General features: G+C 64.2%; 51 protein-coding genes and 1 pseudogene. 5 read left to right on the top strand and 47 right to left on the bottom strand.

Annotation, left to right across the window (positions count from 1 at the left end):
* From VL973_RS02785 to VL973_RS02805, 5 genes are all read right to left on the bottom strand, one after another.
* The coding region (locus tag VL973_RS02785; RefSeq protein ID WP_325282508.1) for an FAD binding domain-containing protein at window positions 1–565 on the bottom strand (565 nt) is incomplete at its 3' end.
* Window positions 562–1,200 (bottom strand): aldehyde dehydrogenase iron-sulfur subunit PaoA, encoded by a 639-nt coding sequence (gene paoA, locus VL973_RS02790; protein WP_325282509.1) that lies wholly within the window; start codon window positions 1,198–1,200, stop codon window positions 562–564. The genes VL973_RS02785 and paoA, both read right to left, overlap by 4 nt.
* A gap of 17 nt (window positions 1,201–1,217) precedes the next feature.
* Entirely contained in the window at window positions 1,218–2,399 is a 1,182-nt protein-coding gene (locus VL973_RS02795; RefSeq protein WP_325282510.1) for a (R)-mandelonitrile lyase, read from the bottom strand.
* 17 nt (window positions 2,400–2,416) lie between these two features.
* Window positions 2,417–2,953 (bottom strand): nuclear transport factor 2 family protein, encoded by a 537-nt coding sequence (locus VL973_RS02800; protein WP_325282511.1) that lies wholly within the window; start codon window positions 2,951–2,953, stop codon window positions 2,417–2,419.
* A gap of 116 nt (window positions 2,954–3,069) precedes the next feature.
* The gene (locus VL973_RS02805) at window positions 3,070–4,053 is read right to left on the bottom strand and encodes an aldo/keto reductase (RefSeq protein ID WP_325282553.1); all 984 of its coding nucleotides are present in this window, start codon (window positions 4,051–4,053) and stop codon (window positions 3,070–3,072) included.
* A gap of 142 nt (window positions 4,054–4,195) precedes the next feature.
* Between VL973_RS02805 and VL973_RS02810 the strand changes: the two genes are divergently transcribed.
* Complete coding sequence (locus VL973_RS02810) at window positions 4,196–5,089, top strand: LysR family transcriptional regulator (protein WP_325282512.1); 894 nt, start codon at window positions 4,196–4,198, stop codon at window positions 5,087–5,089.
* A gap of 472 nt (window positions 5,090–5,561) precedes the next feature.
* Here the strand turns inward: VL973_RS02810 and guaA are convergent, their stop codons facing one another.
* The 37 genes from guaA to VL973_RS02995 form a co-directional block, all read right to left on the bottom strand.
* Window positions 5,562–7,118, bottom strand: a complete 1,557-nt coding sequence (guaA, locus tag VL973_RS02815; RefSeq protein ID WP_325282513.1) for a glutamine-hydrolyzing GMP synthase — start codon at window positions 7,116–7,118, stop codon at window positions 5,562–5,564.
* A gap of 65 nt (window positions 7,119–7,183) precedes the next feature.
* Entirely contained in the window at window positions 7,184–9,331 is a 2,148-nt protein-coding gene (locus VL973_RS02820; protein ID WP_325282514.1) for a prolyl oligopeptidase family serine peptidase, read from the bottom strand.
* Between the two features lie 83 nt (window positions 9,332–9,414).
* Window positions 9,415–9,837, bottom strand: a complete 423-nt coding sequence (rplQ, locus tag VL973_RS02825) for a 50S ribosomal protein L17 (RefSeq protein WP_325282515.1) — start codon at window positions 9,835–9,837, stop codon at window positions 9,415–9,417.
* A 213-nt stretch (window positions 9,838–10,050) separates the two neighbouring features.
* On the bottom strand, window positions 10,051–11,118 hold the full coding sequence (locus VL973_RS02830; protein ID WP_325282516.1) for a DNA-directed RNA polymerase subunit alpha: 1,068 nt from the start codon (window positions 11,116–11,118) through the stop codon (window positions 10,051–10,053).
* Between the two features lie 107 nt (window positions 11,119–11,225).
* On the bottom strand, window positions 11,226–11,615 hold the full coding sequence (rpsK, locus tag VL973_RS02835; protein WP_325282517.1) for a 30S ribosomal protein S11: 390 nt from the start codon (window positions 11,613–11,615) through the stop codon (window positions 11,226–11,228).
* 105 nt (window positions 11,616–11,720) lie between these two features.
* Entirely contained in the window at window positions 11,721–12,089 is a 369-nt protein-coding gene (gene rpsM, locus VL973_RS02840; RefSeq protein ID WP_325282518.1) for a 30S ribosomal protein S13, read from the bottom strand.
* A 246-nt stretch (window positions 12,090–12,335) separates the two neighbouring features.
* Window positions 12,336–12,989 carry an adenylate kinase gene (locus tag VL973_RS02845; RefSeq protein WP_325282519.1) on the bottom strand — a complete coding sequence of 218 codons (654 nt, stop codon included), beginning with the start codon at window positions 12,987–12,989 and terminating at the stop codon, window positions 12,336–12,338.
* 31 nt (window positions 12,990–13,020) lie between these two features.
* On the bottom strand, window positions 13,021–14,391 hold the full coding sequence (secY, locus tag VL973_RS02850; RefSeq protein ID WP_325282520.1) for a preprotein translocase subunit SecY: 1,371 nt from the start codon (window positions 14,389–14,391) through the stop codon (window positions 13,021–13,023).
* A gap of 190 nt (window positions 14,392–14,581) precedes the next feature.
* Window positions 14,582–15,133: a 50S ribosomal protein L15 gene (gene rplO / locus VL973_RS02855; protein ID WP_325282521.1), complete on the bottom strand. Its 552-nt coding sequence runs from the start codon at window positions 15,131–15,133 to the stop codon at window positions 14,582–14,584.
* Between the two features lie 105 nt (window positions 15,134–15,238).
* Complete coding sequence (rpmD, locus tag VL973_RS02860) at window positions 15,239–15,415, bottom strand: 50S ribosomal protein L30 (protein ID WP_325282522.1); 177 nt, start codon at window positions 15,413–15,415, stop codon at window positions 15,239–15,241.
* A gap of 5 nt (window positions 15,416–15,420) precedes the next feature.
* The gene (gene rpsE / locus VL973_RS02865; protein ID WP_325282523.1) at window positions 15,421–16,134 is read right to left on the bottom strand and encodes a 30S ribosomal protein S5; all 714 of its coding nucleotides are present in this window, start codon (window positions 16,132–16,134) and stop codon (window positions 15,421–15,423) included.
* A gap of 1 nt (window position 16,135) precedes the next feature.
* The gene (gene rplR, locus VL973_RS02870) at window positions 16,136–16,492 is read right to left on the bottom strand and encodes a 50S ribosomal protein L18 (protein ID WP_325282524.1); all 357 of its coding nucleotides are present in this window, start codon (window positions 16,490–16,492) and stop codon (window positions 16,136–16,138) included.
* The gene (rplF, locus tag VL973_RS02875) at window positions 16,492–17,025 is read right to left on the bottom strand and encodes a 50S ribosomal protein L6 (protein WP_325282525.1); all 534 of its coding nucleotides are present in this window, start codon (window positions 17,023–17,025) and stop codon (window positions 16,492–16,494) included. Before rplF ends, rplR begins: the two co-directional genes overlap by 1 nt.
* The gene (gene rpsH / locus VL973_RS02880; RefSeq protein WP_325282526.1) at window positions 17,025–17,420 is read right to left on the bottom strand and encodes a 30S ribosomal protein S8; all 396 of its coding nucleotides are present in this window, start codon (window positions 17,418–17,420) and stop codon (window positions 17,025–17,027) included. Before rpsH ends, rplF begins: the two co-directional genes overlap by 1 nt.
* 12 nt (window positions 17,421–17,432) lie before the next feature.
* Window positions 17,433–17,738 (bottom strand): 30S ribosomal protein S14, encoded by a 306-nt coding sequence (rpsN, locus tag VL973_RS02885; protein ID WP_325282527.1) that lies wholly within the window; start codon window positions 17,736–17,738, stop codon window positions 17,433–17,435.
* Window positions 17,739–17,757: 19 nt separating this feature from the next.
* The gene (rplE, locus tag VL973_RS02890) at window positions 17,758–18,342 is read right to left on the bottom strand and encodes a 50S ribosomal protein L5 (protein ID WP_325282528.1); all 585 of its coding nucleotides are present in this window, start codon (window positions 18,340–18,342) and stop codon (window positions 17,758–17,760) included.
* Window positions 18,335–18,652: a 50S ribosomal protein L24 gene (rplX, locus tag VL973_RS02895; RefSeq protein WP_325282529.1), complete on the bottom strand. Its 318-nt coding sequence runs from the start codon at window positions 18,650–18,652 to the stop codon at window positions 18,335–18,337. Before rplX ends, rplE begins: the two co-directional genes overlap by 8 nt.
* On the bottom strand, window positions 18,652–19,020 hold the full coding sequence (gene rplN / locus VL973_RS02900) for a 50S ribosomal protein L14 (RefSeq protein WP_096343776.1): 369 nt from the start codon (window positions 19,018–19,020) through the stop codon (window positions 18,652–18,654). Before rplN ends, rplX begins: the two co-directional genes overlap by 1 nt.
* A gap of 78 nt (window positions 19,021–19,098) precedes the next feature.
* Window positions 19,099–19,377: a 30S ribosomal protein S17 gene (gene rpsQ, locus VL973_RS02905; protein ID WP_325282530.1), complete on the bottom strand. Its 279-nt coding sequence runs from the start codon at window positions 19,375–19,377 to the stop codon at window positions 19,099–19,101.
* Between the two features lie 13 nt (window positions 19,378–19,390).
* Window positions 19,391–19,594: a 50S ribosomal protein L29 gene (gene rpmC, locus VL973_RS02910; RefSeq protein ID WP_325282531.1), complete on the bottom strand. Its 204-nt coding sequence runs from the start codon at window positions 19,592–19,594 to the stop codon at window positions 19,391–19,393.
* A gap of 3 nt (window positions 19,595–19,597) precedes the next feature.
* A complete protein-coding gene (rplP, locus tag VL973_RS02915; RefSeq protein WP_096343773.1) occupies window positions 19,598–20,029 on the bottom strand; it encodes a 50S ribosomal protein L16 in 432 nt (143 codons plus the stop codon).
* 5 nt (window positions 20,030–20,034) lie between these two features.
* Entirely contained in the window at window positions 20,035–20,745 is a 711-nt protein-coding gene (gene rpsC / locus VL973_RS02920) for a 30S ribosomal protein S3 (RefSeq protein WP_325282532.1), read from the bottom strand.
* Between the two features lie 3 nt (window positions 20,746–20,748).
* Window positions 20,749–21,126 carry a 50S ribosomal protein L22 gene (gene rplV, locus VL973_RS02925; protein WP_325282533.1) on the bottom strand — a complete coding sequence of 126 codons (378 nt, stop codon included), beginning with the start codon at window positions 21,124–21,126 and terminating at the stop codon, window positions 20,749–20,751.
* Window positions 21,126–21,404 (bottom strand): 30S ribosomal protein S19, encoded by a 279-nt coding sequence (rpsS, locus tag VL973_RS02930; RefSeq protein ID WP_325282534.1) that lies wholly within the window; start codon window positions 21,402–21,404, stop codon window positions 21,126–21,128. The genes rplV and rpsS overlap by 1 nt, the downstream gene beginning before the upstream one ends.
* A 5-nt stretch (window positions 21,405–21,409) precedes the next feature.
* Window positions 21,410–22,255: a 50S ribosomal protein L2 gene (rplB, locus tag VL973_RS02935; protein ID WP_325282535.1), complete on the bottom strand. Its 846-nt coding sequence runs from the start codon at window positions 22,253–22,255 to the stop codon at window positions 21,410–21,412.
* Window positions 22,256–22,257: 2 nt separating this feature from the next.
* Entirely contained in the window at window positions 22,258–22,575 is a 318-nt protein-coding gene (locus VL973_RS02940; RefSeq protein ID WP_325282536.1) for a 50S ribosomal protein L23, read from the bottom strand.
* Window positions 22,568–23,206: a 50S ribosomal protein L4 gene (rplD, locus tag VL973_RS02945; RefSeq protein ID WP_325282537.1), complete on the bottom strand. Its 639-nt coding sequence runs from the start codon at window positions 23,204–23,206 to the stop codon at window positions 22,568–22,570. Before rplD ends, VL973_RS02940 begins: the two co-directional genes overlap by 8 nt.
* Window positions 23,207–23,208: 2 nt before the next feature.
* On the bottom strand, window positions 23,209–23,961 hold the full coding sequence (gene rplC, locus VL973_RS02950; protein WP_325282538.1) for a 50S ribosomal protein L3: 753 nt from the start codon (window positions 23,959–23,961) through the stop codon (window positions 23,209–23,211).
* A 289-nt stretch (window positions 23,962–24,250) separates the two neighbouring features.
* The gene (rpsJ, locus tag VL973_RS02955) at window positions 24,251–24,559 is read right to left on the bottom strand and encodes a 30S ribosomal protein S10 (RefSeq protein ID WP_007406109.1); all 309 of its coding nucleotides are present in this window, start codon (window positions 24,557–24,559) and stop codon (window positions 24,251–24,253) included.
* 186 nt (window positions 24,560–24,745) lie between these two features.
* Window positions 24,746–25,936, bottom strand: coding sequence for an elongation factor Tu (gene tuf, locus VL973_RS02960; protein WP_325282539.1), 1,191 nt, complete (start codon window positions 25,934–25,936; stop codon window positions 24,746–24,748).
* A 107-nt stretch (window positions 25,937–26,043) separates the two neighbouring features.
* Window positions 26,044–28,137: an elongation factor G gene (fusA, locus tag VL973_RS02965; RefSeq protein WP_325282540.1), complete on the bottom strand. Its 2,094-nt coding sequence runs from the start codon at window positions 28,135–28,137 to the stop codon at window positions 26,044–26,046.
* A gap of 164 nt (window positions 28,138–28,301) precedes the next feature.
* The gene (gene rpsG, locus VL973_RS02970; RefSeq protein ID WP_325282541.1) at window positions 28,302–28,772 is read right to left on the bottom strand and encodes a 30S ribosomal protein S7; all 471 of its coding nucleotides are present in this window, start codon (window positions 28,770–28,772) and stop codon (window positions 28,302–28,304) included.
* Window positions 28,773–28,833: 61 nt separating this feature from the next.
* Window positions 28,834–29,205: a 30S ribosomal protein S12 gene (gene rpsL / locus VL973_RS02975; RefSeq protein ID WP_019831557.1), complete on the bottom strand. Its 372-nt coding sequence runs from the start codon at window positions 29,203–29,205 to the stop codon at window positions 28,834–28,836.
* A gap of 263 nt (window positions 29,206–29,468) precedes the next feature.
* Complete coding sequence (locus tag VL973_RS02980) at window positions 29,469–30,407, bottom strand: hypothetical protein (protein WP_325282542.1); 939 nt, start codon at window positions 30,405–30,407, stop codon at window positions 29,469–29,471.
* 236 nt (window positions 30,408–30,643) lie between these two features.
* Window positions 30,644–31,756 (bottom strand): dihydropteroate synthase, encoded by a 1,113-nt coding sequence (folP, locus tag VL973_RS02985; RefSeq protein WP_325282554.1) that lies wholly within the window; start codon window positions 31,754–31,756, stop codon window positions 30,644–30,646.
* Window positions 31,757–31,775: 19 nt separating this feature from the next.
* A complete protein-coding gene (locus tag VL973_RS02990; protein WP_325282543.1) occupies window positions 31,776–32,915 on the bottom strand; it encodes a site-specific DNA-methyltransferase in 1,140 nt (379 codons plus the stop codon).
* Between the two features lie 207 nt (window positions 32,916–33,122).
* Window positions 33,123–34,013: a bestrophin family protein gene (locus tag VL973_RS02995; RefSeq protein ID WP_325282544.1), complete on the bottom strand. Its 891-nt coding sequence runs from the start codon at window positions 34,011–34,013 to the stop codon at window positions 33,123–33,125.
* A gap of 105 nt (window positions 34,014–34,118) precedes the next feature.
* Here VL973_RS02995 and VL973_RS03000 point away from each other — a divergent pair, with 105 nt between their 5' ends.
* Window positions 34,119–35,693: a lysine--tRNA ligase gene (locus tag VL973_RS03000; RefSeq protein WP_325282545.1), complete on the top strand. Its 1,575-nt coding sequence runs from the start codon at window positions 34,119–34,121 to the stop codon at window positions 35,691–35,693.
* A 38-nt stretch (window positions 35,694–35,731) separates the two neighbouring features.
* Here the strand turns inward: VL973_RS03000 and VL973_RS03005 are convergent, their stop codons facing one another.
* Complete coding sequence (locus VL973_RS03005; RefSeq protein WP_325282546.1) at window positions 35,732–36,640, bottom strand: prephenate/arogenate dehydrogenase family protein; 909 nt, start codon at window positions 36,638–36,640, stop codon at window positions 35,732–35,734.
* Entirely contained in the window at window positions 36,637–37,734 is a 1,098-nt protein-coding gene (hisC, locus tag VL973_RS03010; RefSeq protein ID WP_325282547.1) for a histidinol-phosphate transaminase, read from the bottom strand. The genes VL973_RS03005 and hisC overlap by 4 nt, the downstream gene beginning before the upstream one ends.
* A gap of 119 nt (window positions 37,735–37,853) precedes the next feature.
* On the opposite strand from hisC, the gene metX reads away from it, so the two are divergent.
* Window positions 37,854–38,972: a homoserine O-acetyltransferase MetX gene (gene metX, locus VL973_RS03015; RefSeq protein ID WP_325282548.1), complete on the top strand. Its 1,119-nt coding sequence runs from the start codon at window positions 37,854–37,856 to the stop codon at window positions 38,970–38,972.
* Window positions 38,969–39,559 (top strand): methionine biosynthesis protein MetW, encoded by a 591-nt coding sequence (gene metW, locus VL973_RS03020; RefSeq protein ID WP_325282549.1) that lies wholly within the window; start codon window positions 38,969–38,971, stop codon window positions 39,557–39,559. The genes metX and metW overlap by 4 nt, the downstream gene beginning before the upstream one ends.
* On the opposite strand, the gene VL973_RS03025 is transcribed toward metW, so the two are convergent.
* Both VL973_RS03025 and ssb read right to left on the bottom strand, forming a co-directional pair.
* The gene (locus VL973_RS03025; RefSeq protein ID WP_325282550.1) at window positions 39,549–40,328 is read right to left on the bottom strand and encodes a DUF1206 domain-containing protein; all 780 of its coding nucleotides are present in this window, start codon (window positions 40,326–40,328) and stop codon (window positions 39,549–39,551) included. The two genes, metW and VL973_RS03025, sit on opposite strands and share 11 nt — an antisense overlap.
* A 71-nt stretch (window positions 40,329–40,399) precedes the next feature.
* Window positions 40,400–40,954 carry a single-stranded DNA-binding protein gene (gene ssb, locus VL973_RS03030; protein ID WP_325282551.1) on the bottom strand — a complete coding sequence of 185 codons (555 nt, stop codon included), beginning with the start codon at window positions 40,952–40,954 and terminating at the stop codon, window positions 40,400–40,402.
* Between the two features lie 50 nt (window positions 40,955–41,004).
* Here ssb and VL973_RS03035 point away from each other — a divergent pair, with 50 nt between their 5' ends.
* The gene (locus tag VL973_RS03035) at window positions 41,005–41,184 is read left to right on the top strand and encodes a DUF4169 family protein (RefSeq protein WP_325282552.1); all 180 of its coding nucleotides are present in this window, start codon (window positions 41,005–41,007) and stop codon (window positions 41,182–41,184) included.
* Here the strand turns inward: VL973_RS03035 and VL973_RS03040 are convergent.
* Window positions 41,181–41,471: pseudogene (locus VL973_RS03040) on the bottom strand (ferrous iron transporter B); the annotation flags it as partial. The gene VL973_RS03035 and the pseudogene VL973_RS03040 overlap by 4 nt on opposite strands.

A 41,471-nucleotide genomic window follows, 5' to 3' on the forward strand; every position in this document is an offset into this window, starting at 1 on the left:
GGATAGCGCGGGTCGTGCCATCTGCCTTGACCGTCTCCACGTTCGCATCCAGCACGCGCATCGCCACGGCCATATCCCCGGGATAGGTGGCAATGCACTGGTCGCTCGAACCGATCACGGCGAGCTGACGCGAGTAGCCGCCGATCGCAGCGCAGCCCGACCCCGGCTTGCGCTTGTTGCAGGGCATGTTGGGGTCATAGAAATAGGGACAGCGGGTCCGCTGAAGCAGGTTGCCCGCCGTGGTCGCCTTGTTGCGAAGCTGGCCGGAAGCTCCTGCCACGATCGCGCGGGTCAGCACGCCGTAATCGCGGCGGACGCGCGTATCGGCAGCGAGCGCGGTGTTGGTGACCAGCGCGCCAATCCGCAGGCCGCTATCCGTTGTCGGCTCGATGCGGTCGAGCTTCAGGTCCTGGACGTCGACCAGATGCCGGGGCGTCTCGATCTCCAGCTTCATCAGGTCGAGCAGGTTGGTGCCGCCGGCGATGAACTTCGCTCCGGGCTGACGGGCAACAGCGGCCGCGGCTTCCGCCGGCGTGTTCGCGCGCTCATAGGTGAAGGGCTTCATGCCCCGATCTCCTTGCTGGCGGTTCCCGCGACGTCCGCCATCGCCTCGGCGATGTTCGAATAGGCACCGCAACGGCAGATGTTGCCGCTCATCCGCTCGCGCATTTCGATGTTGGTTGGCTGCGGCCGCGCCGAAAGATCGGCCTGGACATGGCTCGGCACGCCGCGCTTGATCTCGTCTAGCACCGCGACGGCCGAACAAATCTGGCCCGGCGTGCAATAGCCGCACTGATAGCCATCATGACGAACGAACGCGGCCTGCATCGGGTGGAGCTTGTCGGGTGTCTCCAGCCCTTCGATCGTCTTCACCTCGTCGCCCTGATGCTGGACGGCGAGGCTCAGGCAGGAATTGATCCGCTCGCCGTTGACGATGACGGTGCAGGCTCCGCACTGCCCGTGATCGCAGCCCTTCTTCGTGCCGGTGAGCTTCAGATGCTCGCGCAACGCATCGAGCAGCGTCGTGCGCGTGTCGAGGTTTAGGTCACGACGCTTGCCGTTGACGGTGAGTGATACCGGCATAGTCGCGGGCGCAGCCGCTTTTGCGGGCTGTGCTTCCACTTGCGGGGCCGCTGCCAGCGCAGCCGCTGCGGCGCTGCCGGCGAGAACACCTCGCCTCGACATCTCCATCTCGCTCATCATCGCCGTCTCTCCCGTTACAGCTTGTTGTATAAGTCGTCGGCGACCGGCTCGAGCCACGTCACGGACGTACCGTCCTGCGCTTCCGACACCGCCACATGGGTCAACGCGCTATCGCGAGCTGCACCATGCCAGTGCTTGACGCCCGGCGAGATAAACACGGTGTCGCCGGTCGCGATCGGTTTTGCGGCCTCGCCGTCGACCTGGACCCATCCGTGTCCAGCGGTGACGATCAGCAATTGCCCCAGCGGGTGCGTGTGCCAGTTCGTATGCGCGCCCGGTTGGAACGTAACCGTCGCACCGCCAAGGCGCGCGTCGCCGGTGCCTTTGAATGGTGATGCGACCGACACGCTGCCGGTGAAATAGTCGGCGGGACCGGACTTCGGCTCATGGCCGGGATGGATGACCTGAACCTCTGACATGGCGGCATCCTCCTTTTTGGCGAATACCTTGCTCGCGACGCCGATGGCGGCGTTCGCTTTCGGCCACCCGGCGTAGAAAGCGAGATGGGTCAGCGCCTCAACGATCTGCGGCTGCGTCAGCCCGTTTTCGAGGCCATATTGGACATGGAAGGCGAGCTGGTCGCCATCACCGCCTGCGGAAAGCGCGGCGATGGTGACGAGGCTACGGTCGCGGGGCGATAAGTCAGTGCGTCGCCACAAGTCGGCGAACACGACGTCATTGGTAAGCTGCGCGAGCTTGGGTGCGATCGGAGCGAGCGTCCTGTCGACGGTCGCGGCACGCGCCGGATCGGAGCCGGGGAGCGGTGCGGTGGCCGGAGGCACCACTGCAAGCGGCTTCAGATCGACATGGCGTGCGGCAAATACCTTCTCGACCTCGTTCAAGGCCGAAACGGCGTTCGGCCACCCGGTATAGAAGGCGAGCTGCGTCACCATGCCGGCGACCTCGGACGGCTTGACGCCGTTATCGAGGCCACGACCAAGATGGCTCGTCATCTGCGCGGCCTTGCCCGTTGCGATAAGCACGGACAGGGTGACGATGCTACGGTCACGCGGGGCCAGTTCGGGACGCACCCACGCGTCGCCGAACAGCACCCGGTCCGTATAGCCAGCCAAGGCCGGCGCGATTGCCTGCATGTTCCTGGGCGCAACCGACGGACGCTCCTGCGCCTCGACCGGCACGGCCATCGCCAGCGCGGCAGCGGTTGCAGAAGCGACTTTCATCATCTCGTCTCCCATCCTGATCCCGGTTGAGATCAATCGCCGTCAGCGCCCGTCTTCACTGGCCGAACGAGACGCGAGAAGGTGAGCTGGGACAGGCGCCACTTGCCATCCTGGTTGTTGTAAACTTCCGTGACCATGAAAGGATTGGTGACGGTGCGGCCGCCGACCACGGCCTCCAGGTCAAGGTCTTCCAGCACGATCGCAGTGTTGCCGAACACCCGCACATTAACCGCGTAGATCGACGCCTTCTTGTACCAGATGCCACCGCTCTGGATGGTGGCGAGTTCCTGCGTCTTTCCCCACGTTCCGCCCATATGGGTGAACATGGCCCGATCGTCGAAGAGCGTCGCGAGGGAGTCGACCTTCTTGTCCGCCATCCAGTCCCATTTGGTCTTCGACAGGTCGATGACCTGCTGCTCGGTCGGGGTATGCGTGGCAGCCGTCTTGATCGTCTCCGTGGGCGGGGCCGGCGTTTGTTGCGCGAGCAACGGCTGCATAGGCAGCATTGACATGGCGACAGCACCTAGCAGGCCAAGCCGCTTCATTCCCTTGGTCGATCGAATGTCCATAACAACTGCTCCCGCACGAGGTTGAAAGAAGGCAGACTGATGCTGGAACATCAGCCTGGAATTGACGATCAGCGCTTCCGTTCGGCGAGCTACTTCACCATCGCCGGATCTCGGTGTCAGCGGTTTACGAACTGCTGATGCGAAGCCGCATAGCGCTCGCCAAGAACTTCAATCCCCGACAGAGCGTCGGCGATGCGCGCCAAGTCCTGATCGGTCAGCGCCAGATCGGCACCGCCTAGGTTTTCCTCCAGCCGGTGGAGCTTGGTTGTGCCGGGGATGGGTACGATCCACGGACGCTGTGCGAGCAGCCATGCAAGCGCGACCTGCGCGGGCTTTGCCCCCTTCTCGCTGGCGATCGTCGTGACCAGATCGACCAGCGCCTGGTTCGCCGCCATCGCATCCGGCTGAAAGCGTGGCACGGTGCTGCGGAAGTCATCGGGCGCGAACTTGGTGTCAGCCTTCAGCCGGCCGGTCAGAAAGCCCTTCCCGAGCGGTGCGAACGGCACGAAGCCGATCCCCAACTCCTCCAGAAGCGACAGGATCACTGCCTCTGGCTCACGCCAGAACATCGAATACTCGCTCTGAAGAGCCGCCACGGGCTGCACCACGTGGGCGCGACGGATCGCGTCCGGTCCGGCTTCCGACATACCGAAATACTTGACCTTGCCCTCAGCAATCAGGTCGCGAACCGTTCCAGCCACGTCCTCGATCGGCACGTTCGGATCGACACGGTGCTGATAGAAAAGGTCGATTCGATCGGTACGCAGCCGGGACAGCGCCTCGTTCGCGACCTGCCGGATACGCTCGGGACGACTGTTCAAGCCGTCGCTCGGCTTGCCGTTCTCGAACCCGAATTTGGTGGCGATCACCACCTGATCGCGAACCGGTGCCAGTGCTTCGCCGACGACCTCTTCATTGTCCCCCGGCCCATAGGCTTCGGCCGTGTCGAAGAAGGTAACACCACGATCGTGCGCCGCGCGGAGAAGCGAAACCGCCTCCGTGCGATCGGTAGCCGGGCCGTAGCCATAGCTAAGTCCCATGCACCCGAGCCCAACGACTGACACCTCAAGGCCGCTGCGGCCCAATACGCGCTTCTGCATCATCAAAATCCTCGTCTGGCCCGATGGTCACACGCCGGGCCACGATGATCGCAATGTAACTCGGAGCGGTTCTGGGAATTAGACAGGGTAAATCGCTTAGGTCTATGACACATTGTCATGAAACCCTTGGTGCTGCCCTGACATGCAACGTGAAGAGCTAGGCAATCTGGCTATGTTTCTAGCCGTCGCGGAGGAGCGCAGTTTCACTAAAGCTGCGGCAAAACTCGGCATTTCGCAGTCGGCGCTCAGTCATACGATGCGCCGCCTGGAAGCAAAGCTGGGTCTCCGATTGCTGACCCGGACGACGAGGAGCGTCGCTCCTACCGAAGCCGGTGAGCGTCTGATCGCAACACTGCGACCTGCCCTCGAGGAGATTGATGACAAGCTGGCATCGCTGACCGAGCTTCGCGAGCGTCCTGCCGGCAACGTCAGGATAACATCCAGCGCCCATGCAGCGCGAGCCGTGCTTTGGCCGGTCATCGATCGACTGACCGCTGAAAATCCCGATATCCATGTCGAAATCAGTATTGAGAGCGGCCTTGTTGATATCGTCAGCGGCAGGTTCGACGCTGGCGTTCGGCTAGGCGAGCGACTGGATCAGGATATGATCGCGCTGCCTATCAGCCCCAAGCTGCGCATGGCCGCGTTCGCGGCACCAAGCTATCTAGAACGGCATGGGACGCCTCAGACCCCCTACGATCTGGCAAAGCACAATTGCATCAGTCTCCGAATGGCGACTTCGGGCGGCTTATACGCTTGGGAATTTGAACGCGACGGCAAGGAGCTAAAGGTCAAAACGGAAGGCCAGCTCGTATTCAACGACGCTGACATGATCGTCGCCGCTGCACTGGCTGGACGCGGTATCGCGTTCACGGTTGAGGGCCACGTTGACCGCCACTTCGCCTCTGGCTCACTCGTGAGAGTGCTAGAGGATTGGTGCGAACCGTTCGATGGCTACTACCTCTATTATCCTAGCCGAAGACAGCGATCCCCTGCATTCAGTTTAGTGCTCGAAGCGCTGCGTTATCGAACCTAATGGATAAAGGCCGTAGGATGACGGGAATCTCTACGTCCCGGAAATCCGTTAAATACGGGTTCTGGGAACCGTAGATCATTACCATTTTGATGGTTTTCGGGACAGCTGGCGCCATAGCACTCGGCAGCTAATCGCTGCGGGACTTCTAATAGCTGCCGGGCAGGAATGTCCCCAATGTTGGTCTTTCCGGATCACAGCTCGGAGTTTGGTGAGCGAATGGCAGGTTGCGGATCCGCGCATCGGCACGGAAGAGGGCCGGAATGGCTTACGAATCGCCGTTTTGCGCGCCATTCTACGCCAGAGCACTCCCACCCGTTGGCGTAGCTTTACATTTCTAGGATAGGTGCGCAGATCGACCGAAGTAACAACTGAGTAGAACGGCCGATAGCAGACCCAAGATAGACGAGAACTGCTATTAGAGGACGGCGAAAACCGCCGCCAAAACTACGCTATTGCCACAGTTTTGTATCCGTCACTCCCACTCGATCGTGCCGGGGGGCTTGCTCGTATAGTCATAGGTGACGCGGTTGATACCGCGGACTTCGTTGATGATGCGGGTGGCCACGCGGGGCAGGAAGTCACCGGGGAAACCGAACGCCTCTGCCGTCATGCCGTCGGTCGAAGTGACGGCACGCAGCGCCAGCACATTGTCATAGGTCCGCCCGTCCCCCATCACGCCGACCGACCGCACCGGCAACAACACGGCGAACGCCTGCCAGATCGCATCATACAGCCCGGCGTTGCGGATTTCCTCGAGATAGATGGCATCGGCCTTGCGAAGAATGTCGCAGCGTTCGCGCGTTACTTCGCCGGGAATGCGGATGGCGAGGCCGGGACCGGGAAACGGATGCCGGCCAACGAAGATGTCGGGCAGGCCCAGCTCGCGGCCAAGTGCCCGCACTTCATCCTTGAACAGTTCGCGCAGCGGCTCGACCAGCTTCATGTTCATGCGTTCGGGCAGGCCGCCGACATTGTGATGGCTCTTAATGGTCACCGACGGGCCGCCGGTGAAGCTGACGCTTTCGATCACATCAGGATAGAGCGTGCCCTGGGCGAGGAACTCGGCGCCGCCGATCTTGCGCGCCTCGTCCTCGAACACGTCGATGAACGTCTTGCCGATGAACTTGCGCTTCACCTCAGGATCGGTGACCCCGGCCAGGCCCGACAGGAACAGCGTCTCGGCATTCACATGGACGAGCGGGATATTATAGGCGCCGCGGAACAGGCTGACGACCTGATCGGCCTCCCCCGCACGCATCAGGCCATGGTCGACGAACACGCAGGTCAACTGGTCGCCGATCGCTTCGTGGATCAAAACCGCCGCCACCGCCGAATCGACGCCGCCCGACAGGCCGCAGATGACGCGGCCGGTGCCCACCTGGGCGCGGATCTCCTCGATCTTGGCGGCGCGGAACTCGGCCATCGACCAGTCGCCGGGACAGCCGCAGACATGCCGCACGAAATTGGCGAGCAGCCGCCCGCCATCGGGCGTATGCACCACCTCCGGGTGGAACTGCATCGCATAATAACGGCGGTTGTCGTCGGCGATCACGGCAAAGGGCGCGCCGGGGCTTGCGGCGACCGGGCGGAAGCCGGGAGCAAGTGCCGTCACCTTGTCGCCATGGCTCATCCACACCTGATGGCTTTCGCGTTCGGCCCACATGCCGTCGAACAGCGCGCATCCGTCGCCGATCTCGATAAAGGCGCGGCCGAACTCGCCCGAATCGCCCGCCTGCACCGCGCCGCCCAGCTGGTGCATCATCACCTGCTGCCCGTAACAAATGCCCAGGATTGGCAGACCCGAATCGAAAATAGCCTGCGGCACGCGCGGACTGCCGTCGTCCAGCACCGACGCCGGGCTGCCCGACAGGATGATGCCGGCGGGCTTCATCCGCTCGAACGCGGGCTCAGCCGTGGTGAAGGGTGCGATTTCGGAATAGACGCCCGCTTCGCGCACGCGGCGCGCGATAAGCTGGGTGACCTGACTGCCGAAGTCGATGATGAGGATGGATTGCGACGGGGTCTGCATGGCCGGGCTGTAGCCGCACCGGGCGGCGGGGAAAAGAGCCTGACGCCCCTTCCCCCGCGCGATTGCTACTGCGCCTTGACCTCAAGCCCGGTCCATTTGGCGGCAAAGGCGTAGAGGTCGGCGGTTTCCTCGATGATCTTGTCGGTCGGCTTGCCCGAACCATGGCCCGCACGCGTTTCGATGCGGACCAGATGGGGTTTGGGACCGATATCGGACGCCTGCAGCATCGCGGTGTATTTGAAGGTGTGCCCCGGCACCACGCGGTCGTCGGTATCCGCCGTCGTCGCCAGGATCGCCGGATAGGTCTGACCCGCCCGGACATTGTGATAGGGCGAATAAGCGCGCAGGATCTTGAAATCCTCCGCCTTGGCCGGATAGCCGTAATCATCGACCCAGTATCGCCCGGCGGTGAACCGGTCGAAGCGCAGCATGTCCATGACGCCGACGGCGGGCAGCGCGGCGGCGAACAGGTCGGGGCGCTGGTTGACGACGGCGCCGACCAGCAGGCCGCCGTTCGACCCACCCTGAACCGCCAGCCCATCCTTTTTCGTCACGCCCTGTTCGATCAGATACTCGCCCGCCGCGATGAAATCGTCGAACACATTCTGCTTGTTGGCAAGCCGTCCGCCATCATGCCACGCCTTGCCATATTCGCCGCCACCGCGAATATTGGCGAGCGCAAAGACGCCGCCCTGCTCCAGCCAGGCGATCCGGGCGGATGAGAAAGCCGGGGTATAGCTGATGTTGAACCCGCCATAGCCCCACAGGACAGTCGGCGCGGGGCCGGTCACGTCCTTTCGCCGCACCACGAACATCGGCACGCGGGTGCCGTCCTTGGAATTGTAGAAACGCTGTTCGACGGCATAGCGCGACGGGTCGAACGCCACCTTGGGCGTCGCCCATGCGTCGGCGCGGTCGGCCTTTACGTCATAGCGATAGATGGTGGTCGGCACGTTGAAGCTGGTGAAGGCATAGAAGGCCTCGGCATCATCGGCATCGCCCGAAATGCCGGCGACGGTGCCGATGCCGGGCAGCGCGATCCTGCCCAGCATCCGGCCATCGGGCGAATAGCGGCGCACCTCGCTCTTGGCGTCGACCAGATAGGACAGCACCAGTTCGCCGCCGATCGTCCGCGCGCTTTCCAGCACGGCCTGATCCTGCGGCACCACGTCGCGGATGGCCGCCGGGTCGGCGATGTCCATCGCCACCACGCGCGAACGCGGCGCATCCTTGTTCGTCAGCCAGTAGAAAGTCGTGCCGCGATTGCCGGCATAGCTCCATTCATTCTCAAGCCCCTGCACCAGCTTGATCGGCTTCGCCGCCGGCGCGGTCAGGTCGACCAGCGTGACCTCATATCGGTTGTCGGTGCCCTCGCTGGTGGTCACGACCAGATAGCGGCCATCGTCGCTGACTTCTGCGGAATGCCCGCGCCGGGGCGTTTCCGGCGTCGAATAGATCAGTCGATCTGCGTCCTGCGCGGTCCCCAGCTTGTGGAAATAGACCGCCTGATTTTCGTTCAGCGCCTGAAACTGCTGGTCGGCCGCCGGGGCTGGAAAGCGCGAATAATAGAAACCCGAGCCGTCCTTGGCCCAGGCGAGGTTCGAGAACTTCACCCATTTGACCTGATCGGGCAGCACCCGACCCGTATCGACATCCAGCACGCGCACCGTACGCCAGTCCGACCCGCCATCCTGAATGCCATAGACGAGCCGCTTGCCATCCTGTGACGGCGCGTATTCGCTGAGCGCGGTCGCACCGTCCTTCGACCAGCCATTGGGGTCGATCAACACGCGGCCCTCACCGTCCAGGCTGTCGCGGACATACAGCACCGCCTGGTTCTGAAGGCCCGAATTGCGGCTGTAGAAATAACGCCCGCCTTTCTTCTCCGGCACGCCGAAGCGTTCGTAGTCGAACAATTGGGTCAATCGCGCCTTGAACGCGTCGCGGCCGGGCAGCGTCGCAAGATAGCGGTCCGTCACCTGGTTCTGGGCAGCGACCCAGGCCGCGACCCTGGGATCGTTGCGAACGTCGTTTTCGAGCCAGCGATACGGGTCCGCGACCTTTTCGCCATGCAGCGTTTCGGTCGCATCGACCGTATCGGTCGCGGGATAGGTGATGGCAGCCACGGTGTCGCGCGTCTCCGTCCGGGGATATTGAAAGGCGTGAATGGGGGCCGCAAACAACAGCGGCAAGAGGGCAAGCGCGCGACGCATCGAAACTGGTCTCCGATGAAACAAGAAAGGCCGCACCCTGACGGGATGCGGCCTTTCTTGCAACCATGGGGTCGATCGAGCGATCAGGCCGCTTCGTCGAAATCCTCGTCGGTCATGACCGGACCCGAATCCTGACCCTTGGCCGACACGTCACGGTCGACAAACTCGATGATCGCCATCGGCGCCGCGTCCGAAGCGCGGGGACCAGCCTTGATGATGCGGGTATAACCGCCGTTGCGGTCGGCATAGCGCGCGGCCAGAACGTCGAACAGCTTGGCAAGCTGTGCATCGTCAAGCAGGCGGGCATGGGCCAGACGACGGTTCGACAGGCCGCCCTTCTTCGCCAGCGTCACCAGCTTTTCAACATAGGGACGCAGTTCCTTCGCCTTGGCGACGGTCGTGGTGATCTGCTCATGCTTGATGAGCGCGGCCGACATGTTGCGGAACAGCGCGGTGCGATGAGCCGAGGTGCGCTGCAGCTTACGGCCACCATATTTATGACGCATGATATCTTCCTTCTCGTTCGTCAGGGGGCCGTCTTACGGAACCCCGAGCCAGGTGGGACGTAAGGGCCACCCCAAGTTCGTCGCTCCGGTCTCGACCGAAGCCCCTCATTCAACGGGCCGACGCGGCAAAGCCGCCTCGTCGGACGGCGCCTTGCGGCACCGCCGTCCGGGCTTTCATCGTCTTCGGGCTAGCGAACGCTAGCCCGATGCGATTCAGCCCATGATTTCCTGTTCGAGCTTCTTGGCCATTTCCTCGATATTCTCGGGCGGCCAGCCCGGAATTTCCATACCGAGGCGAAGGCCCATGCCCGACAGCACTTCCTTGATCTCATTGAGCGACTTGCGGCCGAAATTGGGCGTCCGCAGCATCTCCGCCTCGGTTTTCTGAACCAGATCGCCGATATAGATGATGTTGTCGTTCTTGAGGCAGTTGGCCGAACGAACCGACAATTCCAGCTCGTCGACCTTCTTGAGCAGGTTGCGGTTGATCGCCGCAGTGTCGCCCGGCGTCTCGGCAGCGGGCGCCGCGATGCCGCCGGTGGCGACCGGTGCGGCGCGGGTCATTGCCGAATCGTCGAAATGGACGAACAGCGACAGCTGATCCTGAAGGATGCGCGCGGCATAGGCCAGTGCATCGTCCGGGGTCACGGTGCCATCGGTTTCGACCGAAAGCGTCAGCTTGTCGTAATCGAGTTCCTGCCCGACGCGGGTATTCTCGACCTTGTAGCTGACCTGGCGCACCGGCGAATACAGCGCATCGACCGGGATCAGGCCGATCGGCGCATCGGCCGGACGATTCGCCGTGGCGGGGACATAGCCCTTGCCGGTATCGGCGGTCAGTTCCATGTTCAGCGTCGCGCCGTCATCCAGATGGCACAGCACCAGTTCGGGGTTCATCACCTCGATATCGCCCGACACGGCGATGTCGCCGGCCTTCACCTCTGCCGGGCCGGTGGCCGACAGTTGCAGCCGCTTGGGGCCTTCGCCCTGCATACGGATGGCGATCTGCTTGACGTTCAGGACGATGTCGGTCACGTCCTCGCGAACGCCCGTCAGCGAGCTGAACTCGTGAAGGACGTTCTCGATCTTGATCGACGTGACGGCGGCACCCTGAAGCGACGACAACAGCACGCGACGCAGCGCATTGCCGAGCGTCAGGCCAAAGCCGCGCTCAAGCGGTTCGGCAACGAACGTCGCCTTCCGCTTTGAATCGCCGCCCGACTTCTTTTCGAGGCCGTTGGGCTTCTTGAGTTCCTGCCAGTTCTTTGCGTTGACAGACACGGGCTTCCCCTGAGTTGGGCGGGAACGGGGCGCTTCCCGCCGAAACGCGGCGTCGCGCGGCGGCGCGGGCACAAGGCCACGAGCCGCCGCGCGACGCGATAATCAAATCAGACGCGACGACGCTTCGACGGACGAACGCCGTTGTGCGGGATCGACGTCACGTCGCGGATCGACGTGATCTGGAAACCGACCGCCTGCAGCGCGCGCAGCGCCGATTCGCGACCCGAACCCGGACCCTTCACTTCAACTTCCAGCGTGCGGACGCCGTGCTCGGCGGCCTTGCGGCCCGCGTCCTCGGCTGCGACCTGCGCGGCATAGGGAGTCGACTTGCGGCTGCCCTTGAAGCCCATCATGCCGGCCGACGACCATGAAATGGCGTTACCCTGGGCATCGGTGATGGTAATCATGGTGTTGTTGAAGCTGGCGTTCACATGGGCGACGCCGGCGGTGATATTCTTGCGCTCGCGACGGCGAATGCGCTGCGGTGCTTGTGCCATTGAAACGGTGTCCTGACCTTTTGTCTTGGTGCGGAGGCCGGGAGGCGGTCTGCCTCGAACCTGTCCCCGACGGAGAAGAAATGAAAATCGTCCCCCGGACGATCTTTACTTCTTCTTGCCCGCGATCGGCTTCGCCTTGCCCTTGCGGGTGCGCGCGTTGGTGTGCGTGCGCTGGCCGCGAACCGGCAGGCCCTTGCGGTGGCGCAGGCCGCGATAGCAGGCCAGGTCCATCAGGCGCTTGATGTTCATCGCCGTCTCACGACGAAGATCACCTTCCACCGTGTGGTCGGCGTCGATCGTCTCGCGGATCTGCAGCACTTCCTGGTCGGTCAGGTCCTGCACCCGACGCTCCGGCGTGATCGCCAGCTTTTCGGTGATTTCCTTGGCCTTTGTCGGGCCGATGCCGTGAATATACTGAAGCGCGATAACGACGCGCTTGTTGGTCGGGATGTTGACACCCGCAATACGAGCCATGAACCTTATTCTCCCAGCTCCACAGCAAGGCGCATGGCAGCGCCCCGCTATCTCTTCGCGTTAGTCCGAAACGCACGTCAGCGGCGGTCGCGAAATGCGCGCCGCCGGTCCACCGCGGTTTCGGAAGAGGCGTCAGTTAGGGCGGGCCGGCGCCCCTGTCAAGCGAGTCGGTCGCTGTCAAGCGTTAACACGTGGAACTATTTTCAGAATCAGGCGTGAGAACCACGCCCATCCGGCAATGCTCGCTCAATCGCGCGGACCAAGTATCGCTTCGATCGCAGCGGTCACATGCGCGATGTCGGCCATGCCGTCGATCCGCCTGACAAGGCCGTTGGCTTCGTAATGCGGCAGGATCGGCGCGGTCTTGGCACGGTATTCGGCCATGCGCGTGCGAACCGTTTCGGCATTATCGTCCGGTCGGCGTTTGAACTCTGTCGACCCGCAAACATCGCAAACACCCTCGACGGAGGGCTGCTTGAACGTGTCGTGATAGCCTTCACCGCACTTGGCGCAGGTGAACCGGCCGGTGATGCGCTCGACCAGCGCTTCTTCGTCCACGACCAGCTCGATCACATAATCGAGCTTGCGACCGCGCGCCGCCAATAGTTCGTCCAGCGATGCCGCCTGCGCCGCCGTGCGCGGATAGCCATCGAAGATCACGCCCGGCTCCGAACCCAGTTCGTCAAGCCGTTCGCCGATGATCCCCGACACGATCTCGTCGGAGACCAGCTGGCCGGCTTCCATCACGGCCTTGGCCGCAAGCCCGGTCGGCGTCCCCGCCTTGACCGCGGCGCGCAGCATGTCGCCGGTCGAAAGCTGCACCATGCCGCGTTCGGCGACCAGGCGGCTGGCCTGCGTGCCCTTGCCCGCCCCCGGCGGCCCAAGAAGGATGATGTCCACCTTTACTACCCCCTCCAAAACGGCGCCCGCCTCAGCGGACGCGACCGCCCTTCAGCTTGGCCTTCTTGATTAGATCGCCATACTGGTGCGCCAGCAGATGCGACTGGATCTGCGTCACCGTGTCCATGGTTACGTTGACCACGATCAACAGGCTCGTGCCGCCAAGGTAGAAGGGGATGCTGAGCGCCGAAACCAGATATTCGGGCAGCAGGCAGATGATCGTCAGATACGCCGCGCCGATCACGGTGATGCGCGTCAGCACATAGTCGAAATAGGCCTCAGTGTTCTTGCCGGGACGAATCCCGGGGATGAAGCCGCCATAACGCTTGAGGTTCTCAGCCGTCTCTTCGGGGTTGAAGACCACGGCGGTGTAGAAGAACGAGAAAAAGATGATCCCCGCCGCATACAGCGCCATGTAAACCGGGCTGCCATGCGTCAGATACTGGTTCAGCCCGATCATCGCGTCGTTCCACCAGCCACCGCCGCTCGCGCCGACGCTCTGGCCGGCGAACTGGCTGATCGTCAGTGGCATCAGCAACAGCGACGAAGCGAAGATCGGCGGAATCACGCCCGCGGTATTGATCTTGAGCGGCAGATGGCTGCGCTCGGCCTGCACGCCGCGCGCGGTCTGCCGCTTGGGATACTGGATCAGGATGCGGCGCTGAGCACGCTCCATGAAGCAGATGAACAGCACGAGCGCGGCAATCGCGACGATGATCCCGATCAGGCGGACCGGATCGACGGTGCCGGTGCGGCTGCCCTCGAACAACTGCACCAATGTGGTCGGCAGATGCGCGACGATGCCCGCCATGATGATGAGCGAGATGCCGTTGCCGATACCCCGGCTGGTGATCTGCTCGCCCAGCCACATCAGGAACATCGTGCCGCCGATGAGCGAGATGACCGCGCCGATGCGGAACACCATCCCCGGCTCCACCACGGCCTGCGCCCCGGCCGAGGCGCCGAATGCTTCCAGGCCGACGGCGATGAACCAGCCCTGGATCGCCGTCAGACCGACCGTGCCGTAACGGGTATATTGGTTCAGCCGCTTGCGGCCGCTCTCGCCTTCCTTCTTGATTGCGGCGAGTTGCGGCGACAGCGAAGTGGCGAGCTGAACGACGATCGACGCGGTGATATAGGGCATGACCCCCAGCGCGATGATCGACATCCGCTCAAGCGCACCGCCCGAGAAGGTGTTGAAGAAATCCATGACGCCGCCCTGCGTCTGCTGCGCCAGCAGGTTGAGCTGCGTCGGATCGACGCCGGGCAGCGGCACATAGCTCAGCATCCGGAAGATGATGAGCGCACCCAGGGTGAACCAGAGCCGCTTCTTCAACTCGGTCGCCTTGCCGAACTTCGACAGGCTGATGCTGGTGGCGAGATTGTCGGCTGCGGATGCCATGTCGTCGTCTGTCCCGGAAATCAGTGCGGGCGGAACCTTCGCGCGCGTCGGACGTGCATATAGGCGGTGACGCCGCGATGTCTAATGGGCGAACCGGCAAGGGTGCCGCTAATGCGCCCAGGGCCGACCGCCGCGAACGGGCGGAACGGCAAAAAGGGGAAGGCGCCCAACGGCCCCCTCCCCCTTTGCGTCAGGCGTTGGCCTTCTGCTTGGCGTCCTTGTCGGCCAGGCGCTCGGCGCGAGCCTTGCCCTTCTTGGCCGCGGCCTTTTCTGCGGCCGGAACGACCTCGATCACCTCGACCGAACCACCGGCCTTTTCGATCGCTTCACGCGCGCCCTTGGACACGCCGGCAACCTTGAGGCTCAGCTTCGCCGAAATTTCGCCCTTGCCCAGCAGACGGACACCGTCGGTGCCACCGCGCGTCAGGCCGGCAGCGTTCAGCGCCGCCTGGTCAATGGTCGCGCCGGTTTCCAGCTTGCCGGCGTCAATCGCCTTTTGAAGGGCGCCGACATTGATCTCGGCGTAATCCTTGCCGAACGGATTGTTGAAGCCGCGCTTCGGCAGCCGCATGTGGAGCGGCATCTGACCGCCCTCAAAGCCGTTGATCGCAACGCCCGAGCGTGCCTTCGCACCCTTCTGACCACGGCCGGCGGTCTTGCCCAGGCCCGAGCCGATGCCACGGCCGACGCGGACGCGTTCCTTGCGGGCGCCCTTGTTATCGCGGATGTCGTTCAGTTTCATGTCTTGCACTCGCTTTCGCTATGTTCGCGCCAAAAAGACGGAGGGTTCAAATCAGGAAGGGGGCCGTTAGCCCCCTTCCCTCATTCTGTCATGTCAAATCGAGGATCACTCCTCGACCGACACCATGTGGTGCACCTTCTGGACCATGCCGCGCACCGAAGGGGTGTCCTCCAGCTCGACCGTTTTGTGCATCTTGTTAAGACCCAGGCCGACCAGCGTCGCGCGCTGGTCCTTGGTCCGGCGGATGGGCGAACCCGTCTGCGTCACCTTGATCGTCGCCATCGCGCTTACTCCACGATTGCCGCGGCATCGGCCTCGGCGGTCTGCGAACCGCCACGGCCGAGCAGGTCGGCAATCTTCTTGCCGCGACGCTGTGCGACCGCCTTGGGCGAGGTCTGCTCGCCAAGGGCCTCGAACGTGGCGCGGATCATGTTGTAGGGGTTCGACGTGCCGGTCGACTTGGTCACCACGTCGGCAACGCCAAGGCTTTCGAACACGGCGCGCATCGGACCACCGGCGATGATGCCCGTGCCCGACGGTGCCGAGCGGACATAAACGTTGCCGGCACCGAAATGCCCGCGACCATCATGGTGAAGCGTCCGGCCCTCGCGCAGCGGCACGCGGACCATCTTCTTCTTGGCTGCCGCCGTCGCCTTGCTGATGGCTTCTGGCACTTCGCGCGCCTTGCCATGGCCAAAGCCGACCCGGCCCTTGCCGTCACCGACCACGACCAGCGCCGCGAAGCCGAAGCGCTTGCCGCCCTTCACCGTCTTGGACACGCGGTTGATGTGAACGAGCTTTTCGATCAGCTCTTCGCCGCCATCGTCACGGTTGCGGTCGTCGCGACGACCACGGTTGCCGTCACGACCGCCACGACCGCGATTGTCGCCGCCGCCAGGGCCACGGCCCCGGCCGCCACGACCGCCGCGCGGGGCGCCGGTGTTCGCATCCGGCGCGGTCGCCTCGACCGGGGTTCCGGTCTGGTTGTTCTCGTCCGCCATCTTAGAACTCCAATCCGCCTTCACGCGCGGCATCCGCCAACGCCTTGACGCGACCATGATAGAGGAAGCCGCCACGGTCGAACACAACCTGCGTCACCCCGGCCGCCTTGGCTGCCTCGGCCAGACGCTTGCCCACATCGGCCGCGGCCTCGGTGGTCGCGCCCAGCTTGCCCTTGCCGTCCTTGACCAGGCTCGATGCCGAAGCCAGCGTCTTGCCTTCGGTATCGTCGATCACCTGAGCATAGATATGCCGGCCCGAACGATGCACCGACAGCCGCGGACGGCCACCGGCCCGCGCGCGCAGCGCGGTGCGATTGCGGCGACGCCGCTTCTCGAAGAGAGAGAGACCCTTGCTCATTACTTCTTCTTCCCTTCCTTGCGGAAGATGAACTCGTCGGCGTATTTGATGCCCTTGCCCTTGTAAGGCTCGGGCTTGCGCCAGCGGCGGATCTCGGCGGCGACCTGGCCGACCTTCTGCTTGTCGATGCCGGAGATCTCGATCGTCGTCTGGTCGGGCGTCTTGATCTCGATCCCCTCGGGGATGTCGAAATTGACGTCGTGGCTGTAGCCGAGCTGCAGCTTGAGCGTCTTGCCCTGGGTGCTGGCGCGATAGCCGACACCGGTAATCAGCAGCTTCTTGGTGAAACCCTCGGTCACGCCGGTGACCAGGTTCTGCACCAGCGTGCGCTGCATCCCCCAGAACGCGCGAGCGCGCTTGGTCTCGTTCGCCGGCTGCACCGAAATGCCGCCATCGACGGCTTCATATTTGATGTCGTCGGCCAGCGGCATGTTGAGAGTGCCCTTAGGACCCTTCACGCTCAGCTCGCCGCCTGCGATGTTCGCCGAAACGCCCGCGGGGACGCTGACCGGCTTTTTGCCGATGCGGCTCATCAGAACACCTCCGCCAGCACTTCGCCGCCGACATTCTGCTCGCGCGCCTCGGCGTCGGACAGAACGCCCTTGGGCGTCGAGACGATCGTGATGCCCAAGCCGTTGCGAACGCGCGGCAGGTCCTGCGAACCTGAATAGACGCGGCGGCCCGGCTTGGACACGCGCGCGACATGCTTGATCGCGGGCTGACCCTCAAAATATTTCAGCTCGATGCGGATGCCGGCCGCGGGGCCCATCTGCTCTTCGCTGTAGCCACGGATATAGCCCTCGCGCTGAAGCACGTCGAGCACACGGACCCGCAGCTTCGACGCAGGCGAAAGGACCGAGTCCTTGCGCGCGCGCTGGCCGTTGCGGATGCGGGTGAGCATGTCACCCAGGGGATCGGTCAATGCCATCTTCTGGATCCCTTACCAGCTCGACTTCGTGACACCGGGGATCAGGCCCTTGTTGGCCAGATCACGCAGCATGACGCGAGCAAGACGGAACTTGCGGTAATAGCCGCGCGGGCGGCCGGTCAGTTCGCAACGGTTGCGAATGCGCGTCGGATTGCCGTTGCGCGGCAGCTCCGCCATCTTCAGCCGTGCGATGAGACGCTCGGTCTCATCGAGCGACTCGTCGTTCGCAATCGCCTTGAGCTTCGCATATTTGGGCGCATACTTCGCGACCATCTTGCGACGCTTCTCGTTCTTGTTCACAGAACTCAGTTTCGCCATGACTTAAGTTCTTCCTTCCTTACGCCGCCTGCTTCGCTTCTTCGTCCGCCGCTTGCGGGAACGGGAAGCCAAAGAGACGCAGAAGCTCACGTGCTTCGTCGTCGGTCTTTGCGGTCGTGGTGACGATCACATCCATGCCACGCACCTTTTCGATACGGTCATAGTTGATCTCTGGGAAAATGAGCTGTTCCTTGATGCCGCAGGCATAGTTGCCACGACCATCGAAGCTCTTCGGATTCAGGCCGCGAAAGTCGCGGACGCGCGGCAGCGCGATCGTGACGAAGCGGTCGAGAAACTCATACATGCGCTCGCGACGCAGCGTCACCTTGACGCCGATCGGCATGCCTTCACGCAGCTTGAACTGCGCGATCGACTTCTTGGCGCGCGTCACGACCGGCTTCTGACCAGCGATCAGTTCCATTTCGGACGCAGCCTGTTCGACCTTCTTCTTGTCCTGCGTCGCTTCGCCAACGCCCATGTTCAGGACGATCTTGTCGATGCGCGGCACTTCAAGCGCGTTCTTATAGCCGAACTTCTCGGTCATCGCCTTGGCGATCGAGTCGTCATACAGCTTGCGAAGGCGTGGGATGTAGGTGTCAGCCATTGATGACGTCCCCCGTCTTGGCGGCGACACGAACCTTCTTGCCGTCGCGGATTTCGAAACGGACGCGCGTCGGCTTGCCGTCGGCGGTCACATGGGCGACCTTCGAGATGTGCAGCGGCGCTTCCGAGCGTTCCAGACCACCCTGCGGCGCAGTCTGGGTCGGCTTCTTGTGGCGAACGGCAACGTTAACGCCGGCGACGACGACCTTGTCCTCGCGCGGCATCGAACGAACGACCTCACCGGTCTTGCCCTTGTCCTTGCCCGACAGGACGACTACCTTGTCGCCCTTCTTGATCTTGGCGGCAGCCATTACAGCACCTCCGGCGCGAGCGAGATGATCTTCATGTAACCCTTGCCGCGCAGTTCACGCACGACCGGGCCAAAGATACGGGTGCCGATCGGCTCCTCGTTCTTGTTCACGAGCACCGCGGCGTTGCCGTCGAAGCGGATCACCGAACCATCGGCGCGGCGGATATCCTTGCGGGTGCGGACGATGACGGCGCGATGCACGTCACCCTTCTTCACGCGACCGCGCGGGGCAGCTTCCTTGACGCTGACGACGATGACGTCGCCCACGCCGGCCGTGCGGCGCTTCGAGCCACCCAGCACCTTGATGCACTGAACCCGCTTGGCGCCACTGTTGTCAGCGACGTCCAGGTTGGACTGCATTTGGATCATTGATCCGTTCCTTCTCTCTGGGGTGGATACCGACCCAACCCCGCCTTGAAACAACCGCCGGCGGACCGGCGGCAGCCCTTACGCGCTGGCTTCCGCCGCGACCTCTTCGGGGGTTGCATGGGTGTTGACCCGCGCAACCACTTTCCAGGTCTTGAGCTTCGAGATCGGTGCGGTCTCTTCAATCCGCACAGTCTCGCCCTCGCGATATTCATTGCCCTCGTCATGGGCATGATATTTCTTCGAACGACGGATGATCTTGCCGTAGAGCGGGTGCTTGACCTTCCGCTCCACGCTGACAACCACCGTCTTGTCGGTCTTGTCCGAGACGATCATCCCGGTCAGCACACGCTTCGGCATGTCGGTCCCTTCCTTACTTCGCGTCCGAGCGCGAACGCTCGGTCTGCAGCGTCTTGATGCGCGCGATGTCGCGACGCACTTCACGGACGCGGCTCGACTTTTCCAGCTGGCTGGTCGCCGCCTGGAAACGAAGGTTGAACGCCTCGCGCTTCAGGTTGCCCAGCTCCTCGCCGAGCTGATCGTCGCTCTTGGCGCGCAGATCACTTGCCTTGGTCATCGATTAACCCTCCAGGTGCGACGTGTCGCCGAGGCGCGCCACGACCTTGGTCTTGATCGGCAGCTTCATCGCCGCACGCTCGAACGCTTCTGCCGCGAGCGGGCCGGGCACGCCGTCCAGCTCGAACAGGATGCGGCCGGGCTTGACGCGCGCCGCCCAGAATTCAGGCGCACCCTTGCCCGAGCCCATGCGGACTTCGGCGGGCTTGGACGACACCGGCAGATCCGGGAAAATCCGGATCCACAAGCGGCCCTGACGTTTGATGTGGCGCGTGATCGCGCGGCGAGCCGCTTCGATCTGGCGGGCGGTAATCCGCTCCGGCTCCATCGCCTTCAGGCCATAGGCGCCGAAGTTCAAGGTCGCGCCACCCTTGGCCTCGCCCTTGATCCGGCCCTTGAAGGCCTTGCGGAACTTTGTGCGCTTTGGTTGCAGCATCGGACTTAGTTCCTACGGTCGTCGCGCGCCGGGCGCACGCCCGAAGTCTGCGATTCGAGGTTCAGGCGATCAGTAGCCAGTGGATCATGGCCCAGGATTTCGCCCTTGAAGATCCACACCTTGACGCCGCACACGCCATAAGCGGTGTGAGCCTCGGCCTCGGCATGGTCGATGTTTGCGCGCAGCGTGTGCAGCGGGACGCGGCCTTCGCGATACCATTCGGTCCGCGCGATCTCCGCGCCGCCCAGACGACCGCCGCAGTTGATGCGGATGCCCTCTGCGCCCAGACGCATCGCCGACTGCACGGCGCGCTTCATGGCGCGACGGAACGCGATGCGGCGCTCCAGCTGGTCGGCAATGCCCTGCGCCACAAGGCGGGCGTCGACTTCCGGCTTGCGGATCTCGACGATGTTCAGCGACACGTCCGACGCGGTCATCGAACCCAGCTTCTTGCGAAGCTTCTCGATGTCGGCGCCCTTCTTGCCGATGATGACACCCGGACGAGCGGCATAGATCGAGATGCGGCACAGCTTGGCCGGACGCTCGATCACGACCTTGCTGATCGCGGCCTGCTTCAGCGTCTTCATGACATACTGGCGGATCTTGAGATCCTCCAGCAGCAGACGGCCATAGTCAGCGCCCTCGGCAAACCAGCGGCTGTCCCAGGTGCGGTTGATCTGCAGGCGCAGACCGATCGGGTTGCTCTTGTGACCCATGGATCAGGCCTCCTGCACTTCGCGGACGACGATCCGCAGCCGCGAGAACGGCTTGAGGATGCGCGTCGACTTGCCGCGGCCACGGGTGTGGAACCGCTTCATCGTGATCGACTTGCCCACGCTCGCTTCGGCGACGACCAGTGCGTCGACATCGAGATTGTGGTTGTTCTCGGCATTGGCGATCGCCGATGCCAGCACCTTGCGCGCATCCTCGGCCATCGCCTTCTTCGAGAAGCTGAGGATGTTCAGCGCGTCACCCGCCTTCTGACCGCGGATCAGACCCGCGACCAGGTTCAGCTTCTGCGCCGAACCACGGATTTGCGTGCCGACCGACAGCGCTTCGTTATCGGCGACGCGACGCGGAGCTTTCTGCTTGCTCATCAGCGCTTGCCCTTCTTGTCGGCGGCGTGGCCGGGGAAGAAGCGCGTCGGCGCGAATTCACCCAGCTTCATGCCGACCATTTCTTCGTTGACCGACACCGGCACGAACTTGCGGCCGTTGTAGACGTTGAACGTCAGGCCGACGAACGACGGCAGGATCGTCGAGCGGCGCGACCACGTCTTGATCGGGCCACCGCGACCACCGGCGTCATGCGCGGCCTCTGCCTTCTTCAGAAGGCTGAGTTCCACGAACGGACCTTTCCAAACCGAACGAGCCATTGCGGTTAGCCCTTCTTCTTCGCGTGGCGGCTACGGATGATGAACTTGTCCGTCGCCTTGTTGTGGCGGGTGCGGGCACCCTTGGTCGGCTTGCCCCAGGGCGTGACCGGATGACGGCCGCCCGAGGTCCGGCCTTCACCACCGCCGTGCGGGTGATCGACCGGGTTCTTGGCAACGCCGCGCGTCAGCGGGCGCTTGCCCAGCCAGCGGTTGCGGCCGGCCTTGGCAAGGTTGGTGTTGCCGTTGTCGGGGTTCGACACTGCGCCAACGGTCGCCATGCAGTCGCTGCGGATATAACGCTGCTCGCCCGAATTCAGGCGAACGATCACCATCCCGCGATCACGACCGACGACCTGCACATAGGTGCCGGCCGAACGTGCAATCTGACCGCCCTTGCCCGGCTTCATCTCCACATTGTGGACGATGGTGCCGACGGGCATCTGGCCCAGTTCCATCGCGTTGCCCGGCTTCACATCGGTCTTCTTCCCGGCGACGACCTTGTCACCCGGCTGAAGACGCTGCGGCGCCAGGATATAGGCGAAGTCCGGCGCATCTTCGGCGCCGTAATTCACCAGCGCGATGAACGCCGTGCGGTTGGGGTCATATTCCAGACGGACCACGGTGCCTTCGACATCCCACTTGCGGCGCTTGAAATCGACGATGCGATAACGCTGCTTGTGGCCGCCGGCGATCCCGCGAGAGGTCACGTGACCCTTGTTGTTGCGCCCACCGGTCTTGCGCTTGCCTTCGGTCAGCGCCTTGACGGGGCCGCCCTTGTGCAGCGCCGAGCGGTCGACCAGGATCAGGCCGCGACGCGCCGGCGACGTCGGATTGTAGTTCTTCAGCGCCATGGTCAGTTGACCCCCTGCGTGACGTCGATCGAATCGCCGTCCTTCAGCGTCACGATCGCCTTCTTGATGTCCGAACGCTTGTAGGGAACACCCTTCCAGCGCTTGGTCTTACCCTTCTGGACGATCGTGTTGACGCCCAGCACCGACACATCGAACAGCGCCTCGACGGCGGCCTTGATCTGCGGCTTGGTTGCGTCGTTGGCGACCTTGAACACCACCGCATTGGCTTCGCTGACCAGCGTTGCCTTTTCGGTGATGTGCGGAGCGACGATCACGTCATAATGACGCGCGTCGATCGCCGTCTTGCCCTTCTTAGCCATTGAAGCGCGCCTCCAGCTTCTCGACCGCGGCGCGCGTCAGCACCAGCGTGTCATGCTTCAGAATGTCGTAAACATTCGCGCCGATCGCCGGCAGGACGTTCACGCCCGACAGATTGCGGGTCGCCAACGCGAAGCCGTTCTCAACCGCTTCGCCGTCGATCACCAACGCCGTCTTGCCGAAACCCAGCTTGGCCAGCGTGCCGGTCATCGCCTTGGTCTTGGCATCGGCGACCTTGAGGTCGTCGAGCACGATCAGCGTGCCGGCAGCCGCGTGGCTGGACAGCGCCATCTTGAGACCGAGTTGGCGAACCTTCTTGTTCAGGCTCGACTCGAAATCGCGAAGACGCGCACCATGCGCCTTACCACCACCGATGAAGATCGGTGCGCGGCGATCACCATGGCGAGCCGTACCGCCGCCCTTTTGGCGACCGAACTTCTTGCCGGTGCGGGCAACGTCCGAACGCTCACGCGTCGGGCGCGCTGTGCCACGGCGGTTGTGCAACTGCCAGGTGACGACGCGGTGCAGGATGTCTGCGCGCGGCTCGACACCGAACACGGTATCGTTCAGCTCGATCTCGCCCTTTTCGGCGGCTGAGCCAGAGTCACTAAGGGTTTGAACCTTGACCTTCACGTTCAGCCCTCCTGGCCTTCGGCGGCCGCAGGCGCCTCACCCTCGGCGGGCGTGTCGGCAGCGGCATCATTGTTGTTGGCGACCTGACGCAGGCCGGCGGGATAGGGCGCATCCTTGTGGCGCGCGACCTTGACCGCATCCTTGACGACCAGCCACGAACCCTTGTGACCGGGCACCGAGCCCTTCACGAAGATCAGGCCACGCTCGACGTCGGTCGAAACGATTTCCAGGTTCTGCTGCGTCCGCTCGCGGTCGCCCATGTGCCCGGCCATCTTCTTGTTCTTGAAGACCTTGCCCGGATCCTGGCGGTTGCCGGTCGAACCGTGCGAACGGTGGCTCAGCGACACACCGTGCGTGGCGCGCAGACCGCCGAAGCCCCAGCGCTTCATGGCGCCGGCAAAGCCCTTGCCCTGCGTGCGGCCCGACACGTCGACCAGCTGGCCAGCGACGAAGTGGTCGGCGCCGATTTCGGCACCCACATCCACCATCGCGTCTTCGGCAACGCGGAACTCGCAAAGCTGCGCCTTCAGATCCACTTCGGCCTTACCGAAGTGACCGCGCTGCGGCTTGGCGACATTCTTGGCCTTGGCCGAACCCGCGCCGATCTGCAGCGCGATATAGCCGTCGCGGTCAGTAGTGCGGTGCGCGACCACCTGAACGCCCTCAAGCGCCAGGACGGTGACGGGCACGTGGCGGCCGTCATCCTGGAACAGGCGGGTCATCCCCATTTTCTTCGCGATCACGCCAGTGCGCATGACCAGTTGCTCCTATACAGAGGCCCGCGACGGTTGATTCCGACGCGGGCGTGCCCAGCCCAATTGATTTTTTAAAGCGGCCCCGCCCCGGGCTGGATGTCCGGCGAACCGGACGCGACGGGGGACGCTGACCCGGCAACAAAGGTCGCCGGCGGTATCCCATATGCTTGAGGTCACAAACCCCGCGGCTCACCCGATCCTGAAACCGGGGAGCGAGGCCAATTCATCCGGTGAGCGAATCACCAGCGACGAAAAGGCCGAATCTCGTCTCGCTTGAGAAGCCGGGCCTTTACGCCAGCTTGATCTCGACGTCAACGCCTGCTGCGAGGTCGAGCTTCATCAGCGCATCGACGGTCTGCGGCGTCGGCTGAACGATGTCGAGCATCCGCTTGTAGGTGCGAACCTCGAACTGCTCGCGCGACTTCTTGTCGATGTGCGGGCCACGGTTGACCGTGAACTTCTCGATCCGCGTCGGCAGGGGAATCGGACCACGAATGAGTGCGCCGGTGCGTCGGGCGGTGTCGGCGATGTCGCCGGTCGCCTGGTCGAGCACGCGATGATCGAACGCCTTAAGGCGGATGCGGATATTGCTGTCCATATTCCCTACCAATGCGAAAGAGCGGGCCCGTTGACGGAGCTCGTGCTGTTTCTACGCGACTAACGAAATGGGGCCGCGCCGAAGTGCGGCGCCCTCATTAAAAGGCAACGGCCGAACCGTTGCCGGTTCGGCCGCTTCCAAAATCATGACGAGCAAACCCGCCGCGATCGAAGACTTGCGCCTATATTACTTCGCGATGGCGCTGACAACCCCTGCGCCGACGGTGCGACCGCCCTCGCGGATGGTGAAGCGCTGCCCGACGTCCATGGCGATCGGCGCGATGAGCTTGACGCCCAGCGCGACGTTGTCGCCCGGCATGACCATCTCGGTGCCCTCGGGCAGTTCGATCGTGCCGGTCACGTCGGTCGTGCGGAAATAGAACTGCGGACGATAGTTGGCGAAGAACGGCGTGTGACGGCCACCTTCATCCTTCGACAGCACATAGACTTCCGAGTTGAAATCCGTGTGCGGCTTGATCGAGCCGGGCTTGCACAGCACCTGGCCCCGCTCGACGTCCTCACGGCCGACACCACGCAGCAGCGCGCCCACATTGTCGCCCGCCTGGCCCTGATCGAGCAGCTTGCGGAACATTTCCACGCCGGTGACGGTCGTCTTGCGGGTGTCATGGATGCCGACGATCTCGACTTCCTCGCCAACCTTGACGATACCGGTCTCGACGCGGCCGGTCACGACCGTGCCGCGGCCCGAGATCGAGAACACGTCCTCGATCGGCATCATGAACGGCTTGTCGAGAGGACGATCCGGCTCGGGGATCGATTCGTCGACGGCAGCCATCAGCGCCAGGATCGCTTCGTGACCCAGCTTCTTGTCGCTGTCTTCCAGCGCGGCGAGCGCCGAACCACGGATGATCGGGATGTTGTCGCCGTCGAACTCGCGCTTCGAGAGTTCTTCACGGATTTCCATCTCGACCAGTTCGAGGATTTCCTCGTCGTCGACCATGTCGACCTTGTTGAGGAACACGACCATGGTCGGCACGCCGACCTGCTTGGCGAGCAGGATGTGCTCCTTGGTCTGCGGCATCGGGCCGTCGGTGGCCGACACGACCAGGATCGCGCCGTCCATCTGCGCTGCGCCGGTAATCATGTTCTTCACATAGTCGGCGTGGCCGGGGCAGTCGACATGGGCATAGTGGCGGTTGGCCGTTTCATACTCGACGTGCGCGGTCGAGATGGTGATGCCGCGCTCACGCTCTTCGGGCGCCTTGTCGATGTTGGCGAAGTCGACGGCGACGCCGCCGCCGGTCTCTGCCAGAACCTTGGTGATCGCGGCCGTCAGCGACGTCTTGCCATGGTCGACGTGACCGATGGTGCCGATGTTGAGGTGCGGCTTGTTCCGCTCAAACTTTGCCTTCGCCATGTTTCCCTACCTTCTGATTCGATTTCCCGGCCACGATGGGGACTCGCGAGAAGGCGGCCCCATAGCGGCTGATTTCCGATAATGCCAGCGCTTCCGCGCCGGGCTGGTTACGCCATCTTCGCCTTGACTTCCTCGGCGACGTTGGCGGGCACCTCTTCATAGTGGCTGAACTGCATCGAGTAGCTCGCGCGGCCCTGCGTGAACGAACGGAGCTGGTTCACATAACCGAACATGTTCGCCAGCGGCACCATCGCGGTCACTGCCTGGGCATTTCCGCGCGTGTCGGTGCCCTGAATCTGGCCACGACGCGAGTTCATGTCGCCGATCACGTCGCCCAGATAATCCTCAGGCGTCACGACCTCGACCTTCATCACCGGCTCGAGCAGCTTGATGCCCGACTTCTGCGCCGCTTCACGCATTGCACCGCGCGCACAGATTTCGAACGCCAGCGCCGACGAGTCGACATCGTGATACGCACCGTCGGTCAGGTGGACCTCGAAGTCGATGATCGGAAAGCCGATCAGCGAACCCGTCAGCGCGGTTTCACGAAAGCCCTTTTCCACCGACGGAATATATTCGCGCGGGATGTTGCCGCCCTTGATCTCGTCAAAGAACTGGAAACCCGAACCGCGCTCGCCCGGAACGACGCTCGCCTTGATGCGACCGAACTGACCCGAGCCGCCCGACTGCTTCTTGTGGGTATAGTCGATATCGACCTTCTTGCCCAGATATTCGCGGTAAGCCACCTGCGGCGCGCCGACATTCGCCTCGACCTTGAACTCGCGCTTCATGCGGTCGACCAGGATCTCCAGGTGAAGCTCGCCCATGCCCTTGATGATCGTCTGACCCGATTCATGGTCAGTCGACACGCGGAACGAAGGGTCCTCGGCGGCCAGGCGATTAAGTGCTAGACCCATCTTTTCCTGGTCGGCCTTGGTCTTCGGCTCCACCGACAGCTCGATCACCGGCTCGGGGAATTCCATCCGCTCCAGGATGATCGGATTCGCCGGATCGCACAGCGTGTCGCCGGTCGTGGTTTCCTTCAGACCCGCGATCGCGACGATATCGCCGGCGCGCGCTTCCTCGATATCCTCACGGCTGTTGGCATGCATCAGCAACATGCGGCCGATCTTTTCCTTCTTGTCCTTCACCGAGTTCAGGTAGCCGCCCTTGGTCAGGATACCCGAATAGATGCGCGCAAAGGTCAGCGTGCCGACGAACGGGTCGTTCATGATCTTGAACGCCAGCGCCGAGAACGGCGCCTGGTCCGACGAAGGACGCTCGTCCGGCGTTTCGCCGTCCAGCTTCACGCCCTTGATCGCGGGCACGTCGAGCGGGCTGGGCAGATAATCGACCACGGCGTCGAGCAGGGGCTGCACGCCCTTGTTCTTGAACGCCGAGCCGCACACCACCGGCACGAACGACATGTTGAGCGTGCCCTTGCGGATCAGCTTTTTGAGGTCGGCCGAACTCGGCTCGTTGCCCTCGAGATACGCCTCCATCAGGTCGTCGTCCTGCTCGACCGCCATCTCGATCAGCTCGCTGCGATACTTCGCAGCCTTTTCGGCCAGGTCTTCGGGGATGTCCTGATACTCGAACTTCGCGCCCAGGCTCTCCTCGAGCCAGATGATCGCGCGGTTCTCGACCAGGTCGACCAGGCCCTTGAAGCCGCCTTCCATGCCGATCGGCAGATACAGGACAGCCGGCTTCGCGCCCAGGCGGTCGATGATCGACTGCACGCAGAAATAGAAATCCGCGCCCGTGCGGTCCAGCTTGTTGACGAAGCACATGCGCGGCACGCCATATTTGTCGGCCTGGCGCCACACCGTCTCCGACTGCGGCTCGACACCGGCAACGCCGTCGAAGCACGCGACCGCGCCGTCGAGCACGCGCAGCGAACGCTCGACCTCGATCGTGAAGTCGACGTGTCCGGGCGTGTCGATGATGTTGATCAGATGCTCTTCGCCCTGACCATCCTCAGCCTTCCACTTGCAGGTCGTCGCGGCCGACGTGATCGTGATGCCACGCTCCTGCTCCTGCTCCATCCAGTCCATCGTCGCGGTGCCTTCATGCACTTCGCCGATCTTGTAGGACTTGCCGGTATAATAAAGGATGCGCTCGGTCGTCGTCGTTTTGCCGGCGTCGATATGCGCCATGATGCCGATGTTGCGATAGCGCTCGAGCGGATGGCTGCGGGCCATGATCTTACTCCTGGTGCCGACTGGCGGCGGGTGCGGACTGAATTGCGGGGGCCTTTAGCCCCATCCGTGCGGTCTGTGTAGCCACCGGCTCGCACATTGCGAGAGACGGCATCCGAAAACCGACGGTATTGGGGGCGAAGCCGGAACCTCGCCCCCGATATAGGTTACCAGCGGTAGTGCGAGAAGGCCCGGTTCGCTTCCGCCATGCGGTGCGTGTCCTCACGCTTCTTCACCGCGTTGCCGCGATTGTTGGCGGCATCCAACAGCTCGCCCGACAGGCGCGCCGACATGGTGTTCTCGCTGCGGTTGCGCGCCGAGGTGATGAGCCAGCGGATCGCCAGCGCCTGCGCGCGCTCGGGCCGCACTTCGACGGGCACCTGATAGGTCGCACCGCCGACGCGGCGGCTGCGGACTTCGATGCCCGGCTTGATGTTGTTCAGCGCGTCATGGAAAACGCCGATCGGATCGCGCTTGGCGCGCGATTCAACGGTGTCGAGCGCCGAATAGACGATGCCCTCCGCAACGGCCTTCTTGCCGTCCAGCATGACGCTGTTCATGAACTTCGACAGAACCTGATCTCCGAACTTGGGATCTGGCAGGATTTCCCGCTTTTCGGGACGACGACGACGTGCCATCTCAGACTTCCTTCTTGAACTTCGGCCGGTCCGGAACCTGTCCGGGGCCTACTATGGCTGCTTACTTGGGACGCTTGGCGCCGTATTTCGAACGGCTCTGCTTGCGATCCTTGACACCCTGGGTGTCGAGCACGCCGCGCAGGACGTGGTAACGCACGCCGGGAAGATCGCGAACGCGGCCGCCGCGGATCAGCACGACCGAGTGCTCCTGCAGGTTGTGGCCTTCGCCCGGAATGTAGGAGATGACTTCGCGCTGGTTGGTCAGGCGAACCTTGGCCACCTTGCGAAGCGCCGAGTTCGGCTTCTTCGGCGTCGTCGTATAAACGCGCGTGCAGACACCGCGCTTCTGCGGGTTCTGCTCCATCGCAGGGACCTTTGACTTGGCCTTCTGCGGTTCGCGGCCCTTGCGGACCAGCTGGTTGATCGTCGGCATGAAGCCCTTCACCTTTCGACTTGGTTACTTTGCTGGAGCCATTCACGAGAGAATACGAAAACGACCCGGACGCGCGCGCCCAGGCCTTTGACGTCTCCAGCAACGTTCAGCGCTTGCCCGGTCGGGAATCGCAAAGACCCCGACGCGAACCGGCGGGCCTATACGCCCGCATCGACAGGTGGTCAACAGCACCCCGGTGCAGCCCTTCGCGGTCGGCAGGGCGATTTGTCGGCGCCGGTGCCGATATCCGACGCCGCCGGCGATCAGGGCATCGCCAGACCGGCGCGCCGCAACGCCCCGCAATATCGCCGCATTGCCGACAGCGCGGTTTCGGTCAGGCCGACATAGGCACGGCGCCGGTCGAACGGATCATCATGCCGGTCGAGCAGGCCCGCCTCGCGCATCGTCGTGATCCAGCGCAGTGCGGTTGTCGGCGGCACCGCGGCGGCGATGCACAGGCTGGACACCGACACCCGCGCATGTTCCAGATGCGCGGCGAACAGGTCGAGCAGCATGTCCCAGGCGGGATCGGCGAACAGCCCGGCTTCGAAAAACTGGTCGCGCATCCGGCGCGCGCGGATCGTCGCGCGCACCTGCGCGGCGTCGACACCCGCCTCGATTTCTTCCGGCGCCGCGCGAAATGGCGGCGAATGCTCGCCGACCACGACGTTGACCGGCGCGAAATCGTCGCGCGCCAGCCGGGCAAGCGTCTCGGCAATGCGCGCCACTTCCCCGTTCAGGTGGCGCAGCCGTTGCTGTTCGGCGTCGCGCGCGGCGTCACGCAGCACCGAGCGCGGCGGCGCGGCAAGGGCAAAGGCCGCGACGCGTTCCAGCGCGCCCGGATCGCACAACAGTTCGGCGTCGACACTGTCGAGGGCCGACACCACCCAATCGATCGCGTCCGGCGGGAAACTCGCGATCACGCGTGCATCATGACGACGCGCAGCATCGGCAACCGCGTCGAGCGCCGATAGGGCGATGTCGTCCATGCCGCTGGCAATATCGACCGCGACGACATGCAGGCGCGCCTGCAACCGCAACCGCGCCGGCCCTTCGGCCAGCGTCACTTGCGCCGCCAGCCGCGCGCCGCTCGCGCGGGCAGCCTCAACCATCGCCTGCGCGCCATCGCCGTCGCCGATCGCGATGCACACCGGTTCGTCACCGCCGAACGCATCGGCATAGCTGGTCCAATTCTCTCCCACGTCGCTCCCCCGACTGATTGTTTCGAACCGCTGCTATATTGTCGTAATTATCGGAAACGCTAACGTCCCAGTAACTTCATTATGGACCGATCAGAACAAATGGTGCCCGGATAAACCATGATCGTCTGGTCCGTTTCGGATGGGTCTGATCGACAGGAAAAGGCGCGATTTTCGTGTCCTGCGTGCTTCTCCACCGCGGCTTGGCCGCGACGAATACGTGATTCGCGTGTTTCGCGTCAGCCGACCAATGCCGCGTCGCGCAGCCCTCGCCACACGCGAAGCGCCTGAACACTCTCCTCGACATCATGCACGCGCATGATCTGCACGCCCTGCTCGGCGCCCTTGAGCGCAAGCGCGACTGATCCGCCCAGCCGCCGGTCGACCGGCGCTTCGTTGGACAAGGCGCCGACGATGCGCTTGCGGCTTGCGCCCAGCAGGACCGGGCAACCCAGCCCGTGCAGCAGCGACAGGCCGTTCAGGATCGCCAGATTGTCGGCCAGCGCCTTGCCGAAACCGATACCCGGATCGACGATGATGTTCGCACGGTCGACGCCCCCGGCGACCACCGTATCGATGCGTGTCTCCAGCCAGTCGAACAGTTCGATCAGCGGGTCGTCGGTCCGCATCGCACCCTCAGCCCCGCGCTGTGCGTCGGCGGCGTGCATCAGCACCACCGGGCACCCTGCGCGCGCCACGACGTCGAGCGCGCGCGTATCATAGGCGAGCGCCGCAACATCGTTGACGATATGCGCCCCCACCGCCAGCGCCGCCTCCATCACACCGGCCTTGCGCGTGTCGATCGAAATGGGGGTGCCGGTGGGCGCCAGCCGCTCGATCAGCGGGACGACGCGCGCGATCTCGTCGCCTTCCCACACCGTCGCGGCGCCGGGCCGCGTCGATTCGCCACCAATATCGACAATCGCGGCGCCCGCCGCAGCCATGTCGATCGCGCGCGCCGCCGCCCGTGCGGGATCACCGTCATGCCGCCCGCCATCGGAAAAGCTGTCGGGTGTCAGGTTCAGGATCGCCATGACCTGTGGCTGATCGAAGCGCAGCACACGCTCGCCCGCCCGGATCGGCGGGCGGGGGGCGACGATCCGCATCGCAAGTTCGCGCAGCCGTGTCGCCTGCGCGTCGGACGCACCCGCGACCAGCGCATCCAACGCCTCGACCGGCACGACGCGCTGCATCACCCGGCGACCATCGACCACCGCGATCAACTGATAGGCCGCGAACCACTGCAATCCGCCCGCCAGCCGCGCCACGCGTCCGTCCAGCCCGATCGGCGAATCAACCCACTGGACGGGACGAAGATAAAGCCGGGCGTCGGGGGGCGGCAGGTCGGTCATACGGGCCACCCTTCCCGCATCACGGCTGCGTCGCCAATACCCATTGCTGGCGAAGCGTATCGATCGGCGCCAGCGCGCCACCCTTGTCCAGATGCCAGAACGTCCAGCCATTGCACGACGGCGCGCCCTGAACCATCGCGCCCAGCTTGTGGATCGAGCCTTCGCCCGCTTCCCCCGCCACCGATCCGTCGGCGCGCACGGTCGCGCGCCAGCGGCGCTTGCTGTCGGTCAGCACGGTGCCGGGCGCGATCAGGCCGTTTTCGACCAGCGTTCCGAACGCCACGCGCGGGGCGTTACGCGGGGCCTGCATCGTCACCAGCAGCGATTCGTCGAGCGGCAGGGCAGAGGCGATGCGCGCCTCCGCCGCCGCGACATAGGCGGGTTCACGCTCGATCCCGATGAAGCGCCGCCCCAGTCGCCGCGCCACCGCGCCCGTCGTGCCGGTGCCGAAAAACGGGTCGAGCACCACATCGCCGGGATGCGTGGACGCCAGCATCACCCGATACAGCAGCGCCTCCGGCTTCTGCGTCGGGTGCACCTTTGCGCCGTCATCACCGCGCAACCGCTCCCCGCCCGAACAGATCGCGAACTCCCAGTCGGAGCGCATCTGAAGCTCGTCGTTCAGCGTCTTCAGGCTGCGATAATTGAAGGTGTAGCGCGCCTTTTCGCCCATCGACGCCCAGATCAGCGTTTCATGCGCGTTGGTAAAGCGCGTGCCCTTGAAATTGGGCATCGGGTTCGACTTGCGCCACACAATGTCGTTCAGGATCCAGAAACCCATGTCCTGAACCGCGCTGCCCACGCGGAAGATGTTGTGATAGCTGCCGATCACCCAGATCGTGCCATTGGGTTTCAGGATGCGGCGCGCTTCCTTGAGCCAGGCGCGCGTGAACCGGTCATAGGCGGCAAAGGTGTCGAACTTGTCCCAATCGTCGGTCACGGCATCGACATGGCTGCCATCGGGCCGGAACAATTCCCCGCCGAGCTGGAGGTTATAGGGCGGATCGGCGAAGATGCAGTCGATGCTTGCATCGGGCAGCCGCTTCATCGCCGCCACGCAATCGTCGCGCAGGATCGTGTCGAGCGGCAATGGCGCCGGCGCGGCCTTTGCCGCCTTGCGGCGCACAGGTGCGCGCTTGATCTTTTCGATGACCGACATGTTCGCTTGCGTCCCCCCGCCTCTCTGGACGCGCATCGGGAATCCAAAGCGACGCTCGCGTCAAGGGCGAAGTGGTTAACGTAACGGCCTGGAATCGCTGGCGCCGATCCGAACATTACGAGTCCGCAACCAGATATGGGTCGCCAAGTGCCGCCGCGCACACCAGCCATTGCGGTGTGGCGCGGCAGACTCACATCGTCGCCAATATCACCAGAGCACGCCCTTGAACGGCTTTGCCGGCTCGGGCGCGGCGTCACCGATCGCCTGTTTCAGGTCGATCTCAATCGTCCGACACATCGCGTTCATCGGCAGATCATGGACGGTATTGCTGAACGGATCGACCAGATCGTCGCCGATCTGCAACGCGGCCAGAAACATCAACCCGGCCAGCGTCGATCCGACCGGCGTTGCCCAACCCAGAGTCTCGACCAGCCCGATCGGCAGCAACAGGCAGAAGATGCGCGCGAAAAAGGACGGGAAGAAGCGATATTGCATTGGCAGCGGTGTGTTCTTCAACCGCTCCATGCCACCCTGGGCATTGGCGATGTCGACCAGAATGCGCTCCATCTGCGTCTGCTGGATGGTGTCGATCCAGCCCTCGCGGCGCGCTTGCTCGATCCGCTTGGCGGTGCCGTCCAGAAATCCGTTGGCGGCGTTGACGCGGCCCATCGCCTCGTCTGCCTCATCCTTCGACAGCAGATCATAGACTTCTGGACATTCGCCCAGCCGCCGAAGCTGACAACGCAGCGCGTTGACATAGGCGATCTGACGTAGCGCGATCGAACGTTTCAGGTCCCGTCCGCGCGGCGGGTCGTCGGGCAGGAACGCAATCGCCGCACGCGCCAGATTGCGCGAGGCATTTATCATCAGGCCCCATAATTGGCGCCCTTCCCACCAGCGTTCATAGGCGGAATTGACCCGGAACCCCAGGAACAGCGCCAGCACCGTGCCGAAGATGGTCAGCGGCAGTGACGGCGCGCGAAAGCTGCTCGTCATATAGAATGCCGTGACGATCACGTCCCAGACGAACAGCACGGCTAGCGGTTTCCAGACCTCGATGATGATCTGGCTCATGCGGGGGGTGTTGTTGACGATCATGTGCGTTGGCTGACCTGTTTCATGCAGTGCAACATAAGGGGTGCCTACACGAAAGGTTCCGGTGATGTTTGTAAGGAAGCGTTGCCGTCGCTAGAGGACTGGGCCATGCCCAATGTGACATCCGAAATGCGCGAAGCCGCGCTTGTTTCCAAGGCCTGGCCCTATGAGGAAGCGCGCAAGATCCTGGCCCGCTATCCCGACGGCAAACCCGGCGACGCGCCAATCCTGTTCGAGACCGGCTATGGTCCGTCGGGCCTGCCGCACATCGGCACTTTCAACGAGGTGCTCCGCACGACGATGGTGCGCCGCGCGTTCGAGACACTGTCGGACCAGCCGACGCGGCTGATCGCCTTTTCCGACGATATGGACGGCCTCCGCAAGGTGCCGGACAACGTGCCCAACCGCGAGATGCTGGCCGAACATCTGGGCAAGCCGCTGACGCGCGTGCCCGATCCGTTCGGCAAGTTCGAAAGCTTCGCGCATCACAACAATGCAATGCTGCGCGACTTTCTGGACCGGTTCGGCTTCGAATATGAATTCGCCTCCGCCAGCGACTATTATGCCGGCGGCCGGTTCGACGATACGCTGCGCGCGGTGCTGCGCCACTATGACAAGATCATGGGCGTCATGCTGCCCACATTGGGCGAGGAACGCCGCGCGACCTATTCGCCGGTGCTGCCGATCAGCCCCACGTCGGGCATCGTGCTGCAAGTGCCGGTCGAGGTGGTCGATGCCGAGGCCGGGCTGATTGCGTTCGAGGACGCGGGCGAGCGGATCGAGCAATCGGTGCTGGGCGGCCAGGCCAAGCTGCAATGGAAGGTCGACTGGGCCATGCGCTGGGTCGCGCTGGGCGTCGATTATGAAATGTCGGGCAAGGACCTGATCGATTCGGTCACGCAATCGTCCAGGATCGCGCGCGTGCTGGGCGCCCGCCCGCCGGAGGGCTTCAACTACGAGATGTTCCTCGACGAGAACGGGCAGAAGATCTCCAAGTCCAAGGGCAATGGTCTCAGCCTTGAGCAATGGCTGACCTATGGCCCGGAAGAGAGCCTCGCCTTCTACGCCTATCGCGAGCCGAAAAAGGCCAAGCAGCTCCACCTGGGCGTGATCCCGCGCGCGATTGACGAATATTGGCAGTTTCGCGGCAATTATGCCGCGCAGCCGGTCGAACAGCGGCTGGGCAACCCGGTACATCACATCCACAACGGCCCGCCCCCGCAAGAGGCGCTGCCGGTGACATTCGGCCTGCTCCTCAACCTGATCGGCGTGATGGGTGAGGCCACGAGGGAACAGGTCTGGGGTTATCTGACCAACTATGTCGCCGATGCCAGCCCAGCGCGCTATTCCGCGCTCGACGCGCTGATCGGCCATGCCATCGCCTATGTCCGCGACGTCGCCGAAAAGCCGGTGCGCCGCGCGCCGCAGGGGGGAGAGGTCGCCGCGCTGGAACGGCTGGACGCCGAACTCGCCGCGCTGCCCGAAACCGCGGGCGCGGAGGACATTCAGAACATCGTTTACGAGATCGGCAAGACCGGCGGGTTCGAACAACTGCGCGACTGGTTCAAGGCGCTGTATGAGACGCTGCTCGGCTCCAGCCAGGGACCGCGCATGGGCAGCTTCATCGCGCTGTATGGCGTGGCGAACACCCGCCGCCTGATCGCCGACGCGCTGGCACGGTAAGAGCAGCGGCACCGCCCCACGCGGGGCGGCGCCGACCGTTATTCGTGCGAGCGCCCGAAATCGGCGCGCGCGTCGTCCTGACCCTGTTCGACGATCGATCGGCGGATGGCGCGCGTCTGGGTGAAGTGGTCGAACAACTCGTCGCCCTTGCCCCAGCGGATCGCCCGCGACAACGCGGCCAGATCCTCGGAAAAGCGCTGGAGCATGTCCAGCACCGCTTCGCGGTTGGCCAGGAACACGTCGCGCCACATCGTCGGATCGCTGGCGGCGATGCGCGTGAAGTCGCGAAAGCCACCAGCCGAATATTTGATGACTTCGGACTGGGTGACTTCCTCAAGGTCGGATGCCGTCCCGACGATGGTATAGGCGATCAGGTGCGGCAGATGGCTGGTCACCGCCAGCACGCGGTCATGATGATCGGGGGCCATCGTTTCCACCTCGGCGCCCAGCGCGCGCCAGAAACCGGCGACTCGCTCGACCGCGACCGGGTCGGTGCCCTCAGGCGGGGTGAGGATGCACCAACGATGGTTGAACAAAGTGGCGAAGCCCGCCATCGGCCCGCTCTGCTCGGTGCCCGCGACCGGATGCGCGGGGACGATGGCATGGTCTGGCAGCGCGGTGGTCAGCGCCTCGACCACGCTTGCCTTGCACGATCCGACATCGGTGACGATCGCGCCCTGCGGCAACGTATCGGCAATGGCTGCCGCCGCCGCGCTCATCGCGCCGACGGGCACGCACAGCACCACCAGATCGGCATCCGCGACGGCTTCGGCCGCAGTATCGGCGATGGCGTGGCCCAGTCCGATCTTACGCGCCGTGTCCCGCACCGTCGCATCGACGTCGTGGCCGACGACGCGCGCGTCCGGCAACCGCGCGGCAACCGCGCGGGCGACCGAAGATCCGATCAGCCCCAGCCCGATGACGGCGACCCGCGCGAAATCGCTCATTCGCCCAGGACGATTCCGCGGAGCGCCGCCATCACCCCTTGCGTTTCCGCCGCCGTGCCGATCGAGATACGAAGACCATGGGGCAGCCCCTGACCGGGCAGCCAGCGCACGATATAGCCCGCTTCCATCAGCGCCTTATACGCCGTCTCGGCACTGACCGGCCCTTCGAACAGGACCAGCACGAAATTGGCCCTGGACGGCACCGCGCGCAGCCCGGAGTTGACCAATTTCTCGACTTCCTGCGTCAGCCATGCGCGCCATGTCGCATTATGCTCACGGCTGGCGTCGACAAAATCATCGGCGGCCAGCGCGGCGATCGCCGCCTGTTGCCCGGCGGTGGTCAGGTTGAACGGCGCGCGGATGCGATGCATCGCCTCGACCGCCGCCGCCGGGCCATAGCCCCAGCCGATGCGCTCGGCGGCAAGGCCATAGATCTTGGAAAAGGTGCGCGTGACGATGACGTTCGGCTCGGCGCGCGCGAGTTCGAGCGCGTGGTCGTCCTCCACCGCGTCGATATATTCGGCATAGGCCTGATCGATCACCAGCATCACCTCGCGCGGCAGCGCGGCGTGCAGGCGGGCAATCTCGTCGCGCGCGGCGAAAGTGCCGGTCGGGTTGTTGGGGTTGGCCACGAACACCACGCGGGTCGCGGGCGTGACACAGGCGAGGATCGCATCGACATCGGTCGCATAATCGCGGTCGGGTGCCACCACCGGCGTCGCGCCCACGCGTCGCGTCGCGATTTCGTACACCGCAAAGCCATAGCGCACGAAGATGATCTCGTCGCCCGGCCCGGCATAGGCGCCGGCGACCAGATGCAGCACCTCGTCCGACCCGGTGCCATAGATGACGCGCGCGGGGTCGAGGTCGTGTTTCGCCGCAATCGCTTCGCGCAGTTCGCCGGCGCCAGCGTCGGGATAACGCTCCAGCGTCTGCCCCGCCTCGGCAAAGGCGGCGCGCGCCTCAGGCGCGGTGCCCAACGGGTTTTCGTTCGACGACAATTTGGCGACCTGTCGCCCGTCATCGGTCTTTGAACGGCCGGGGACATAGGGCGCGATGGCCATGACCCATGGCTTGGGGATCGGTGCGGTCATGTGCCAGCCGATAGGCCTTGGCGGCCCCCGCGCGCAAGGGGCGCGAGCGGCCCCCCTCGCGCAAGCCATGTCCATGCCACCTTCCCTGCGCCCTCGCGCTCGGCTAGGGGCTGCGGCCCATGTCGGACCCCCGCTTCGGCCAGAATCGTCGCATCACCCTGCCCGGCCCGCTCAGGCTGGACGGCGGGGCGCTGCTGTCGCCGCTTGATATCGCCTATGAAACCTACGGCACGCTGAACGGCGATGCCAGCAATGCGGTGCTGGTCTGTCATGCACTGACCGGCGACCAGTATGTCGCCTCCAATCATCCGGTCACGGGCAAACCCGGCTGGTGGACGCGCATGATCGGGCCGGACAAGCCGATCGATCCGGCACGCGATTTTGTCATCTGCGCCAATGTGCTGGGCAGTTGCATGGGCAGTTCGGGTCCGGCCTCCATCAACCCGGCGACGGGCAGGGCATGGGGCATGGCGTTCCCGGTCATCACCATCCGCGACATGGTGCGCGCGCAGGCGATGCTGCTCGACCATCTGGGCGTGCGGCGGCTGAAGGCGGTGGTCGGCGGATCGATGGGGGGAATGCAGGCGCTCAGCTGGGCCGCGACCTTCCCCGAACGGGTCGCCGCCGCCGTCATCATCGCATCGACCGCGCGCCATTCAGCCCAGAATATCGCGTTCCACGAAGTCGGGCGGCAGGCGATCATGGCCGATCCCAACTGGCGCGGCGGCGATTATTATGACGGCGCACCGCCCGCGGCCGGGCTGGCGGTGGCGCGGATGGCGGCGCACATCACCTATCTGTCCGAAGCCGGTCTGACCGAGAAGTTCGGGCGGCGGCTGCAAGCGCGCGAGGCAAAGTCGTTCGGCTTTGACGCCGATTTTCAGGTCGAGAGCTATCTGCGCTATCAGGGCTTGTCCTTCACCGACCGGTTCGATGCCAATGCCTATCTCTACATCACCCGCGCGCTGGATTATTTCGACCTAGCGGAGGAACATGGCGGCACGCTGGCCAATGCGTTCCGGGACGGGGCGACGCGTTTCTGCCTGGTCAGCTTCGATACCGACTGGCTGTATCCGACGCGCGAGAGCCGCGTAATCGTGCAGGCGCTGCACGCGGCCGGCGCGGCGGCCAGTTTTGTCGAGCTGTCGTCGCCCTTCGGCCACGATGCCTTCCTGCTCGACAGCCCGGAACTGAACCGCGTGGTCGACGGATTTCTGAAAACGGGGGCGCCGCGATGAGCGGCCTTCGCCCCGACCTGGCGATCATCGCGCGCAATGTGGCGGCGGGATCGCGGGTGCTGGACGTCGGCTGCGGCGACGGCGCGCTGATGGCGGCGCTGCGCGATGCGGCGGGCGTCGATGCGCGCGGGCTGGAGATCACCCCCGCCAATGTCGCCGCAGCGGTCGCGCGCGGACTATCGGTGGTGCAGGGGGACGCCGACACCGACCTGGCCGATTATCCCGACGGCAGCTTCGATTACGCGATCCTCAGCCAGACGTTGCAAACGACGATGCGCCCGCACGTCGTTTTGGATCACTTGCTGCGGATCGGGCAGCGGGCGTTCGTCAGCTTTCCCAACTTCGCCCATTGGCGCGTGCGCGGCTCGCTTTTGTGGGGCGGGCGGATGCCGGTGACGCCGCTATTGCCGCTCAAATGGTATGAAACGCCCAACATCCACCATGTGACCGTCGATGATTTCCGCGAGTTGGTCGATGACCGCGGCCTGACCGTCGAGGGGGCATGGTTCCTGTCGAGCGGCCGCCCCGCCCGCCCGGCCGCGGCCAATTTCTTTGCCGAGCACGCGGTGTTCCTGCTCAGGCGGTAAGGCGGCGGACCAGCGGTGTGTCGCATACGTCGCGATATCGCGCCATCACCAGGCTGAACACGCCGAACATCAGCAAACCGCCGGCCACCGCGTCGAACAGCCAGCCACGCCCGGCATAGCTGGCAACCGCGTCCTGAAACCCTACCTCCCCTGCGCTGCCCGACCGGCCGAGGTCGACCAGCGTCCACGCGATGGCGGCGAAGACGGCGGCGCGCGCGGCATGACCGATGCGGCCGACGGTCTTGCTCCAATGGGGTGCGTTCGCGGTCAGCAACCGCATGAAGTCGGCAGTCCATGCCTTTTTGGCCTGTGCGACCGCCGCGGCGGCAAAGCCCATGCCGACCAGCAGGATCAGCACCCAACCCAGCGGCAGGTCCAGCGCCATTGCCGTGGCATCGCGTCCAACAGCGCCATCATCGGGCTGCGTGCCCCATGCGAACAGCGACAGGGCGCCATAAGCCAGACCGAAATGGGCAAGGCCGCTCAGCATATGGCCGCCGCGCTTGGCGAAACCCTCGGCCTCGTCGCCATCGACCTCCAGGTCGACCCACGCGCCGTAAAGACGGAACAGGCCGTAAGCCGCCAGCCCGAGCGCCAGCACCACCATCAGCGGCTTGCCGCCGGGCACCTCGGACAGCGGCGCCAGCACGCTGGTCGTCCCCTCCGCCTGGCCCGTCGCCAGCGACAGATAACCCAGCGCGAAATAGATGATGGCGCGCGCGACATAGCCCACGCGCGCCAGCATCGCGATGCGTTCGTCCGGTTTCACCGCAAACCCCTTTTCCCTCGTTGCGTCAGCGAAACGCCGGCAACGCCAAAAGGATCAACGCGGCACCGCGATCAAAAGGGAACGTCGTCGTCCAGATCGTCGGCGAAACCGCCCGAATCGTTGTTCGAGCGGCCCCCGCCTTGGCTGCCGCCGCGCGACCCGCCGCCGAAACCGCCGCCACCACGGCCGGAGGACTGACCAGCGAACTCATCGCCGCCGCCCCAGTCATCACCACCGCGCGATCCGCCGCCACCGCCGCCCTGACCACCGCCGCCGGGACCGTCGAGCATGGTCAGCACGCTGTTGAAGCCTTGCAGCACCACTTCGGTCGAATAACGGTCCTGGCCCTGCTGGTCCTGCCATTTGCGGGTCTGGAGCTGGCCCTCAATATAGACCTTGGAGCCTTTACGCAGGAACCGCTCGGCGACATTCGCCAGCCCTTCGTTGAAGATCGCGACCGAATGCCATTCGGTGCGTTCCTTCTTTTCGCCGCTGTTGCGGTCCTTCCACGATTCGCTGGTCGCGATCCGCAGGTTCACGACCTTGCCGCCGTTCGAAAAGGTCCGCGATTCAGGGTCGCGGCCCAGATTGCCGACGAGAATGACTTTGTTGACGCTGCCGGCCATGATGACTCCAAGAGGAATGCCGCGCAGTGAGCGCGGGAGGGATTCGAATGATGGGCGACCTTATAAACCTGAACCGCGCGCGCAAGGCCAAGGCAAAGGCCGAACGCACTGCGACTGCCGATGCGAACCGGGTGAAGTTCGGCCGGACCAAGGCCGAACGCCAGGCCGATGCTACAGATCACGCGCGCCGCGACGCCCGGCTGGACGGCGCGAAGCGCGAGGACCGCTAACCCAGCCCCGCCGCCACGGCCAGCCAGTAAGTGATGCCCGCCGCGACATAGGCGATGGCGAACAGATAGCCGAGCATGAACAGCGGCCATTTCCAGCCATTGGTCTCCCGCCGGGTGACCGCGATGGTCGAGATGCATTGCGGTGCGAACACGAACCAGGCGAGAAAGGCGAGCGCGGTGGCCAGGCTCCAGCGGCGCTGCAACTGTTCGCGGATCGTCGCCTGTCCGCCTTCGCCCTCGACATCATCCACGGCATAGACCGTGCCGATCGCCGCCACCGCCACTTC

Source organism: Sphingomonas sp. (assembly GCF_035490575.1).
Classification (GTDB): domain Bacteria; phylum Pseudomonadota; class Alphaproteobacteria; order Sphingomonadales; family Sphingomonadaceae; genus Sphingomonas.

Excerpts from the sequence above, each read along its gene's own strand:
- rpsL (WP_019831557.1), bottom strand. The coding sequence starts at position 29,205 with ATGCCGACGATCAACCAGCTGGTCCGCAAGGGCCGCGAACCGCAGAAG.
- rpsJ (WP_007406109.1), bottom strand. The coding sequence starts at position 24,559 with ATGGACAGCAATATCCGCATCCGCCTTAAGGCGTTCGATCATCGCGTG.
- VL973_RS02810 (WP_325282512.1), top strand. The coding sequence starts at position 4,196 with ATGCAACGTGAAGAGCTAGGCAATCTGGCTATGTTTCTAGCCGTCGCG.
- VL973_RS02805 (WP_325282553.1), bottom strand. The coding sequence starts at position 4,053 with ATGCAGAAGCGCGTATTGGGCCGCAGCGGCCTTGAGGTGTCAGTCGTT.
- VL973_RS03000 (WP_325282545.1), top strand. The coding sequence starts at position 34,119 with ATGCCCAATGTGACATCCGAAATGCGCGAAGCCGCGCTTGTTTCCAAG.
- rplC (WP_325282538.1), bottom strand. The coding sequence starts at position 23,961 with ATGCGCACTGGCGTGATCGCGAAGAAAATGGGGATGACCCGCCTGTTC.
- fusA (WP_325282540.1), bottom strand. The coding sequence starts at position 28,137 with ATGGCCCGCAGCCATCCGCTCGAGCGCTATCGCAACATCGGCATCATG.
- rpmD (WP_325282522.1), bottom strand. The coding sequence starts at position 15,415 with ATGGCGACGATCAAGGTGACGCAGACGGGTTCGCCCATCCGCCGGACC.
- rpsQ (WP_325282530.1), bottom strand. The coding sequence starts at position 19,377 with ATGCCGAAGCGTGTGCTGACCGGGATGATCGTCTCGGACAAGACCGAC.
- rpsC (WP_325282532.1), bottom strand. The coding sequence starts at position 20,745 with ATGGGTCACAAGAGCAACCCGATCGGTCTGCGCCTGCAGATCAACCGC.
- ssb (WP_325282551.1), bottom strand. The coding sequence starts at position 40,954 with ATGGCCGGCAGCGTCAACAAAGTCATTCTCGTCGGCAATCTGGGCCGC.
- rplN (WP_096343776.1), bottom strand. The coding sequence starts at position 19,020 with ATGATCCAAATGCAGTCCAACCTGGACGTCGCTGACAACAGTGGCGCC.
- rpsG (WP_325282541.1), bottom strand. The coding sequence starts at position 28,772 with ATGGCACGTCGTCGTCGTCCCGAAAAGCGGGAAATCCTGCCAGATCCC.
- rpmC (WP_325282531.1), bottom strand. The coding sequence starts at position 19,594 with ATGACCAAGGCAAGTGATCTGCGCGCCAAGAGCGACGATCAGCTCGGC.
- tuf (WP_325282539.1), bottom strand. The coding sequence starts at position 25,936 with ATGGCGAAGGCAAAGTTTGAGCGGAACAAGCCGCACCTCAACATCGGC.
- secY (WP_325282520.1), bottom strand. The coding sequence starts at position 14,391 with ATGGCATCCGCAGCCGACAATCTCGCCACCAGCATCAGCCTGTCGAAG.
- rplX (WP_325282529.1), bottom strand. The coding sequence starts at position 18,652 with ATGGCTGCCGCCAAGATCAAGAAGGGCGACAAGGTAGTCGTCCTGTCG.
- VL973_RS03005 (WP_325282546.1), bottom strand. The coding sequence starts at position 36,640 with ATGAGCGATTTCGCGCGGGTCGCCGTCATCGGGCTGGGGCTGATCGGA.
- metX (WP_325282548.1), top strand. The coding sequence starts at position 37,854 with ATGTCGGACCCCCGCTTCGGCCAGAATCGTCGCATCACCCTGCCCGGC.
- VL973_RS03035 (WP_325282552.1), top strand. The coding sequence starts at position 41,005 with ATGGGCGACCTTATAAACCTGAACCGCGCGCGCAAGGCCAAGGCAAAG.
- VL973_RS02795 (WP_325282510.1), bottom strand. The coding sequence starts at position 2,399 with ATGGGAGACGAGATGATGAAAGTCGCTTCTGCAACCGCTGCCGCGCTG.
- rpsH (WP_325282526.1), bottom strand. The coding sequence starts at position 17,420 with ATGGCATTGACCGATCCCCTGGGTGACATGCTCACCCGCATCCGCAAC.
- rpsS (WP_325282534.1), bottom strand. The coding sequence starts at position 21,404 with ATGGCTCGTTCGGTTTGGAAAGGTCCGTTCGTGGAACTCAGCCTTCTG.
- rplO (WP_325282521.1), bottom strand. The coding sequence starts at position 15,133 with ATGAAACTGAACGACATCCGCGATAACAAGGGCGCCCGCAAGGAACGC.
- VL973_RS02990 (WP_325282543.1), bottom strand. The coding sequence starts at position 32,915 with ATGTCGGTCATCGAAAAGATCAAGCGCGCACCTGTGCGCCGCAAGGCG.
- rplQ (WP_325282515.1), bottom strand. The coding sequence starts at position 9,837 with ATGCGTCATAAATATGGTGGCCGTAAGCTGCAGCGCACCTCGGCTCAT.
- metW (WP_325282549.1), top strand. The coding sequence starts at position 38,969 with ATGAGCGGCCTTCGCCCCGACCTGGCGATCATCGCGCGCAATGTGGCG.
- rplR (WP_325282524.1), bottom strand. The coding sequence starts at position 16,492 with ATGAGCAAGGGTCTCTCTCTCTTCGAGAAGCGGCGTCGCCGCAATCGC.
- rpsN (WP_325282527.1), bottom strand. The coding sequence starts at position 17,738 with ATGGCGAAACTGAGTTCTGTGAACAAGAACGAGAAGCGTCGCAAGATG.
- rpsM (WP_325282518.1), bottom strand. The coding sequence starts at position 12,089 with ATGGCTCGTATTGCGGGTGTCAACATCCCGACCAACAAGCGCGTCGTT.
- VL973_RS02820 (WP_325282514.1), bottom strand. The coding sequence starts at position 9,331 with ATGCGTCGCGCGCTTGCCCTCTTGCCGCTGTTGTTTGCGGCCCCCATT.
- VL973_RS02995 (WP_325282544.1), bottom strand. The coding sequence starts at position 34,013 with ATGATCGTCAACAACACCCCCCGCATGAGCCAGATCATCATCGAGGTC.
- rplP (WP_096343773.1), bottom strand. The coding sequence starts at position 20,029 with ATGCTGCAACCAAAGCGCACAAAGTTCCGCAAGGCCTTCAAGGGCCGG.
- rplE (WP_325282528.1), bottom strand. The coding sequence starts at position 18,342 with ATGGCTGACACCTACATCCCACGCCTTCGCAAGCTGTATGACGACTCG.
- VL973_RS02800 (WP_325282511.1), bottom strand. The coding sequence starts at position 2,953 with ATGGACATTCGATCGACCAAGGGAATGAAGCGGCTTGGCCTGCTAGGT.
- rplB (WP_325282535.1), bottom strand. The coding sequence starts at position 22,255 with ATGGCGCTGAAGAACTACAATCCGACGTCGCCGGCGCGTCGCGGCCTG.
- VL973_RS02940 (WP_325282536.1), bottom strand. The coding sequence starts at position 22,575 with ATGGCTAAGAAGGGCAAGACGGCGATCGACGCGCGTCATTATGACGTG.
- rplF (WP_325282525.1), bottom strand. The coding sequence starts at position 17,025 with ATGAGCCGCATCGGCAAAAAGCCGGTCAGCGTCCCCGCGGGCGTTTCG.
- rplV (WP_325282533.1), bottom strand. The coding sequence starts at position 21,126 with ATGAGCAAGCAGAAAGCTCCGCGTCGCGTCGCCGATAACGAAGCGCTG.
- folP (WP_325282554.1), bottom strand. The coding sequence starts at position 31,756 with ATGACCGACCTGCCGCCCCCCGACGCCCGGCTTTATCTTCGTCCCGTC.
- rpsK (WP_325282517.1), bottom strand. The coding sequence starts at position 11,615 with ATGGCACAAGCACCGCAGCGCATTCGCCGTCGCGAGCGCAAGAATATC.
- hisC (WP_325282547.1), bottom strand. The coding sequence starts at position 37,734 with ATGACCGCACCGATCCCCAAGCCATGGGTCATGGCCATCGCGCCCTAT.
- guaA (WP_325282513.1), bottom strand. The coding sequence starts at position 7,118 with ATGCAGACCCCGTCGCAATCCATCCTCATCATCGACTTCGGCAGTCAG.
- paoA (WP_325282509.1), bottom strand. The coding sequence starts at position 1,200 with ATGAGCGAGATGGAGATGTCGAGGCGAGGTGTTCTCGCCGGCAGCGCC.
- rpsE (WP_325282523.1), bottom strand. The coding sequence starts at position 16,134 with ATGGCGGACGAGAACAACCAGACCGGAACCCCGGTCGAGGCGACCGCG.